Origin of the sequence: Faecalibacterium sp. Marseille-Q4164 (genome assembly GCF_017377545.1) — a bacterium.
GTDB lineage: Bacteria > Bacillota > Clostridia > Oscillospirales > Ruminococcaceae > Faecalibacterium > Faecalibacterium duncaniae.
The window spans coordinates 1-55,366 of the sequence record NZ_JAFREJ010000011.1; the positions used below are offsets into that span (position 1 = coordinate 1).

The window sequence follows — 55,366 nt, forward strand, 5'->3', positions numbered from 1 at the left end:
CAACAAAGCAGACTACTCTGCGGACTGCTTCGCAGCCGCAGAGGTGCTGCACATTGTTTCTATACACAAAAATGAGGAATGTGGCAGGCTTATCCACATCGGACGCGCAGAAATCCTCCGATATGTTTGCCAAGTGCCGCTATATGGACGAGATTACCGGAAACCGTGGCGTTATCTTTGCCACCGGAACCCCGGTCAGCAACTCCATGACCGAGCTTTACACCATGCAGCGGTATCTCCAGTATGACCGCCTGCAGGAACTGAACATGACCCATTTCGACTGCTGGGCCAGCCGTTTCGGAGAAACCGTCACGGCGCTGGAACTGGCCCCGGAAGGATATAATTTAGTAGGACGATAAATAATGCGTTCCTAAATTGAAAATAGGCTATCAAAATCGGTTTTGGAACTTCAAAAAAATCTTTTAATTTTCTTGAAAAACAGTTCCGCTTTGCACCCCTATTTTCTCCTATTAGCAGAGGGAGTAATCCCTGTAATGCTAAATCAGATTACATAAAGAAAGGAGGATAAGAGAATGTCAAGGACTTCAAAGATTACAGCACTTTATGAGCGTTTATCAAGAGATGATGACCTCAATGGTGAGTCAAATTCAATCACCAACCAAAAGCAATACTTGGAAGATTACGCCCGAAGAAATGGCTTTACGAATATCCGCCATTTTACTGACGATGGTTTTTCGGGTGTGAATTTCAATCGTCCGAGTTTTCAAGAGTTGATTAAAGAAGTAGAAGCAGGAAATGTCGCAACGATTATTGTTAAGGATATGAGCCGATTGGGGCGAAATTATCTGCAAGTCGGCTTTTATACGGAAGTTCTGTTTCCACAGAAAGATGTCCGCTTTCTTGCAATAAACAACAGTATTGACAGCGATAATGCTTCTGATAATGACTTTGCCCCGTTTTTGAATATAATGAACGAGTGGTACGCCAAAGACACAAGTAATAAAATCAAGGCTGTGTTTGATGCCCGTATGAAAGACGGAAAGCGTTGCAGCGGTTCTATTCCCTATGGGTATAACCGATTAGCAACCGACAAACAAACGCTTGTCGTTGACCCTGTGGCTTCTGAGGTGGTAAAGCGTATCTTTTTGCTTGCCAACGAGGGCAAAAGTCCGAGAGCAATCGCTGAATTGCTTACCGAAGAAAAGGTTTTAATTCCGGCTGCACACGCAAAGGAATATCACCCCGAACAGTATAATGGAATAAAGTTTACAGACCCGTATCTTTGGGGAATGTCAACCATAAGAGCAATTTTGAGCAGACAGGAATATCTTGGTCATACCGTTTTGCGTAAGTCGGTCAGCACCAATTTCAAACTGCACAAAAGGAAGAATACCGATGAAGATGAGCAGTATGTATTTTATAATACACACGAGCCTTTCATCACGCAGGAACTTTGGGACAGCGTTCAGAAGCGAAAGAAACGAGCGAACAGGACAGCAGCCAAAGGTACGCATAGCAACCGTTTAAGCGGTTATCTGTACTGTGCGGATTGTGGCAGAAGAATGACCCTGCAAACGCATTACAGTAAAAAAGACCGTTCGGTGCAGTATTCTTACCGTTGCGGCGGATATGCAAGCAAAGTAAACTCCTGCTCTGCCCATTCAATTAGTGCTGATAATGTTGAAGCCTTGATATTATCGGCTGTCAAACGATTATCAAGATTTGTTCTGAATGACGAAGAAGCCTTTGCAAAGGAACTTCAAGCACTTTGGAATGAAAAGCAGACAGAAAAGCCAAAGCACAATAAATCGGAATTGCACCGTTTTCAGAAGCGATACGATGAATTGTCTAAACTTATTCGTGGCTTGTATGAAAATCTTGTTTCGGGATTACTGCCCGAAAGACAGTATAAGCAACTGATGAAGCAGTACGATGACGAACAGGCTGAGCTGGAAACGAAGATTGAGGAAATGGAAAAGGAACTTACCGAAGAAAAAGTAAATGCTGTTGATATTAAGCATTTCATTTCTTTAATTCGCAAGTGCAAAGAGCCGACAGAAATTTCCGATTTGATGTTTGCTGAACTCATTGACAAGATTGTGGTTTATGAAGCAGAGGGTGTGGGAAAAGCAAGGACACAAAAGGTTGATATTTACTTCAACTATGTCGGGCAGGTCGATATTGCCTATACAGAAGAAGAACTTGCTGAAATAAAGGCACAGGAAGAACAGATTGAGATGGAACGCTTGGCAAAACAGCGTGAGCGTGAAAAAGCCTACCGAGAGAAGCGAAAGGCGAAAAAACTCGCTGAAAACGGTGGAGAAATCGTCAAGACAAAGATATGTCCTCACTGTCAAAAAGAGTTTGTGCCTACAAGTAACCGACAGATATTCTGTTCAAAGGATTGTTGCTATCAGGCAAGGCAGGATAAGACAAAAGCCGACAGAGAAGCAGAAAAAGGAAATCATTATTATCGTCAGCGTGTCTGTGCTGTGTGTGGCAGTACCTACTGGCCTGCACACAGTCAGCAGAAATTCTGTTCCGAAGAATGTCAAAAGCAAAATCACAACGAGAAATCTTTGGAATTTTATCACAAGAAGCGAAAGGAGAAATCAGAATGCAAAGATTTATTACAGACGAAAGAACTGGTATCCAGTACGAACTCATCGGAGATTATTACTATCCCTGCTTGACGATAGAAAACGAAGAACCGCCTACGCTCACAAAATACGGAAGAATGAGGGAAAGATATTTGAGGGAGCATAGGAAAGTCTTATATTGCAATCTGCTTACAAGCGGAAAGTTATATGAACACCTTGCTGAAATTGATACTTCGGCGTGTAATATGGCGGAGTATCTGATAAAGGAAATGGCAAGAAAACAAGGTGTGACGGAACAACTGAAAGCGGAGGATATGATGAGATGGGTCGGATTGATGAATAATATCCGAGCCTGTGCAGATGAGATTGTATTGAACGATATTGTGTATTCCTAATAGCATACCAGCCGAAAAGGAACTGCTGTCTTAATTGATGGCAGTTTTCTTTTTCGGGAAGTATTCAAGAAGTCATTAAGTCGTGAGTGTAATGGAAGTGGTTAAATTGAAAGTTGATAAAGATGGTATGATGTGTTAAAATGAGAGTGATGAATTGTAATTTTCCGCATTGAATATTAAGAGATTTGTAGGTGTAAGCCTTTTGCTGTTTTATTATATTCTTTCAAAAAATGAAAGCTAATCTTTGAATAAATATTTTTTGAATTTAAGTGACGCTTGACACATTTTTCCCGTTTATTAGGGTGAAAGGCCTTAATACAAGGGAAAGGAGGAGAAGCCTATGGATGATAAGCAGATATTAGATTTATATTGGGAGCGCTCCGAAGTTGCTATATCCGAAACTTCAAAAAAATACGGAAAGTATTGCAGATACATAGCCTTTAATATTCTTCACAATGACGAAGATAGCGAGGAATGTGTAAATGATACTTATTTAAGAGCTTGGAACAGCATACCGCCTAACCGTCCATCTGTCCTAAAAACTTTTTTAGGGAAGATTACTCGCAACCTATCTTTGGACAGGTACGAACTGCTTAATGCAAAGAAACGTAATGGTGGGCAAATGCCATTGGTTTTTGATGAAATACAAGAGTGCATACCATCGTTGGATAGTACAGAAAACATTGTTGAAGAAATCGCTCTAACGGATATTCTCAACCGCTTTCTTTCTTCCCTGTCATTAGAACAGCGAAAAATCTTTATGAGAAGATATTGGTATTTATCGCCCATTAAAGAAATTGCAACGGAATATGGTATGAGCGAGAGCAAAATCAAGATGTCATTATTTCGTTCAAGGAACGAACTCAAAAAATTGTTAGAGAAAGAAGGTATCTCTGTATGAAAGAAAAGAAACTTTTAAGGGCATTGGGAAATGTCGATAATCAGTATATTAAGGAGGCTGAACCTATGAAAAAAACAAGTAAAATAACTAATCGGCAAAAATGGGTGTCTGTTGCAGCTTGCTTCGTACTCGTTGCTGTGATTGGAGTGGGAGTTTTTCAAAGCAATCTGTTTGGTACAAAAAACGATATTGCCACGCTGAATGATGGAGAAACAATTACTTTTGTTAAAAATGACTTATCACAATCTTCAATTAACTTAAATGTAACAACAAGACCTTTGAGCGATGCTGAAATTGAAATGCTTTTTGCAGACTTGCCTGTTACCGCAGATGCTTATTTTGATGCTGACAATCATAATATTCTGGGTTTTGAGGGAAAAATTGATGATACAAGAATGGTAGTTTCTAAACAGGGTGTAAATCTATTAGATACTATCATTGATGGAAATACAATCACTTCAAGTGTAGACGGCGTTGATATCAACGCAGGATATTTCGTAACAAAGTCAAATAGTCAAGGTGTCAAAACCGTAATATATTATGCAACCTTTGATATGGGAGAGAACACTATTTATGTAGAGTATTCTGGCGTTGAAAATGAAAGTGAAACTGTAAAAAACAACTTGGCAGACACAATTTTGAAGTTGATTGAGAACGGTGCATTTGATTTGAGCCAAATCCAAGAATAATCTGCAAATTTCATATACTAAGAACTTGATGTAACACCCTATACCCTTAAAAAATAGGGAAAGTAATATAAAGCCCCAAAAAACAAGTCTAAAAAGCTCTATTAGAACGGTATCTTCGCTTTTTGCCTGTTCTTATGATTATAATTTTAGTGGTCACGTTTTTTGCTACTTGAATGACAGAAAACATCGTAGAAATACGGTGTTTTTTGTTGCCCCAAACCCTACAATTTCATACATAACCACAGGTTAGTACAAATACCTTGCGTGATTTTTTTGAAAGGCTTAGAAAGGCAATTTTGCCCGATTTTCGCCCCGAAAAATGACAGAAACAAGGCTCTGAGTATCTTTCCTGTGGTTTTTTTATTTTCAGACGGAAAGGAGGATTGATATGCCGAGAATGAGCAAGAAACGGAAACAAGAGTGGGCATTGTTTCTGAATGAAAGAAATCGCATTACCTACAACGAACTTTGCAGAAAATGCAGTAATGACTGTAAGCAGAGTTTCCGCTGTATCGTGGTGCTCTGCCCGAAGTATTTATCGAAAAGGAGAACGAAGAACAATGATGAAAATGGAAAATGAGATGAATGTAAATGTACCGCTTGAAATTATCAAGGCAAGTGAGATTGAACCGAAAGAAGTGAAATGGCTGTGGTATCCGTATATTCCGTTCGGCAAGGTTACGCTCTTGCAGGGCGATCCTGGCGATGGGAAAAGCAAGTTAATGCTTTCCATAGCCGCCCTGCTCTCAAAGGGAGAACCTCTCCCCTTTACCGAAGAAGAAACAGAGCCTATGACAGTCATCTATCAGACAACGGAAGATGATGCAGACGATACGGTAGTCCCCCGTTTTAACTCTGCCGGTGGGAACGGAGAAAATCTTATCTTCATCAAAGAAGATGAAAAATCTTTATCCTTTGGAGATAACCGTATTGCTGAAGCAATCGAAAGGTATCACGCAAAACTTTTAATTCTTGACCCGATGAGTTCCTATATCGGAGAGAACTGTTCAATGAACAATGCCAACGAAACAAGGGCAGAGTTTAATCACTTGATTGCAGTTGCAAAAAATACAGGCTGTGCCATCGTGATTATCGCTCATATGAACAAGATGAGAGATACCAACCCTCTTTATCGTACCAACGGTTCTATTGATATTGCGGGTGCTGCAAGAAGTATTCTTGCAATCACACGCTCACCGAACAAAGAAGCACCAGCAGAAAGATATATGGTGCAAGTGAAATCTAACCTTGCCCCGACAGGCTCGGCAATTCTTTTTGAGGTGGCAGAAAAGGGAGTGGACTTTATTTCTGAAATGGAAATGACCGCAGAAGAAGCGTTCCAATCCCTCGCACCCAAAATGGGCAGACCGAACGAAAAGGAACTCAAGGCGAAAGAATTTCTTTTAGAAATGCTGAAAGACGGAGAAATGCTTTCTTCGGATTGCGAAGAAAAACTGGAAGCCGCAGGGTTCAAGAAATCGACCATCAAAAAGGCAAAGAAGAAAGCAGGAGTTATCTCCCGAAAACAAGGCTTTCTGTGGTACTGGTCTTTGCCGATGGGTGATATGCCGAGAGCATAAAAACAGGTTGTCTGATGAATAGACAGCCTGTTTTTTGTTTGAGGCATTAAAGGGAGGTCAAGGGAGGAAAGCCCTTGCCCACGACATCTTTGCAGACGAAGTCTGAAAGTGTCATAGTGGGTTACACACATTCAAAGAATGTTGTGTAATGGCTTCGCCCCTGCCGAGAAAGGTGAGAAAAATGGCAAAAACCGACAAGGCGGATATGAGTTGTGCAAGGGTAAAACAGTACACCGCTTCTGATGTGAGCAAGGCAGAAAGGCACAACGAACGCAAGAATGAAACCTACGAAAATATGAATGTGATTGAGGAACGAATACCCTATAATGTGCATTTCAAAAAGCCGACCGCCCCGACCTATATGGAACAGTTAAAGCAGATGGAAACAGACGGTCAGGTGTCTCTTCGTGGGTTAAGGAAAGACGCAACGCTGTTTAATGAGATTGTGATTGATGTGAACACGATGTACTTCGAGCGTAACGGCGGTTATGAATACGCAAAGCAGTTTTATGAAGAAGCCTATCATTTTATTGAAGAAAAATTCGGTGCGGACAATGTTATATCGGCGGTAATGCACGCTGATGAAATCAATGTAGCCGCAAGCGAAGAACTTGGAAAAGAGGTTTACCACTATCATCTTCACGCTATGGTTCTGCCAGTAGTGGAGAAAGAAATTCTATGGAGTAAGCGCTGTAAAGACCCCGAATTGCGAGGAACAGTCAAGGAAGTGGTTAATCAGATTAGCCATTCAAAGAAATGGAAATCAGATATTCCGCTGACCGATGAAAAAGGAAATCCGTTGCTAAGAAAGAACGGCAAGCCGATGTTTCGTGCTTCGTACAGCATACTGCAAGATGAATTGTTTAACTATATGACGGAGCAAGGGTTCAAAGGCTTTCAGCGTGGCGAATACGGAAGTACAGCCGAGCATTTGACTTCACTGCAATATCAAATCAAGCAGGACAAAGAGCGATTGGAGAAGTTGCAGAAGCGTATTCAAAAGGAACAGGTCAAGTATGAGCCTGCCCGTCATATCTCCAAAACCTTAAACGAGATTGACAGTATGGGGCAGAAAACAATCACAGGTAAAATGGCAATCTCCAAAGAGGATTATTCTCAACTGACTGCCCTTGCAAAAGAGGGTATTACCAGTCGTGGGAAAATTAAGAACTTGGAGCAGAGTGCAAGTTATTACCGACAGAAATATATGGACAGTGCAAACGCACTGGAAAGAATGAAAACCAAATACAACGAACTGAAAGAAAAGTGCAGACCTTTTCTTGAAGCGTTGGAGCATTTCCCCGAAGTTGCTAAACTTTTTACCGAAAAAGTGAAGCAACTTTTTTCTTTTAAGGAAGCACAGGAACGAGCCGAAAAAGAAGCAAGGGAAAAAGAAAGACAAGAGCGTACCAAGGCACGAAGAAACAAGCGGGATATGGAGAGATAACCATTTCCATTATACTCACGACTTAATGACTTCTTGATATGTTCCGATGAAACAGGCTGTATTTGTGGGGTGTTCCAAACGGAATGCCCCACCAGTCAATTTATGAAAAGGAGAAACGGACTATATGAAAGAAAACACTTTATCTTATACAACACGAATAGGCAAAACAACTTTTATTGTCAATGTGAAGCAATCGGAAAGTGCGAAGAAGCCTTTGAATACGGTGTTTCAAGAAATATGCAGACACGAGATGTTGGGAGATTTTTCAGCGGATAAATATTTGAATTTAGAAAACTTGCAAAAATCATCTTGACAAACTCGTTCCCGAGGGAACCGGCTATCGGGCGCGCACTCGATTCTCCAAGTTTTTCAACCTGCCGGAGCTGATGAACCTGTTCAAAGAAGTGGCGGACATCAAGACCGCCGACCAACTGAACCTGCCCACCCCGGAGGTGGAATACCACAACATCGTGGCGCAGCCTACCGAACATCAGCAGGAAATGGTCAAGACCCTTTCGGAGCGCGCATCGCTGGTACACAGCGGAACCGTTGACCCGTCCCAGGACAATATGCTCAAGATTACCTCGGATGGCCGTAAGCTGGGCCTGGACCAGAGAATCGTCAACCAGATGCTGCCGGACGAACCTGGCACAAAGGTCAATCAGTGCGTGGACAACATCATGCAGATCTGGCGGGATGGCAAAGCTGACAAGCTGACCCAACTGGTGTTCTGCGACATTTCTACACCGCAGGCAAAAGCTCCTGCAAGCAAGGCGGCGAAAACGCTGGATAATCCACTGCTTCACGCATTGGAAGGCTCTGTGCCTCTGCCGGAGCAGGAACCGGTCTTTACGGTATATGACGATATTCGTCAGAAACTCATTGCTCAGGGAATGCCTGCCGACCAGATCGCTTTTATCCATGAAGCCAATACCGAAGTGCGGAAAAAGGAGCTGTTCTCTAAGGTCCGTACCGGTCAGGTTCGTGTCCTTTTGGGCAGCACCGCCAAGATGGGCGCAGGCACCAATGTGCAGGACCGTCTGGTGGCACTTCATGACCTGGACTGTCCGTGGAGACCGGGAGACCTTGCCCAGCGCAAGGGCCGTATCGAGCGCCAGGGCAACCAGAATCCTCTTGTCCATGTGTACCGCTATGTGACCGAAGGAACCTTTGACGCATACCTCTGGCAGACGGTGGAGAATAAACAAAAATTCATCAGCCAGATCATGACCAGCAAAAGTCCGGTTCGCTCCTGCGATGATGTGGATGAAACAGCCCTCAGTTTTGCCGAGATCAAGGCTCTGTGCGCCGGAGATCCCCGCATCAAGGAGCGTATGGATTTGGATGTGGAGGTATCCCGCCTGAAGCTGATGAAAGCCGACCACCAGAGCAAGCAATATCGTCTGGAGGACCAGCTGCTCAAATACTTCCCGGAGGAGATTGAAAAGCACAAAGGCTTTATCAAGGGCTTTGAATCCGATCTGAAGGTTTTGGCAGCGCACCCGCACCCGGAGGACGGTTTTGCTGGTATGGAAATCCGCGGCGATCTGCTGACCGATAAGGAGAACGCCGGCGCAGCACTTCTGGATGCCTGCAAGGAGGTCAAAACCTCCGATCCGGTGCAGATCGGCAGCTACCGGGGCTATGCCATATCCGTGGAATTTTCCGCATGGAAACAGGAGTATACGCTCCTGCTGAAAGGACAGATGACCCACCGGGCAACCCTTGGTACAGACCCTCGCGGAAATCTTACCCGTATCGACAATGCCCTCGCCCAGATGCCCCAGCGTCTGGAGGCGGCAAAGGCTCAGCTGGATAACCTCTATCAGCAGCAGGCTGCCGCAAAGGAGGAAGTCGGAAAGCCATTCCTTTATGAAGAAGAACTGAGAAGCAAAAACGCCCGTCTGGTGGAGCTGGATACCCTGCTCAACATCGACGGAAAGGGGCAGGCACACACCGAGTCTGTTGTTGCCAAAAGCACACGGCCTTCGGTGCTGGATAACCTAAAACGCCCGGTGCAACCCCGCAGTACAGACAAGAAACCAAAACAGCATGAGGAGGTGCGATAACATGAATACTAACGATCTGAATACAGCTCTTTATGAAAAGATGGCTGCCGAACAGGACAAGTTCCGGGACTGGCTGAAAAGCCAGCCCCCGGAAGAAGTCTTAAACCATGCCTATGAGTACACCATCCGCGAGGACATCGTGATGGCAATGGAGGAACTGGAGTTGACCGACACCCAGGCTCAGGCGCTTTTGGAATCTCCCTCTCCATTGACGGATGTGTACCGCTATTTTGAAAAGCTGGAGACCGGCTATATGGGTGTGATCCGGGACAGCATTGAAAGCCGTGCCGACGATGTGTGCAGAGCCAAAGAGGAATTGCGAACAACACCGGTCTATCCATATTCTGCTGCCTATGCGTCCGAGCATGGGGAAATGGCACAGTACAACCTCTCATATCAGGCGAACAGCGCCTGCAAAGAAGCCATTGAGCAGACCATCAGCGCCCACTATGCAGAGAATCGGCTGGATACGGAGGCTGCGGTCAAAGATGTGCTGGAAAAGTTCGGGACGGAACGGGTACAGTTTATTCTTGCCAACACCATCCAGCGCAAGAACTATGACGGGCGTATCTCTCAGGACAATAAAGCATGGGCAAAAACCATTCCTACGCTGGAGGACAGCGGCGCTTCCCGCCACTGTGCCTATCTGGTGGTAGATCAGGTCAATCCCGGTTTGACCGACCTGTTCACCAGACAGTTCCGAAAAGTCGCTCAAGAACAGCAGAAAAGCTCTGTCCTGCAAAAGCTCAAGCAGGAACCGCCTGCCCGCAAGCCTGCCACCCCGAAAAAACGGGAGCCGGAGCGATAACCATGGCAAAGCGCAAGCGGGATGTGCCGGTTTTGTTTTGGGTGTCCGCAGAAGAACTGGAACTGATCCATCAAAAGATGCAGCAATACGGGACAGAGAATTTGAGCGCTTATCTGCGGAAAATGGCGCTGGATGGTTATGTGGTCAAGCTGGAACTGCCAGAGCTGAAGGAGCTGGTCTCCCTGATGCGCCGAAGCAGCAACAACTTGAACCAGCTGACCCGCAAAGTGCATGAGACCGGGCGGGTTTATAATGCTGACTTGGAGGATATATCCCAGCGGCAGGAACAACTGTGGGAGGGTGTGAAGGAAATCCTTACCCAACTCTCCAAACTTTCATAACAGGGATAGATACTCCATTTGCGGAGGGAGGAACGGCGTTTCTTCGCCGCACCTTCCTCCGCTTTTTCTTTTTGTCTGTATCCTTGTCTTTTGCCTGTCCGTACCGGATAATATGAGTAGAATAAGAAGCGTAGCAAAGGAGTGAAAACAGATGCTGACCTTTGAAAAGGTGCTGGAGATTTTTGCGGATTACCTAACCGCAGACGAGACCATAGAAGTTTATATCAGCCGCCATGGATGTGTAAGAGTTGAATTTGACCAAGATTTTCACTATTGCTCTGGCGAGGTGTGCCATACTCCCAAGGAACTGTTCGACCTCTTAGCCGATGATTACCGGACTTATCTGGAGATTGAACTGACCAAAGGAAAACGGGAAGTGACGGAAGATGATGAGAGAGAAGCGGATGCCCTATGCAAACAGTATCTGGAGCGTTGGAAGGAGGAACAGAAATGAAGATTTTGAAATGTCTGCTGATGATCGTAACTGCACCGGTCATTTTGGTGTTGACGCTTTTTGTCTGGCTCTGCACGGGGCTGATCTACATATCCGGTCTGGTGCTTGGTCTACTAAGCACGGTAATTGCTCTGCTTGGCGTGGCTGTGCTGATTACCTATTCCCCGCAGAATGGTGTGATTTTGCTGGTTATGGCATTTTTGATTAGCCCGATGGGGCTGCCGCTGGCTGCGATCTGGCTGCTGAGCAAGGTGCAGAGTTTGAAATTTGCGATCCAGGATTGGGTGTATGGGTAAATGATGTGAATATAATTTGGAATGAAAAGAAGCAGGACAATGGGAGATGAGACCCACTGCCCTGCTTCTCTGTTTATTCGGAACGAACTGTAATATATTTTTGATGTTTACTTTTCGGTTTATCGGGAAGTGTCATTTTGAGTGTTCCATTGTTCAATAGCGGACGCAGATATTTTTGTGTAAAGTTTTTTGTGTTTTTGTATCCACAGTGTTCTGCGATTTCTAATTTTGAATGTGGTTCTATGCAAAATGCAAGGATTTTATCATGGGTTGCATCATGGGTTGCGTCATAGGTCTTATCATGGGTCGTTTCTATGATAGAAGGACCATGATGGTAATTTACATTTTTCAAGATGACTCTGAAATCTGTCGCTGTTGAGGAAAATTCGGGCTTATATGCCTCTGTGTATCCAGGCAGCTTTTCAGTTTCACTGACGATTTTGCGCAGACCACTTCCACGGCGTTCCATGTACTTCATGCGGTGGAACAGGTCAGCGATCACAGGGTTTCGTCGCATCGAACGAATACTGTAAATATCGTATTCCTGAATTGAGCCGCCGCCAAACATACCGCCCGGAGATGTGATTTCCACCCGATCATCAAACATATCAATGTGGACTTCGCTGCCAAGCACAATATAATCACGATGGATGAGAGCGTTGACAAGAGCCTCTGTTACAGCTCGTTCAGCATAATCCGGCTTGTCTACCCGATACTGAGCTTCTTTGACAAAACGGACTTTGGAATTATTGCGAATAAATTCACTGCCGCTTTTCAGTAAATAAATCAAATTCCCCTCGTATTCCTTATCGTCCAGCGCATCATCAAAGATAGAGCCTTTTTCCAAGCCATTCCACCGGGTACAGAACATACGGGAGTTATAAACTGTGTGCTGATCGGTCATGAGCTTTCCGGCATTGGTCAGGAACCCATTTTTGTCAGCCAAACCGAATGAGACATAATCGGATGGCTCGAAGCGGAGGCCGGTTCGTTCCAGATAGGTTGCCTCCAGGAGTGTGAAGCTGTAATCCTTTTTCACAGCTTCTGTTGTTAAGGTGTCAAAGGACTGATTGGTTCCCTTTAAGATCAGTTCATTCACAATGTAATCCGGTGCAATTACGCTTTCATTTCCAACACGGATGTATGCTTCCATTACTCCGTCTGCCTTGTAATAGTATGGGGTGCTGCGGCCAGGAGAAACCTCCAGAGCCAATAGGTTTTTACCATCTTCCTGCAATGGCTTTAAGATAAACTGCGGTAATGGTGTGATACGTTCTTTGATTAAGCGGCTGATCGCTTCAGCATCCTTTTGAACATCTGACAAGCCGATAGGCTCCCGGTCATCAGAGACTCCGAAAAACAGAGTGCCGCCGATCCCATTGGAAAAGGCACTGACACTTTTTAACCAGCTTTTTGGCTTTTTTGTTTCGAGAGCAACTTTGAAATCACATTCCGTTGCTTCGGCAATGAGCTGTTCTATCATAAAATCCCTCCTTTGAGGTTGTAGAATGTTCTTTTTTATTATACCCAGCGGAGAAAGTTATTGCAACGATAGAAGCAAAGAGTTCAGCGAAAAAATATTTATGAGAGGAGGGCCTTCTATTATGGCAACTACAAGAATCATGCCGCTTCATGTTGGCAAGGGTCGCACAGAAAGTCGGGCAATCAGTGACATCATCGACTATGTAGCAAATCCACAGAAAACAGATAACGGCAAGCTCATTACCGGCTATGCGTGTGACAGCCGGACTGCGGATGCGGAGTTCCTTCTGGCAAAGCGGCAGTACATTGCCGCTACCGGACGAGTGCGTGGCGCGGATGATGTGATTGCCTATCATGTGCGCCAGTCCTTCCGCCCCGGCGAGATTACCTCAGAAGAAGCAAACCGGCTGGGTGTAGAATTTGCAAAGCGTTTTACTAAAGGCAATCATGCCTTTGTAGTCTGCACTCACATAGACAAGTCGCACATTCATAATCACATTATCTGGTCATCGGTCAGCTTAGAATATGACCGGAAGTTCCGCAATTTTTGGGGTAGCACCAAGGCGGTTCATCGGCTGAGTGACACCATCTGTATTGAGAATGGACTGTCCATTGTAGAGAATCCGAAACCTCACGGAAAGAGCTATAACAAATGGCTGGGCGATCAGGCAAAGCCTTCTCACCGAGAGCTGCTTCGTGTGGCGATTGACAATGCATTATCACAAAGTCCTGCTAATTTTGAGGAGCTGCTAAAGCTGCTGCAAGAGTCCGGCTGTGAGGTATCAAAGCGTGGAAAATCGTATCGTCTGAAGCTCCCCGGTTGGGAGAAAGCAGCCCGTATGGACAGCTTGGGCGAAGGATATGGATTGGAAGATTTACAGGCAGTTCTTTCTGGGAAAAAAACGCATACCCCACGAAAGAAAACGGTCACACAGGCAGAGTCGCCGAAGGTCAATCTGCTGGTGGACATTCAGGCAAAATTGCAGGCTGGAAAAGGTGCTGGCTATGCTCGATGGGCTAAAGTTTTTAATCTGAAACAAATGGCGCAGACCATGAATTACCTGTCAGAGAATAATCTGCTGGAGTATGCGGTTTTGGAAGAAAAGGCTGCGGCTGCCACGGCACATCACAATGATCTTTCGGCGCAGATCAAAGCGGCTGAAAAGCGCATGGCAGAGATCGCTGTTCTGCGTACTCACATCGTAAATTATGCCAAGACCCGTGAGGTCTATGTGGCATACCGCAAAGCGGGTTACTCTAAGAAATTCCGGGAGGAACATGAGGAAGAAATTCTGCTCCATCAGGCTGCTAAGAATGCCTTTGATGAGATGGGCGTCAAGAAGCTGCCCAAGGTCAAAGAGTTGCAGACAGAGTACGCGAAATTACTGGAAGAAAAGAAAAAGACCTATGCCGAGTACCGGCGTGCCCGTGAAGAAATGCGGGAGCTTTTAACGGCAAAGGCCAATGTGGATCGGGTGCTGAAAATGGAGGTAGAACAGGATGTTGAAAAAGAAAAAGACCACGGCCAGCGCTAAGCTGGTTCTGGTCAAAAGCGTTCGCAGAACGCGCAGCCACAGAATGAAATTCTGTGTTCAAAGGGGCTTGGGGGCACTGCCCTCAACAAGCAAGCGGAGAGGAAAATCACGGAGGGATTTTCTTCTCTGCGGGCCTGTGTGTATTAACACAGGCATTGCTTGCCTCTTTTCTCCGAAAATGAAAAGAACCAGTGAGAGAATCGTTAAATTTCACTCACTGGCTCAATTCGTTTCAAATTTTTCGGACAACTCTGTCAGTTCCCTCACCGTTTCCTGGGTGTGATGCAGCAGGGTGTCACGCATTTCTGGCGGACAGCTGGAATAAAGCATTTTCATCTGATTGACACCTTCATCTTCCAGAGAAATATCTGGATTTATAAGCGTATCTAAAGAGATGTGCAGAACCTTTGCCAATGCTCTTAAAATCAAATAAGAAGGATTCATTTTCCCCTTTTCGATATTGGCGATTTGCTTTACAGAAACATGGCTCAGATCCGCAAGTTCCTGCTGTGTCAGGTCTTTTTTCTTTCGGGCTTCCCGCATTTTTTGCCCCAAAGCAGTCAAATCATCAATCGGCATAATCACTCACCTCAAATATATTCTATCGTGCCGATTTGCACAAAGGAATAACCTTATTATGCCGGTCGATAGGAATGATTATACTGATTTTTGGTAGAACGAGAACCAAAGACTATTTTTAATATTTGTTTTTCAAGTATAATTACAGTATAATAAATGACCCATCTGAATTTAGAGAGGATTTTCAAAATTCGCAATAATTATTAAAACAATCTTTTTTTATTTTGTTATTATGCTTGATGGAAAGGAGGGAACATAAATGGGCAATCAATCAGTTATCAGCATAGAGGCAGTCATTGACTATATCGAAAGTCATCTTGACGGAAAGCTGGAATTAGAAACGGTTGCGGAGGCTGTTCACTATTCAAAATATCACTTACACCGACTATTTACCGAAACCGTAGGAATGACGATTCATGATTATGTGCAACGCCGCCAGCTTACAGAGGCGGCAAAGCTTCTGGTCTTTTCGGATAAACCTATTATAGAAATTGCTTTTATCTGCGGATACGAGAGCCAGCAATCGTTTTCATTAGCTTTTAAGGCCATGTATAAATCGCCACCTGCGGAGTATCGTGAAGAACGGAGCTTTTATCCTTTGCAGTTGCGGTTCATTTTACATCGAAGAACGACGGCTATGGAATTTACAATACAGGATATTCGGCTAGCAGAAAAGAAAGATATTGTCGATTGGATGAACTTAATGCGGCTTGTTATTGATGGGTATCCTGTAATGGATGAAGATGACTATTTAGCTAAACTGGAAGAAAGTATTGACGAAAAGAGTGCGCTTGTGCTAAGGGAGGGAGATATTCTCATTGGAGCTATGGCATTTACCTATTCTCCAGGCAGTATAGAATTTCTTGGCGTACATCCGCAATATCGAAATCGCGGACTTCAAAAGTTATTCTTGGATGCCTTATTGGAAACATATCTTCCAGGGCAGGAAATCAGCACAACAACCTTTCGAGAACAGGACAAGGCCGATACAGGGCATCGAGATATGCTATTGCAACTTGGTTTTGCCGAAAAAGAATTGCTGACAGAGTTTGGCTATCCCACGCAGCGCTTTGTGCTCCCTCCTAAAAAACAGGAGGATATACAACATGGATGACACGCAACGCACCGGCTGGCAGAAAAGAATACTCCTTTTCTTAACCAGTCAATGTATCACACTCTTTGGCTCTACGCTTGTTCAAATGGCGCTCGTTTGGTATGCAACCATGCAGACATCCAGCGGCGTGTGGGTGGCTGCATTTACAGTCTGTTCCTATCTGCCGCAATTTCTCATTTCATTTATAGGCGGCGTATGGGCAGACCGATACCACAGAAAAAAATTGATTATAGGCGCAGATCTGCTGATTGCATTTGTCACTTTCGTAATGGTATTGGCAATTCCGCATATTTCATCGGAGCCTGCTTTGCTCGGCGGTTTGCTTGTTATGTCGGTCATACGATCCTTGGGGGCAGGAATACAAACTCCAGCAGTCAATGCCGTTATCCCACAGCTTGTCCCGGAAGATCAGCTTATGCGGTACAACGGCATCAATGCAACAATGCAGTCTATTGTTAATTTTGCGGCTCCAGCGGCGGCAGGTGCAGTTTTTGCAATCAGCACATTGAGAACGACGCTTATGATAGACATTGTAACGGCGATCTTGGGAACGGGCCTATTGTCCTGCTTGGCACTTCCGAAACAAAATACTTCCATTGAGAAGGCCAGCGTCTTTTCTGACATGAAAATTGGCGTCAAATACGCTTTTGCAGACAAACTAATTGGAAAGCTTTTAATCATCTACGGACTATTCACTTTCTTTTGTGTTCCAGCAGGCTATCTTGCAGGACTTCTTGTTCGGCGAGTATTCGGTGATACTTACTGGTATCTTACCGCAGTGGAAGTAGTAGGGTTCGCAGGTATGATGGCAGGCGGAGTTATTATGAGTACATGGGGAGGTTTTAAGCACCGAGGAAAAACTTTGGCAGTTGGACTTTTTGCGTTTGGCTCTTTTGCAATCGGAATGGGCTTTTCAAAGAATTTTATTTTTTACCTTGGCCTAATGGTATGTTATGGAGTCGCATTAACAATGGTGCAAACAGCAATTACCACTATGTTACAAGAAAAAACGGACACCTCTATGCAGGGGCGTGTATTTGGATTACTTGGCACGATGTATGCTGGCTTTTTACCGATTGGTATGGCTATGTTTGGCCCTTTGGCTGATATTCTTCCCTTGCAGTGGATTATGATTGGATCAGGTATAGCCCTTATTGTAATTGCAGGTATAGCTTATTATAGTCGGGAACTCAAAACAATCTAAAAGAAAAAAGTCGCCCAACGGGAATAAAAAAAACCGTTGTTTCGGCGACTGGGTATTTATGCGCCAAAACAAAATACAGTGGCCTTACGGCGGTTTTGAAATAACATATTTCAGAGCCGCCGTTTCTTTTTCAACGATGCTCATGCGATCAGGAGGGCGGTATATAGGAGGATACCGCCATGTCAATTTTCGTCATTCACAATAGCCATGAGTTACACCAGCTAAAAAAAGTCTTGCCCCTCCTCCGGGGAGATATGACTATCTATCGGCATTATCATTCTTACTAAAACAGAAGAATCATAGTTGTTTTTGTTGCGCCAGTTTCCCATTGCAGGGAGCTGGCGCTTTTTGTTGTCGATTTTTCGGGAAAGCTCTCGAAGTATGTCGCTGCCGATCTCCGCCTCCTTTCGATTCACTCGTCAATCGCCCGTGAATCGAAATGGAGGTACATAATGAAGAAAGTCAATCTTAGGGACTTATATCCCGATGTTTACAAAAATGATCACTTTGTAGAAGTAACCGAAGATGTGCTGGAGACGATCCGAGCTGCTGAGCGTGCAGAAGTTGCCTATGACCGGAGGATGTATCGCTATAAGGCGCATTACTCCCTGGACTGCGACAACGGCATTGAGAATGCGATCCGGCTGAAGCCCCAGACACCGGAAACGCTTCTGGAAGAAAAGCAGCTGCGGGAGCAGCTCTATGCCGCTGTAATGGCTCTGCCAGAGAAGCAGGCTAAACGGATCTATGCCAGGTATTACCTGGGTATGCGTGTGAGCGAGATAGCAGTAGCGGAGGGTGTAGACCCAAGCCGTGTCCGTGACAGTATCCGGCGCGGTTTGAAACAGCTGGCAAAGTATTTTTAGGATAGAATAACAAAGGGCGCAAGGTCTCAAAGTGCTTCTGGCACAGGGCCTTGCGCCCCATCTATGCACTTGTATTCTTCGAACAAATGAAATATAATAGAGTAGATTGTCGGAGGTATGAATATGGATTATATGACGCTCAGAGAGGCAAGTGAAAAATGGGGCATTTCCACCCGTCAGATAAACTATTATTGCACGGAGGATCGTATTCTCGGTGCTGTAAAAATGGCCGGTGTCTGGTTGATTCCTAAAACTGCGGGGAAACCACATGACAGGAGAAGAAAAGATGAAAAATGAATACAAGATTTTAATTATAGAAGACGATATGTTGCTCAATGACATGACAAAACGACTTCTAACTCAACATGGCTACTGCGCAACATCTGCATATTCTGGAAGTGAGGCGCTTTTATTGATTGAGAGAAGTAGTTTTGATTTGATTTTACTTGATCTGATGCTTCCCGGAATATCAGGAGAAATAGTATTAGAGAAGATAAAGAATATCATAGACATCCCGATTATAGGTGTTTCCGCTAAAACAGATATAGACAGCAAAGTGAATCTTATAAGAAATGGCGCTGATGATTACATCACAAAGCCTTTTGATAATCAAGAATTACTGGTGCGGATTGAAGCAGTGCTCCGGCGATTTCAGAAGTCTACCACCCCCAACAATAGCAAAATACTTCGCTTTAAGGATTTGTCCCTTGATACAGAAGCTATGGAGGCTAAAATCAGGAATACCCCCATTACTTTGACACGGTATGAATACCTGATTTTGCAACTTCTGATGTCCTCGCCCTCAAAGGTATTCACAAAGAACAATATTTTTGAAAGCGTGTGGAATGAAAATTTTATCGGGGACGATAATGCAATCAATGTCCACATTGGAAATCTCCGCAAGAAGTTTGCCAAGGTCAATCCAGAGGAAAAGTATATTCAGACGGTTTGGGGTCTCGGTTTCAAAATGCAGGGTTAATCCTTAGAGAAATCTTATGAAGTTTACACATTAGTCTGCTACAATAAGACAGTATGGAAAGGGGATGATTATTTTGGAGACTGCTTTGGAAACAGCCGGGTTGACCTATGTTTTCCCGGATGGAAATGGAATTAAAAATATCGCGTTTCAGGTAAAACGCGGAGAAATCTATGCACTGTATGGCGGCCATCACGCCGGGAAATCTGTACTGTTGCAAACCATTATAGGTACACTTAGATCTCAAGCTGGTACGCTCAAATTATTTGGCAATATAGACTATCAGAAGGAGCGCCGCCGGATTGGGTTTGTACCACAAAAGCCTGTGACAATCGGCTCTCTGTCACCTGCTGATATGCTGCGTTATTTTTCTTCCGTTTTTGGAACCACAGAAATCCATATTTTAGATATACTGCATTTGAACCTGAAAGAGAAAAAGGCGGTACGGCGATTGCCATTATCTACCCAGCGTTTAGTGAATTTGGCTGTTGCCCTTTTGGGAAATCCAGATATGATAATTTTGGACGATCCTTTTTCCGGGCTAGATAAGGGAGAATGTGAACACCTGCTTTCTGTTCTGAACTATCTGCATGAAATCAACCATACCACACTTTTAATCTCTGGACAGGATTATACGCTGCTTTCCCGGCTTGCATCCAAATATGGCGTGATGGCAGATGGCAAGTTGCTTTGTGAGCTTACGGCTGGGGAATTGAAAGAGAGCTGCCAGCGGTGCATAAAGATAAGAACTCCACAATTAGAACGGGCTATTACGATTTTAAGCCAGCAGTTCCCGGATTTTGAAGTGTTGGGTCATGACCTGATTAGAATTTTTCATTGTAATGAGCAATCCGGGGAAATCAATACGCTGCTGGTTCATTCCGGGATAGAGGTATCAGAAATCTGGCTTGCCGGTATGGAGCCGACCGACTATCTTTTGAAAATGACAGGAGGTGCAAAGAGTGATTCAGACGATGCAAAGTGAGTTGTTCCGTATCCGCAAAAACCGCCTGTTTTGGGTCTGCCTCGTATTGGCTGCGTTTTTTGTCTTTGCGCTTGCCCTGACCTTTTATCACAATTCGGTAAATGGTATGCTTCCGGTTATATCACTGGTTTCGTTCACGGAGTTTCTGTTTTCAGATTACAGTCTGATTTTTCCATTGACGCTCTTTTTGTGCCTATACTTTACAGAAGATTTTCATACCGGTACATACAGTATCACACTTTCTAAAGGGACAAGCAGAGTACACCTATTCTTTGGAAAACTGCTGGCCTCATGGGGTGGCGTTTTATTTTTTCTGTTTGTATGCTTTGGTGTTGCGTATTTGTCAATTCTGATGATGGGAGCATCCCGGTATGACATAGAGTATTCGTTTTCTGCAATCGGAGTCTTTCTTTTGTTTCAATGCCTGTGCTTTTTAGGTTACACTGCATTTCTCAATTTGTTAAGTTACCTGCTCCGGCATCGGATCATTGTTACGATTACCGCATTTTTTATGCTGGGGGTTTTGTATTTATATCTCACAAAGATAAGTACAGCACTGGATATGGATTATTCCCTCTACAAATATTGGGTTGTAGGGCTATCTCATAGCTTGCAGATCAAAGCCTTTGGGGAGGATTTAATACCTATTTGTTTGACACTGTTAGCATATCTGTTTTTACCAACAGCCATTTCGCTCTCCCTGTTTCTAAGGTTGGACTTGCGCGATTTGGAAAGGCGGTGATGGCTACATGATGGTGTTATGTATCTTGCTTGCAATGCTTTCCCTGTTTTTGTCCCTGAAACTGATTTATCAGCGAAAGTTGGTTCAGAAAGTAAAAAAACAGATTGACTTTCTGATTGACCGTGATACGCAAACCGAAATTATGGTGGAAAAAACGGATGGGACAATACAGGATTTGGCTGCAAGTATCAATCATCTTCTGAAAAAATATCGTAGCATGGGGCAGGAAATTGAACGGAGCGATACACTGTTCCGAGATACCATTACCAGTCTTTCACATGACTTGCGAACGCCGCTGGCAACAGCAAATGGCTATATCCAGCTCTTACAGGAACAGGATTTAACAGGAGAGCAAAAAGAATATGTGACGATTGCGGGAGAAAGAATTTCCGCTGTAAAGTTGCTTCTCGACCAACTGTTTGAATTTGCAAGGATTGAGGCCGACGAACTGAAATTGAATTGCAGAAATACGGATATACACAGTGTGCTTCGGGATGTTGTCGCCTCATACTACGGCGATTTTGAACAGAAAAAATGTGTCCCCTATATCGTTATCCCAAATCCACCAGCTATCATTTGGGGCGATCCAAATGCCTTGACCCGGATTTTCTCCAATGTGGTTTATAATGCACTTGTTCATGGGGAGGGAAATTATCAAATCACCGCAGCGATAGAAGAAGCTCAAACGGTCATAACCATTAAAAATGCGTCGAGCAGTATTCAGCAAGAAGATATTCCTCATTTGTTTGACCGTTTTTACACCACTGACCAGTCGCGAACAAAAAAGACAACCGGGCTGGGATTGGCAATCGCTCAAAGACTTGTGACCCGCATGGGCGGGCAAATTGTCGCTTCCTTGCAAAACGGTATCTTTGCAATTCAAGTCGTGTTTCCCATTGTCAATTCCTAAAGGGCTGCTTCGGCGGCTCTTTTTTCATCCTTAGACTTTCCTTAGACTTTTCTCAAACAAATCCTAAACCTCTTTGGTAAAGTATGAGCCATAGGAGGTATAAACAAATGGTTAAAGTAGCTTTAGTGGTTTCTATCATCGCTTTGGCGGTGTGCCTGCTCACGGCCTTGCATGGCGTATTGAGCGATGGCCTAAAAGGACTAAAACAGAGATCAAAATCCATTGGTATTTCATTTTTGATTTATGCTGTGGCCTTTTTGCTTTTCATCTTTTTTCAATAATGGAGGTATTTCATGCTACAAATCAAAAATGTAAATCTGAATGTTGGAAATACAGCATTGCTGTCCAACATCAACTTGACATTAGAGCAAGGAAAAATCTATGGTGTGCTAGGGCCGAACGGAGCCGGTAAAACAACACTGTTTAAGTCCATGCTGGGTCTAACTGATTTTTCGGGAGAAATACTTTCGGACGGGCAGCCCGTTTCTAGTAGATGTTTTGGAAGTTTGATTGAGTACCCGGCTTTTTACTCACGGCTCACCGTAGAGGAAAACTTGAATCTCCACGCACAGTACTTAGGTTTGAAACAGCCAAATATTGAAGCGGCGCTGAAACAAGTAAATTTGCTGGATGCCCGGAAAAAGCTGTTTTCTCAACTTTCTTTGGGGATGCGCCAACGCCTGGGAATTGCACGCGCCTTTTTAGGCGATGTTCAATATTTGCTGCTGGACGAACCTACCAATGGTCTTGATCCAATGGGGATAAAGGAAATCCGACTGCTTCTGAAAGAACGCTTAAAATCACCACAACACTGTATTTTGGTATCAAGCCATAATCTGACGGAGATTGCCGCCGTGACAGATGTCCTTATTTTCATTCGTGGCGGGAAAATCATCAAGATTGTAAAAAATGACTATAACGAAAAAGAACTGGAAGCACTGTATGAGGATATTATGACTTCCGGCCAGAGGGAGGAAGCATAATGGGAATGTTGATTAAAAATGAGTTTTACAAATTGAAGCGGGAATGGTTTATGGCATTTCTTCTGCTGCTGTCGCTTCTTCCCATCCTTACCGGCGGAGCAGGAGCAGTATTCAACAACAGCACAAAATCACTTGCTGACCTGTTTTTCTTTATGAATAACCAGTTTTCCATGTTCTTCCCAATGGTGATTTTCATTTTAATTGGTTCACTGTTTTATCAGGAATACAAGAACAAAACCTACATCAACTGGATTACCTACGGTTTTTCAAAAAAGAAACTCTTTCTATCAAAAGTCGCTGTTAGCACCGTTATCAGCATTGGCTTTGCAGTCATTTTATTTGTTGCTTTTGGTCTGCTGGTGGCAATACTCAATGGAACTGGTAGGTTGACCGGAGGTGTTTCATTGTTCCTCAATTTGGCAATCGGGTTTGGAATTGAAGCCTGTGTTATCGTTTTGATAACTACTTGTTTGGGGGCAATCGTTATTAATCTGAGCCGCAATATTATTGTGACAAGTGTAGTAGGGGTTATATATGGCTTTGCATCTTGCCTGTTCATCGGTTCGGAAAATGGCTTTGTCATTCCGGGTAGTTTTGCATATCGTGTGTCTATGTCCTTTTTGGATAAAGCCACTTATTATGACGCCCCTGTGCCAGCTACTATCGGCGGATGTATCAGTTTTGCACTTTGCTTTGCGGTGATGTTTTTGGTTGGGTTGCTTGTCTTTTCCCACAAGAAAAAAATAGAAAATTAAATCCTGCTGGACGACGGCAAAAGAAAAAAAGCCGTCGTACAGCAGACACATTTCCACGCGCCTATGAAGCGGCGGCTTTGAGAAAATCAGAGCCGCCGTTTCTTTTTGCTTTTCGGACCGATGCTTATGCAATCAGGAGGGCGGTAACAGGAGGATGCCGCCATGTCCATTTTACTTTTTCGTAGTTCTAATATCCTGCACCAGCTAAAAAAAGTATAGTTCCTCCTCCGGGTAAGTTTTGCATTGCATCGGCATTATCGTTCTGTGTAATTAAGTACAATCGTGGCTGTTCTTGGTGCGCCAGTTTTCCATTACGGAAATCTGGCGTTTTTTGTTGCCTTTTTTTCGGAGATGATCCGGTTGTCTGCCGGTGTCGGTCCCCGCCTCCATTCGATTCACCCGTCAATCACCCGTGAATCGAAATGGAGGTACATAATGAAGAAAATTAACCTTCGGGAACTTTATCCTGATGTTTATCCAACAGACTTTTTTATAGATGTGACAGAGGAAGTAATGGAAACTATTCGAGCAGCTGAACGTGCGGAGGCTGCGTATGAGCGAAAGATGTATCGCTATAAGGCTCAGTATTCTCTGGATTGTGAGAATGGCATTGAAAATGCGGTGCTGTTGAAGCCGCAAACGCCGGAGATGCTTCTGGAGGAAAAACAGTTTCAGGAGCAGGTCTATGCCGCTGTGATGAAGCTGCCGGAGAAACAGGCAAAGCGAATTTATGCCCGATACTATCTGGGAATGACGGTAAATGAAATTGCCGAAGTAGAAGGTGTAGATCCAAGCCGTGTCCGAGACAGTATCCGCCGTGGATTAAAGCAGCTTGTAAAATATTTTTGATAAAATTTCATTTGATGCGCCTGTTTTTTGCCTTTTTTGTCAGTGTTAATAAGAAGGACAAGTTTTCCTCCTTCATCAGTACATTGACAATCGAATAGACAGCACAACAGGTACATAACCCATGTACGAGCGAATATGAAACGCCGCGAAGATGGAGCAGTCAGGGAGGTGATGAAAAGACTTCTTCGGAGCGATCTACGATTTCATAAAACGGATTGTGGCAGATTCGGCGCGATGACTGCATGGGGGCTTAAAGATACTTCCTCACGGCCCGCCAAAGACTTGGGGGGAACCCCGCGGCACACGATACGAACGATGCTGCGGAGTTATGACAGCCGCGCCAGCGGAGACCTGTTGTGTTCCCATCGTCAGGGGGCGTGGCAAATGTGATGAAAGCTGAGTTATATAAATAGGAAGCGTTTGCAGCTTCCTGTTCAAAATCAGATACCATGCGCTGGCAGTTTCGGCTGCCAGCGTATTCATGTGGCTTTGAACAAACACGATGACAAACTTGACAGATTGGAGGAAATATGCTTTATGGAAAAACTTATTACACGAAAAGAAGCAGCAGAAATTTTAGGTATCAGCATTGCAACGCTGGACGCGGCCCGTAACAATGGTCTTATTTCTTATGTGCAATATGTGCAGAATGGCTGTGTGTACTTTACTTCAGCGGGCCTTCAGGAGTATATCGCAAAATGCACCCACAGAGCAAAGCCAGCAGAAAAGAACGCAACTTATCGTAAACCTCGCAGAGCTGGAGTGTGAGCCGGTCCGTATCCTTGTCGAAATCATAATGGTCTGATAAAACATAGATACAGCGCTGGAGTATATTCTTAGGAGGTGGCGGAATTGGCAAAAAGAAAAAGAGCAATTCCACAATACGGTACAGTTACGCTTAACGGCATAGATTATTATAGAACGCGGGTTCAGAACGCAGATGGAAAACTGGTGGCCCTTTATGCGAGAACACCGGAAGAATTATATGATAAAGAGTTGGGAGCATTAGAGCAGATCGACAACGATACATTCTGTCGGAAATCCCCGACGGTTGCAGACTACTGTGAAAAATGGCTTTTGATGCAGTCGGTTCATGTGAGGGCAACCACGCTGATAGATTATACCTCAAAGGTCAGACGGCACATTATAAAAGAACTGGGACAGATGCGGATGGCAGATGTGACACTGGATGACATTCAGCTTGCACTTGTTCCTGTTTCCGAGAAGTCCGCTTCGGTATATAAGTCAGTGGTTATCCTGTATAAATCCATTTTCCGTGCAGCAAAGGAAAGTAAGATTATTGATAACAACCCAACGACTTACCTTACAGCCAAAGGTGGAGGCGTTCCGCAGAAGGACAAAGCTGCATTGACGGATGAACAGGCCGCCAGACTGCTGGATGCCATTCAGGGACTTCCGCCGTATGTATTTGTCATGTTAGGGCTGTATGCAGGATTGCGGCGAGAAGAAATTCTTGCCCTAAAATGGGATTCTGTATATCTGGATGTGGATTGCCCTTATTTAACGGTACGCAGGGCATGGCACACGGAAAATAACAGACCGGTGATTCTGGATGAGCTGAAAACGAAAGCCGCGCATCGAAATATTCCGTTGCCGGTTTGCCTGGCGGACTGTCTGAAAGAGACAAAAGCTAATTCACAGTCAGAATATGTAGTGCCGAACCGGGAAGGCGATCCGCTGTCCTACACACAGTTCAAGCGGCTTTGGCAGTACATTGTGACCCGAACAGTCAAGGAGCGTTTCTATTATCGCTACGAGGATGGAAAGCGTGTAAAGCACACGGTTACGCCGGTCCTCGGTGAAAAGGCAGCACATAACGGAAAAGTGATTTACAGCTTAGATTTTGAAGTGACACCGCATCAGCTGCGTCATACATACATTACGAATCTGATTCATTCGTCCGTGGACCCGAAAACGGTTCAATACCTGGCGGGGCATGAGAGTAGTAAAATTACGATGGATATTTACGCAAAGGTCAAATACAACAGACCGGATGAGCTGGTAAGAACAATGGGTGGTGCATTTGCCCAGTGGGATGCAGCACAGGCATAACAATTATAAAGAGCAGGAAACAAAGCTGGAGCGAGGCAAGGATGTCTCGCTCTTTGTTTTACATAATCCGTATCTTTGATTAAGTGGGTGCTTTCTGATAAAAAGAAGGTGTGAATTTAAGAACCCTCATTATCAGGAAAGGAAGATTTGTATGGCTAAGAAAAAACAAAGCGTTCCAGAGTACGGAACGGTTACAAGAAAAGGAACACTGTATTACAGAACCAGAATTACAGATGCCGATGGAAAGCAGGTCAGCTTATATGCGACCACCTGTGAAGAATTATATGAAAAGCAGTTGGAGGCCCGGAGACAGGTGGAGGAGATCATCTTTCACCGAAAGCATCCAACGGTTGCCGAGTATTGTGAGAAATGGCTGCTGATGCAGTCAGCAAAAGTGTCTACGGCTACTATAAAAGGATACAGACAGAATATGAAGAATTATGTCATTAACTCTCTGGGAGATATGTATATGGAGGAAGTGACTGCGGATGATATTCGTCTGGCGCTTGTTCCGCTGTCTCAAAAATCGAAAGGACTGTATGATACGGTAAATATGCTGATTAAGTGTGTGTTTTATTCGGCAGAGCGCAGTCAGCTGATAACCGATAATCCGTGTGTAGGAATTTCAGCAAAGGGCGGAAAAGCATCGAAAAAGAAAGACGCCTTAACAGATCAACAGGTTGCAATTCTGCTGGATACGGTGAAAGAGCTTCCGCCATATCTTTTTATTATGATTGGTTTGTATTCCGGCTTGCGTCGGGAAGAAATTCTTGCATTGCAATGGGACTGTGTATTCATAGATGAATCCACCCCATATATTTCTGTGAGACGTGCATGGCGTGCAGAGCATAACAGGCCGGTGATTTCTACCGTCCTAAAGACAAAAGCAGCAAAAAGGGATATTCCCATTCCGAAGTGTCTGGTGGACTGTCTGCGGGAAGCAAAAGCAAATTCCATATCGGAGTATGTGATTGCCGACAGCGAGGGACAGCCGCTTTCCTATTCTCAGTTTACAAGAGTTTGGCAGTATGTAGTTGTTCGTTCTGCAAAAGAGAGAGCCTACTATAAATATGTGAATGGACAGAGCATTAAATATACCGTCAAGCCGACATTAGGAACAACGCAGAGGAACAATCCCAAGATTCGCTATACCCTGAATTTCGATGTAACACCGCACTTGTTGCGGCATACCTACATCACGAATCTGCTCTATGCGGGCGTTGACCCTAAGACAGTTCAGTATTTGGCAGGGCATGAGAATAGTAAGACAACTATGGACATTTACGCGAGGGTCAAGTATAATAAACCAGAGGAACTTTTCGAGGTAGTGAATGATGCTTTGAACCAGGAGAATTTCGATGAAAAATCACCGATTTCTATGGTTAAGGAATAGGACAACCGACAACAGAAAATGCGAAAAAGCCCGTAATATCAAGGAAAAACGCACCATAGAGATGTTTAGTACGGTCTGAAGGCTGCACGTCGTGCACCCCAGTTCTCCAAGCGCTGATTTGTTTCAGATGTATCTTTACGGCTCTGCTTCGGCAGAGCCGTTTTTTGTTTGTTACGTTCGTGCGCACAAAAAGAACACCCCCGCGCCTTTGGGCCGGGGGTGTTCTGCTGTGATAGGGAATGTCAGGTGGAAGCGGAAAGCATCTTTTGCAGCTGGGTCTTGGCCCGGTAGTAGGTCACCCGGGCCCATGCGGCGTTGTGGCCGAAGATCAGCCCGATGCGCTCAAAGGGCAGCTCGCCGAATACCCGGAGGCTGAACACCTCTTTGTAAGGCTCGTCCAGCGTGTGCAGGCACTGATGTACAGTGAATGCCGCATCCCGGTCCACCAGCAGCTGGGCAATGTCCGGAGTGTCGGCGGGGGCGGTTTCGGCATCTTCCAGCGGGGCAGTGCGCTTTGTCCGGCGGCAGTGGGAATAATAGGCGTTGCGGGCCACCGTGAACAGCCATGCCCGTACATCCTGCCGGTCATCGTAGTCCTTCAGACCGTCCAGTGCCTTGAAGAAAGTTTCCTGCGTCAGCTCCTCGGCCAGCGCTTCGTTGTGGGTCAGGCCCTGCAGGAACAGAAACACATCCCGGAAATAGAGCCGGTAAACGCTGTCGATGTCCATAGGCTCAGCCCTTCTTATAGTCGATGCCGTATTCCTGGTCGGTGCCGTAGGCGTAGTCAAAGGTACCGTCCGGGTTTTCCTGCACGATGTAGCGGTCTACCAGCTGTCCATCGCGGTAGTACAGGGTCTGGTCTGCGCAGTCCACGGTCAGCAGCTGGGTGCGAGACACCATGACCCATACAGTGGATCGATCAGAATCCACCAGGGCTGTCAGTACCCGATGCACGCCCGGAAAGCGGTAGCACATGGCCCGCACAGTGATCTGCGGCTTGCCCCAGCTGAAGGTGCCCTCCATATCCAGCCAGACACCCTCGCCCTGCACTTCCAGAATGCAGATGTCAGCGCCATTCTCTTTGCGGTTGTATGTCCAGAAATGAGCCTGCTCTGTGGTGGCCGGGACGCGGGCAGTGCCCATCCAGAATATCATTGCCAGAGCGCACAGGGCTGCCAGCACAGAGCCGATCGCTGCACGGATGCTCCTTCTTTGCAGGGCGGCCCTGATCCTGCGCAGGGGCGCATCCGGCTGCGCTTCCGGCCGTACCGGCACCGGCTGCTCCATCTGTTCCAGCTCGGCGCGGCAGGCTTCACATTCGGCCAGATGTTCTTCCACCAGTGCGTTGGTGGCCTCACTGGTGATGTGCTCCGCATACAGCGGCAGCAGGTCACGGATGATATCACAATTCGTTTTCATCGTATTTTGCCCTCCTTTTTCATGGCCTTTCACCCCAATAACGCAGAAAAGGAGAAAGCGTTACAGGTTTCTGCAAATTTTTTGCAGGATCAGCCCTTCTCCTGCCAGAATAACCCGCCGCTGGTCTGGAACAGGGGCCAGGGGTTCACGCTCTTGCTGCCGAGCTTGAAGTCCATGGTCAGCTCTTCGCCCAGCACGCCGACAGCCTGCCCCCGCTCCACGGTCTGCCCGCGGGTCACGGAGAGCTCCTGCAGGCCGTACAGATAACTGCGCACGCCGCAGCCGTGGTCGATGACCACGGTGCTGCCGGTGAGGGCTAGATCGCCTGCAAACACCACCACGCCGCCTGCCGGGGCGCGGCAGGGCTCACCGGGGATGGTGTAGAGCCGGGTGGAGTTGGATCGGCTGCCCTGCTGGCCGCCGGTCACCTTGACCTGACCGAAATCCACCAACGTCATGTAGTTTTCTGCCGGGCAGAGGAAGGCACCGGCCCAGAGCTTTTCCCGCACGGGCTGCTCGTACAGGGGCCAGATGTTGTTCCGGAACTCGGTGTTGGCAGCCTCGGTGGATGCAGGTTCCGGCTCCACCTCCACGGTGCCGAAATCCTTGGGCAGAACGGTCAGCGTCCGGGCAAAGGTCTCGCCGTTGACGGTAACGTTGACCGTGTGCCCACCCGCCGAAGCGTTGTAGGCGGCGGGGATGTAGGTACGCCAGCCGTTGCCCAGCCGGACGCACTGAACACTGCCCAGGTCGGTCTCCACGGCGGGAGCGGTCTCGCCGGTCAGGCCGGTGATGGAAAGCGCCGCCACACCGCCCTGCTCCAGCCGCTCGGTGGAAAGGGCGACCTCCGCGCTGGCCTGCAGGGTGAACCGGAAGGAGTAGCTGTACCAGCCCGTGGGTTTGGCCGGGTGCTCCACGCCCAGGTTCTTGCGGATGGCACCGGTGGTTCCGCCCTCAAACTGGGTGGCAAGATAGTCCTGCGGCAGCCGCCAGACCGTCAGCTTTGCCTTGTAATCCCCGTTGGCAGGGAAGAGAAAGTCCTCGTACTGAGAGGCTGACCCAGCAAACACGATGCTGCCGATGTCGGTTTCAATGGTCAGGGTGGTGTAGCTGGCCCAATCGGGCAGGGCGAGGGCCGGGTGTGCGTCATACAGCACGCCCAGTTTCTGCACGGTGAGCGTTTCGGGGCTGGTGAACACCTTATCGAACACGCCGCCCAGCAGCGGCACCTGCCAGCAGGAGCCGTTCACTTCCAGCGCCTGCCCGCCGAACTGCGTGTCTGCCGCCGGGCGGGACCCCTCGCCGGTAAAGGAATAGCTCACGGTCATCACCGCACCCAGCAGCACGGCAACGCCCAGAATGACACCAACGACCCACAACAAAAATCGTTTCATGGATATGTACTCCTGTTACAAAGCCGCATCCCTGCACTTGGCTCCCCTGCCAGGGGAGCTGGCCGCACCGGAGCGCGGACTGAGAGGTTGATTTCAAATCAATGCGGCGTATAAAAAAGCGCACCACAGCTTGCAGGGACAAGCCGGGTGCGTTTTTTGGTGTTTGGTTTATTCTGCGGCATCCTCGGCAGAAGGATCTTCTGCGGGCTGCTCTGCGGCAGGCTCAACGGTCTCAGCCTTATCCTCGCCAAACAGCAGACGCTCGTACTCGTCCAGCTCCTTCTCACGGCGGTGCAGATAGACAGCCACGGCGGCCAGCGCACCGGCCACAGCGGCCAGCGTGGCGATAACAGCGATCAGACAGGATTTCTTCATAGGACACACTCCTTTTCTGGTGGGGAACGGTGGTTCATGGAACCGGAGTTCATTTTGATAAGGCTATTATACCCGGAAAAGCAAAAAATTACAATCCGAAATGCAGAAATTTCATCAATCCGGGCAATCACAGCAATTTGGTCAGCAGCAGCTTTTTGTAGGCCTTGAAGGCACCGGGCAGGGTGTACGCGGCCTCCAGCTGCTCCTTTCCGGCCCAGACGCAGCCTGCGGGGGCGGGCTGCTCCGGCACAGTGAGGAAATAGCCGCTCTGGTGCCACTCGATGTGGGTGAAAATGTGCTTGGCCGCAGGCAGGGGCGTGAAATGTGCCCCTGTGCAGTCCAGCCCCAGGGCAGCAAGGCGGGCGGCGGTCTCTGCGGCGGTGAGGGTGGTATCCTCCCACAGCACCGGCTGCCACAGCCCGGCCAGCAGGCCCTTGGCGGGCCGCTGCTGGAGCAGCACCCGGCCCTCGTTCAGCACCAGCGCCACCGTGACCGGTGTGATGCGCCGGGCCTTGGGGGGCGTTTTCTGGGGCAGGGAGAGGGCGGTGCCTGCGGCCCGGGCCCGGCAGAGCGTGCCCAGCGGGCACTGCTCACACAGAGGTGCGCCGTTGGGCAGGCAGACCAGCGCACCCAGCTCCATCAGGGCCTGATTGTAGTCTCCGGCTTTTGCGGGCGGCTGGTGCTCCATGACCCGTGCCGTGAACTCCCGCTTCACCTGCGGGTCGGTGACCAGCCGGGGGTCGTTGTAGAGCCGGGCAAACACCCGCAGAACGTTGCCGTCCACGGCGGGAACCGGGAGACCGAAGCTGATGGAGGCAATGGCCCCCGCCGTGTACTCCCCGATGCCGGGCAGGGCCAGCAGGGCGTTGTAATCAGCAGGCAGCTGCCCGCCGTACTGGGCGCAGACGATCTTCGCTGCCTTCTGCAGATTGCGCACCCGGCTGTAATAACCCAGCCCCTCCCACAGCTTGTGCAGCTTTTCCTCCTCACATCCGGCCAGCGCGGGGATATCCGGCAGGGCGGCAAGGAAGCGCTCGTAGTAGGGCAGCGCCGCCGAGACCCGGGTCTGCTGCAGCATGATCTCGCTCAGCCAGACATGGTAGGGCGTGGGGTCCTCCCGGAAGGGGAGGATGCGGCGGTTGGCGTAGAACCAGTCCAACAGGGCAGGAGCGATATTTTCCACTTGTATTTATCTCCTTGTTGAAAACAACCCTCTCCGTCATTGCTCCGCAATGCCACCTTTCCCGAGGGGAGAGGCTATGCTGCCTTTATCCAAGAGCCGCAATAGGCTCCCCCTTCGGGGGAGCTGGCAAAGCCGACAGGCTTTGACTGAGAGGGTTGAATTTAATCCTTAGAAACCGTAAGCGGTGCGGGGGAAGGGCAGCACGTCACGGATGTTCTGGATGCCCGTGAGGTACATGATCATCCGCTCGAAGCCCAGGCCGTAACCGGCGTGCTCCACGCCGCCGAACTTGCGCAGGTTCAGGTACCACTCGTAGTTGGTCTTGTCCATGCCCAGCTCGTCCATGCGGGCCACCAGCTTGTCGTAGTTCTCTTCGCGCTGGCTGCCGCCGATCAGCTCGCCGATGCCGGGCACCAGCATATCAGCTGCGGCCACGGTCTTGCCGTCCGCGTTCATCTTCATGTAGAAGCTCTTGATCTCCTTGGGGTAATCGGTGACAAAGACGGGCTTCTTGAACACGACCTCGGTCAGGTAGCGCTCGTGCTCGGTCTGGATATCCACGCCCCACTCCACGGGGAACTGGAACTTCTTGTTGTTCTTCTTCAGAATCTCGATGGCCTCAGTGTAGGTGATGCGGCCGAACTCGCTGTTTGCCACCAGCTCCAGGCGCTCGATCAGGCCCTTGTCGATGAACTGGTTGAAGAAGGCCATCTCATCGGGGCAGTTGTCCAGCACGTAGCGGATGACGAACTTGGTCATGGCCTCGGCGGTGTCCATGTAGCCCTTCAGGTCGCAGAAGGCCATCTCGGGCTCGATCATCCAGAACTCGGCGGCGTGGCGGGTGGTAAAGCTCTTCTCCGCACGGAAGGTGGGGCCGAAGGTGTACACCTTGCCAAAGGCCATGGCCATGGCCTCGGCCTCCAGCTGGCCGGAAACGGTCAGGTTGACGGGCTTCTCAAAGAAGTCCTGGCTGTAATCCACGGTGCCGTCCTCGTTCTTGGGCACGTTCTGCAGGTCCAGCGTGGTGACCTGGAACATCTCACCGGCACCCTCGCAGTCGGAAGCAGTCAGCAGGGGAGAGTGGGAGTAGATGAAGCCGTTCTCCTGGAAGAACTTGTGGATGGCATAGGCAGCCACGCTGCGCACGCGGAATGCGGCGTTGAAGGTGTTGGTGCGGGGACGCAGGGTGGGCATGGTGCGCAGATACTCCATGCTCATCTTCTTTTTCTGCAGGGGGTACTCGTCTGCGGGGCAGTCGCCCAGGATCTCCACGCTGTCGGCGTTCAGCTCAAAGGGCTGCTTTGCCTGCGGGGTCAGGACGATGCGGCCCACGATGCGCAGGCTGCTGTACAGGCCGGTGTGGATGACCTCCTCGTAGTTTGCCAGCTTGCCTGCCTCCAGCACGACCTGCAGGGTCTTGAAGCAGCCGCCGTCCGACAGGGCGATGAAGCCGATGTTCTTGGAATCACGGATGTTCTTGGCCCAGCCGCACACGGTGACCACCGTGCCGTCGGCGGGAGTGTTCTTGTACAGCGAGACGATCTCAGTACGTTCCATCTTTCTTTCCTCCGATATAAAAATAAAAAGACAGCTTTGCCCTGAATTTTCAGGGCGAACAAGCTGTCTTGTAATGTCCGCGGTGCCACCTGAATTACCGGAAGTGTCCGGTCGCTCGCGCGCTCCAATAAGCGCTGCCCTGGTAACGCTGGGCTTTGCGGCGCACCTACTGGCGGCAGAATGCCGTGTTCAGTTTGCAGCTCCCGGGTGTTCGTTCGCGCACTGGCCCGCACGCGGCTCTCAGCTGCTGCCGCGCTCTCTGGAGCGTCCGGAATGCGTTACTTTTCCCGATCTTTGCTTTTCAGTAATTCTAAAAATAGCACAGCAGCACCGGTTTGTCAATCGGCTTTTTGCGGAAAAACGGTTGAATTCTGCCGGAAAGAATGATATTATTTATTCTGTTATAGTATGTGCATTGCACAAAACGGAACAAACATGAAGATTGGCTTTGTCCTGAGGAGTAGAGCATGAACGAAAATCAAACCACTTACCCCACCGGCGCACAGGATGAGGAAGAGATCGACCTCGTCGCGCTCATGGTGACCCTTCTGCACAAGCTCAAGCCCATCCTGCTGACCGCGGTTGTCTGTGCTGTGATCGCTGGCGGCCTTGCCGGGGTAAAGATCCTGCGCGGCGGCGCTGTTTCGGCAGAAGATCAGGTTGCTTACGAAGAGGCTCTGGCTGAGTATCAGCAGAAAGAGAAGGATTATGAGTTTGCTGTGCAGCAGTACGAGCTGACGGCGAAGAGCAATGAGGATGCGCAGTCTAGTGTGCAGGAAGCACTGAAACAGGCACAGGACTATGCAGAAAAGTCGCTGCTAAAAAATCTGGACGTTTATAATGTCTGGACGGCGCAGGCTGACCTTTATATTGACAGCGGCTACAAAATCCAGCCGGGTTCTGCGTATCAGAATGTTGACCCGACCGGTGCGTTGCTGGCTGCATATCAGAAACAGCTGGTCAGCGGTGACTCCATGAATGCTGCCGCTGATGCCGTAGGGGTAGATGTGCGCTACCTGAAGGGCGTGGTTACGGCAGAACTTTCCCAGAACGACAGTGGCGAGTATAACGGCGTGATGACCTTGCAGGCGTATGCTGCAGATCAGCAGACCGCAGAGAAAATTCTGAACGCGCTGCTGGGTCGTCTGGATCTGATCCATGATAAAGCGGCAGCTGCTGTGTGCAGCCACAGCGTACGCGTGATTGATCAGAGCGTGACACAGGGGGTCTCCACGGAACTGCGTGCGTTGCAGCAGACGAGCAGTGAAGATGTTCAGAATCTGCAGAGCCAGCTGGTGGAACTGCAGAGTGCCCGTCAGGCGCTGGATGACAATCTGGCTTCTGCTAAGAGTACTTGGGAGAGTGCGGAGGAGCCCGCACTGGGCGGCGGCGCTGCCTCCTCGGTGGCAAAGAACCTGCTCATTGGCTTCCTGCTGGGCGGTGTGCTTGCCTGCGGCGTGGTCGTGGTCAAGTTCCTGCTGGACGGCATGGTCTACTCGGCCAGTGAGCTGAACCGCTCCACCGGCCTGCCCGTGCTGGGCGCGCTGGCCAGCGACCGCACCAAGAAAGCCGGAAAGCTGGATGCAAAGCTCTATCAGATGGAGGGCCGCCCCGATGGCAGCGCGGACGCTGAGATGCTCTGCCTGATGGCTCAGACCATCCGCAGCCGCGCCCCGGAGGCGAAGAATATTCTGGTTACCGGCGATCTGCCTGCGGACCAGCTGGAAGCACTGGCCGCTGCCCTGCAGGCCACGGAGCCCCTGCGCGGCCAGAGCGTGACCGCCGCCGAGAGCATCCTCAAGGCCGCTGCCACCGTGCCCCATGTGGTGGCTGCCGATGCCATTGTGCTGGCTGCCGACTGCACGGTCACCCGCACCGATGCCGTGCGGGAGCAGAACGAGAAGATCGTTCGGCTGGGCAAGCAGATCCTGGGCTGCATCGTATACGAATAAACAATCAAAAATGCCGCTGGTCAGCCAGCGGCATTTTTAATTGTCTGGATCAGCCCATTGGCCGCCAGCTGCCCGGCATAGAGGGCCTCGTTCAGGTTGTTGCCGTGCCCGCCGATCTCTATGAGCAGACTGCCGGGGGTCAGATCCTGATTGTAGAACCGGTAGCTGAACAGGACCGGGCGGGTGAAGCCGGGGTACAGGCCCTCCATGGCGGTTTCCCAGGCGGCGGCAAAACGGAGGTTGAGCCGGTAGTTGGGCAGGCTGACCGTGGTGCCGTTGTCGCACCCGCAGATGATCATCACCTGCGCTGCCTGCCGCCCGTTGACGGTGCACACCGGGGCCATGCGGGAGCCGTTCTCAGTCTCGATGGCATCCCGGTGGACATCCAGCACGATCTTGATGCTGGGATACTGCGATAAGTATTGCTGCACCACCGCGCGGCTGTTGGCATAGCTGCCGGTGTAGCTGGGGTAATCGTTCAGGGTCTCATCGTGCAGGGTATTGAGCCCGGCGGCGTTGAGGGTGTCCGCCATCACCCGGCCCACAGCGCACATATTGAGGTCCCGGTCGGTGGTGCGGGAACCGTCCCCCGGGCGGTACCACAGCCCTGCCGAGAGCCGGTAATCCTCGGTGGCATGGGTGTGCATGATGAGGATCTGCGGGTCGGGGCTGTTCCACTCCACCGCAAAGGGGAGCGGGTTGGTGATCTCGGCGGCGACATCTGTGTTGGAGACGTTGGTGTTGTTCTTGATGCTGCCGCTGCCGCAGGGAATGTATTTCTCCCCGCTGCCCTGCGGATAGTTCTTTTCCAGGATGGCACCGGCTCCCTCCGGGCGGGCCTCGTCGCCTTCCAGCGGGACAAGGTAGGCTTCCATGTCACCGGCAGGCAGGGCGGGAGTCTCCTGTGCAGGCTCTGCCTGTGTTTCCTGCGCAGATTCGCTCACGGCCTGTGCGGCAGCCTCGGAGAGGTCCTTCCGGCTCAGATAGAGGGCGGTCTGCACGGCTGGCAGCGGCCCGATGACCACCGCTGCCAGCGTGAGGAACAGCTGGTGTGCAAACAGGGCCAGCCCCAGCGCAAGGCCTGCCGCTGCCGCAAAAGGCAGGGGATGCCCGCACCCCGCCATTTCCCGCCTGCGCATGGAACCTCACCCCCTTCTGCAAAATAGATATGAGAGAACCGCTCCATCAATGCGAACGGATTGCTGCCTCTCCCAGTAGGAGCAGCAGGCCGGCAGCAGCATAAACCTGGCCCCCCTATCAGGGGAGCGGGCGATCGAAGGCGAGACCGAGAGGGTTACCCCACCAGCCAGCACAACTGCGCCACACTCAGCTTTGGCTGCAGGGCTCGGTTGATGGCAGCCCCCAGCAGGGCCGCGCCGTGGGCGATGACTCCGTCCAGATCCCGGGGCGTGACGACCAGATCCCGGCCCTCCTCGGCCTGCATCAGAGTGGGGATGCCCGCCGCAAGGACAGGCACACCCAGCCGGGCGGCATCCAGATGCCGGGAGTGGTCGGGCTGGGCCGGGTGGAGCCCGGTGTCTGAAAACTGGAGCGTCCGGCCCAGCCGCTCCGGCTCAGCAGAGCAAAGGCTGTCCACACAGAGCAGGGCGGCGGGGCGCAGCTCCCGTACCAGTGCCCCGGCCAGCTGCTGTAAGCTCAGGCCCGTGGCCGCCGATACCCCCGGAGCCACAGCCGCCACCGGCCGGATGCCCTGCACCGGTACGGTGCGCGGCCCCATGGTCACGAACACCTTCTGCACCGTGCGGGGGCCCAAAGCATCCGCCGTGACCCGGCGGTTGCCCACCCCCAGCACCAGCACCGGGCCTTCGGGCGGCAGCAGGGGCCGCAGCTCTGCGGCGGCGGCTTCGATCACGGCGCTGTCCCGCTCGTCCAGCAGGCTCACGCTGGGGACCTCCAGCGTCACATATCGGCCCCGCGGCCGTGCCAGCCCCTCCCGCGCGATCTCTACCCGGGTGATCGTCACGCCGCCCTGACGGGCCGTTGCCACGCGCACCCCGGCGGGAAGGGCGGTCCCGCCCGGTTGGCCGAACAGTTCATCGGCAAGGTCAGTTTCCCGCATTTTGCATCCCCCATCCGGCTGAATTTCCGTATTTGGGCGCTTTTCCCGCCCAAACGGTACCAGAAGTATGGGAAAATGAAAAATTTCTAAACAAAAATTCAAAAAAGGCTTGCGCTGGTACGGCAAATATGGTATCATAAGGTGCGCTGTTATAGGTAGCCAAGGAGGTGGAACGAATGCCTAACATCAAATCTCAGAAGGACCGCGTCGTGCAGGCTGCTGCAGAGCAGGCTCACAACAAGGCCATTAAGACCAACCTGAAAACAGTCGTCAAGAAGGCAGACGCTGCCATCGATGCTAAAGCCGCTGACAAGGACGCAACTGTCCTGGCTGCTGTTTCCGCGATCGACAAGGCTCGCGCTAAGGGTGTCATCAAGAAGAACACCGCTTCTCGCAAGATCAGCCGTATGGCCAAGCGTGCAAACAAGAACGCCTGATTTACGACAGATCAAGTGATCGACTGACGAACAAAACCTCTGTATCGGGAACCCGATACGGGGGTTTTTGTTTTTCCAGCAGCTGTTCCGGGGGCAGGGGCGCGGGCTGCTCTGCCAGCGCCCAGAACGCCCAGCCTGCAGGCACAGCAGCCGCCAGTACCAGCCCGGGCCAGAGCACGGCGGGATATGTAAGGGCCTCGCTGCCGGGCAGGAACACCGCTGCTGCACAGAGCACAAGGGCGGTCCTGCCCTCCCATAAGATCGTTGCAAGGGTCTCGCGCATGACTATCATCTCCTTTTCTGGAAAAGTATACCATGCAGAGGGCGCAAATCGGCGCAGAAAAGGACGATACACGAAAAAAGTGTATCGTCCCAGGAAGAGTTCTGCTTCAGTTCTGGTCGTGGCTGCGGCCCACCAGCGAACAGACCACGCCGCAGACAAGGCTGGTGGTGATGCCTGCAGCCGCGGCGGTCAGCCCGCCGGTCAGGATGCCGATGGCTCCCTCTTCGGCAAGGGCGGTGCGCACGCCTTTGGCAAGCAGATGCCCGAAGCCCAGCAGGGGAACGGTGGCACCGCAGCCTGCAAACTCAGCCAGCGGCGCGTACCACCCAAGGGCCGAAAGCACCACGCCTGCCACCACATAGCCCGTCAGGATGCGGGCGGGGGTCAGGGGGGTCAGGTCGAGAAAGAGCTGGCCCACCACGCAGATGGCCCCGCCTGTAACGAATGCCCAGAAATAGTTCATGTGTTTCCTCCGTTCTGTTCCTCCGGGGCAGCAAGCTCCACCAGGTGCGAGATGGCGGGGATGCTCTCCTTCTGCAAAAAGGTGGTCTGGCTCATCAGCGCGCCTGTTGCCAGAAAGAGAACCCGGCGCTGCCCCCGCCGCTCCAGCCGGGGCAGGAGATGGCCGCAGAGCACTGCTGCACAGCACCCCGGCCCAGAAGCGCCGCTGTGCACCGACTGGCCCTCGGCATCATAGAGGAGGGAACCGCAGTCTATATGATTCTTGAGGAGCAGGCCCTCGGCGGCCAACAGCTCCCGGAACAGCTGACTGCCCACATGGCCCAGGTCACCGGTGCAGATGGCATCGAACTCCTGCGGCTGGGTGTTGGTATCGGTGAGGTAGCGCAGGAGCGTTGCCGCCGCAGCAGGAGCCATGGCGGCCCCCATGTTGTTGATGTCCCGGATGCCCAGATCCTGCACCCGGCCAAAGGTCACGGCCCGGATGCCAACCCCCTGCCCGGCGGGGCGGAGCAGGCAGGCCCCTGCCGCTGTGGCAGTCCACTGGGCGGTGGGGGTGCGCACGGCTCCGTAGGAAAGCGGGGTGCGGAACTGCCGCTCGGCGGTGCAGAAGTGGCTGGAGGTCATGGCCAGCAGGCCGTCTGCCATTCCGGCGCTGCACAGGCAGGCCCCAACGCCCAGCGCCTCGGCCATGGTGCTGCAGGCCCCGAACAGCCCTGCAAAGGGCAGGCCCAGCGCCCGGGCCGCATAGCCCGAAGCCGTGCACTGGGCCTGCAGGTCTCCGGCCAGCAGGAGGCTCACATCCTTTTCGGTGGCGTGGGCTTTTTTCAGGCAGAGCCGCGCCGTCTGTAATTGCAGCTGCGTTTCAGCGGCCTCCCAGCTGGCCTGCCCGAGGCGGTTGTCACTGTGCAGCTCATCGAACTCTGCCGCCAGCGGGCTTTCGCCCTCCTTTTTGCCGCCGATGCAGGCGTGTGCGGCGATGACAGGCGGTTTTGGGAAGATCAGGGTGTCACCCCGGCGGGTCGCCATGAAAAAATCCCCCTTTCAGGGCTGTTTTTCTTTGGGATTTGTGCTATAATAGCGCTCGTGCGATATTCTGATCCATCCGCTTTGCCGGAAAACTGCAATTTTTGCATCCCGGCAGGCGTATTGTAGACAGAGCGGTCAGCCGCCCAGCAGCCAGAGCACCCCACCGTAGACCACAGCGGCCAGCGTGCCGTACACGATGACCGGCCCTGCAATGGTGAACATCTTGGCTCCGGTGCCGCAGACCCTGCCCTCGGGCTTGAACTCGATGGCGGCGCTGACCACGGCGTTGGCAAAGCCCGTGATGGGCACCAGCGAGCCTGCCCCGGCTTTGGCGGCAAGCTTCTGGTAGAGCCCCAGCGTGGTCAGCAGGGCCGACAGCACGATGAGAGTGCAGCTGGTCAGGGTACCGGCAAGCTGGGCTTCCAGCCCCATGCCAAGATACCACCCGCGCAGCACCTCGCCCAGCAGGCAGATGCCGCCGCCCACGCAGAAGGCCCACAGGCAGTCGGAGCCCAGAGGGGAGCGGGGGCCGATCTGTTTCACCCGCCGCGCGTATTCTTCCGCTGTCATCTTCATGGCTGTCACCTCGGGCTTAGGATGCCCCCGGAGAAACATAATATACAGAAAACGAACCGAGAAAGAAGGTCTCTTATGAATCAGCAGCAACCCATCCACCGCCGCCGCCTGACCCGGGCAGAGATCCGGCGGCGGCGACGCAACCGCGCCATCCGCCGCATCGCCGGGCTGACCCTTGTGGTCTGCGTGGCCGTGGGCGGTGTGTCCTTCCTGCTTTCCCGCCGCAAGGCCCCGGTGCCCACGGCAGATGCCGCCGGTAGCGCCGCCAATAGTGCGGCCAGCAGCCTGCCGTCGGCTGCGCCGAGCAGCAAGGCGGAGAGCAGTGCCGTGAGCGGAGCCGCCGCCGAGAGCGTGGAGAGCCGGGACAACCTGCTGGGCCTGACTGCCGCCGAGGCAAAGGCCATGCTGGCCGACCCGCTGATGATCCTTGTGAACCACACCAATCAGATGCCGGAAAACTACACCTTTGAGACCGCTGAGTGCGGCTCCAAGACCGCAGTGAACAAGACCCTGCAGACCGTGGCCTGCAATGCCTTTCTGGAGCTGCAGAAGGCTGCTGCTGCGGAGAACGTGACCGTCTGGATGCAGAGCGGCTACCGCAGCGTGTCCTACCAGACCAATCTCTACGAGAAAAAGACCAACTATTATAAGCAGCAGGGCTATGACGATGCAAAGGCGAAGGAAATGGCTGCTGCCATCGTCAATCCGCCGGGCTACTCTGAGCACAACTGCGGCCTGGCCGCAGACCTGAACAGCCCCGAGCACACCGGCCTGGACGAGGGCTTTGAGAACACTGCTGCCTTCCGCTGGCTCTGCCAGCACGCCGGGGAGTACGGGTTCATCCTGCGCTACCCCAAGGGGGCCGAGGAGAAGACCGAGATCACCTACGAGCCCTGGCACTGGCGCTATGTGGGCGTGGAAAATGCCGCAAAGATCAACGCCAGCGGCCTGTGCTTTGAGGACTATATCGCCGCCCTGCAGCAGATCGCGGGCTGAGCGGCAAAGCGCTGGTGAAGAAACCGTAAAATCTTCTGCCTGCCGTTTGCAATTCGGGCTTTGATATGGTAAGATAACAATGGTTCGTTGTCGGAAACTCTTCCGCGTGGGCGAACCGGTGTAAAATAGATAAAAGAGGGAATAATCCATGAAACTTCGTGCTAAAATCATTCTGACTGTTGCTTCTCTGGCCCTGAGCTGTGCTCTGCTGGCCGGCTGCGGTTCTTCTTCCGGTTCTACCGCTTCTTCTGCCGCGTCCTCTGAGCCTGCCTCCACTGTGCTGAGCCAGGCCTCCAGCATCCCGCTGGGCGAGGACAACAGCACCGATGCCCTGAACGCACCGTTCGAGACCCTGCTGGATGCCAACCCCATCTCCAACCAGTTTGAGATCGCTGCCATGAACATTGAGTACGATTTCAACCTGCCCGCTGAGGATGTGGTGAGCTACAAGGGCGTGAAGAGCAACGACAACGGCGATGCCGGCATGGTGCTGGTCGTGGAAGCTGCTGACGGCAAGGCTGAGGAGGTTGCAAACCAGCTGACTGCTTACCAGCAGGATCAGGTGGCGTTCTACGGCAACTATGCTGAGTTCGCACAGGCCCAGGAAAATGTGGAGAACGCCGTGATCGCCTTCAAGGACAACACCGTGGTCATGGTCATCGCTTCCAACGAGTGCACTGCCGATCTGGACAGCGCGGTGGACAGCGCACTGGGAGAGTAAAATAAAACTGAATGGGGCTGCTGCAGGCCCTCTCCGTCAATGCTCCGCACTGCCGCCTCTCCCAAAGGGAGAGCTGACGAGCGCAGCGAGTGTGAGAGGGCATTTGCAGCAGCTCTTTTTTTAAAAGGAGGTCGAAGCCTTGGTTTTCAGCACCATCATCTTTCTGTTCCGGTTTCTTCCCATCACGCTGGCGCTGTATTACCTTGCGCCCGCAAAGCTCAAGAATACGGTGCTCTTTGTGTGCAGCCTGGTGTTCTACTGCTGGGGTGAGGTCCGGTTCTTCCCGGTCATGCTGGCCCTGATCCTCATCAACTATCTCTGCGGCCTGGGGCTGGAAGCGTTTGACGCAAAGCCCGGCGTGCGCAAGGTGCTGCTGCTGGTCGCCCTTGCAGCCAGCCTGGGGATGCTGTTCTACTTCAAGTACGCAAACTTTGTCCTGCGCAGCATCAACAGCCTGCTGGGCACCGGATTTGCGGCCATTCAGGGCATCAGCGTCCTGCCGCTGGGCATCAGCTTTTATACCTTCCAGACCCTTTCCTACACCATTGATGTCTACCGCCGGGAGGTAAAGACTGAGCACAACATCATCGACTTCGGCGCTTATGTTGTCATGTTCCCCCAGCTCATCGCGGGCCCCATCGTCAAGTATCGGGATGTCTCGGCCCAGCTGCACGTTTACAAGCATCGTTACAGCTTGCAGCAGATCGAGGAAGGCATGACCCTGTTCACCTTCGGTCTGGCAAAAAAGGTCCTGCTGGCGGATGCCGTTGGCGCGCTCTGGACGGATATCATCGGCATTGCCGACAGCCCTTCCACCACCTTTGTGGGCCTTGCCAATGCGTCCACGCCGCTGGTCTGGCTGGGTGTCATCGCCTATTCGCTCCAGCTCTACTTTGATTTTTCCGGTTACTCCATGATGGCCATCGGCATGGGCAAGATGCTGGGCTTTGATTTCCCCCAGAACTTCAACTTCCCCTATATCTCCCGCTCCATTACCGAGTTCTGGCGGCGCTGGCACATGACCCTTTCCGGCTGGTTCCGCGAGTATGTCTATATCCCGCTGGGCGGCAACCGCAAGGGCCTGAAGCGGCAGATCTTCAACCTGTTCGTGGTGGAGCTGCTCACCGGCATCTGGCACGGTGCAGACTGGAACTTTATCTGCTGGGGCCTGTACTACTTTGTTCTGCTGGCCCTTGAAAAGCTGTTCCTGCTCAAGTATCTGGAAAAAGGCAGGATCTGGCCCCACATCTACACCATGTTCCTTGTGGTGGTGGGCTGGGCCATGTTTGTGGGCAACGAGGCCGGGGTGGGCTTCGGGCTGCTGTTCCGCAAGCTCTTCCTCCCCTCGGGCGGCGCGTCTCCGGCCTACTTCCTGCGCAACTACGGCGTGCTGCTGGCGGTCAGCATCCTGTGCTGCACCCCGCTCATTGAGAAGATCTGGAACGCCCTGCGCAAACACACCGTGACCCGTGTGGCTGCGGTGCTGGTGCTGCTGGTGCTCTCTACGGCGTATGTGGTGGGCAGCACCAACAGCCCGTTCCTGTATTTCAACTTCTGAGGAGGGGACCTGAATGGACAAGCATACAAAGAAAACTCCCTCTCTGTTCCGGTATCCGGTGCTGGTGGCCTTCGGGCTGTTCTTTATCGGGCTGTTCGTGCTGGATATGGCCACGCCCGACCGCGCGTACAGTGAACTGGAAAACACCACCCTGACCCAGCGGCCCAGGCTGACCGCTGTTTCCGCCGACGGGCTGAACAACTACTTTACCAGCTACACCCGATACGTCAAGGATCAGGTGTTTGGCCGCGACCAGTGGATCAGCCTGCAGAGCGCGGCGGAGACCACCCTCTTCCAAAAGACCCAGAGCGGCGGCATCCTGCTGGGCCGGGAGCACATGATGTTCGCCCGGCATTACGGCATCCTGAAAAATGAGGAAAAGGGGATGGCCAAGAACCTTGCCGCCGTCCAGAGCCTTGCCCAGCGCTACCCGGGCAGGGTGAACCTCATGCTGGTGCCGTCGGCCTCGGTAGTCTACCCTGAGAATATCCCGGCGGGGGCACCCCAGATCGATGAGAAGGGCATTCTGGAAGGCGTTGCCGCACAGGGAGAGGCCTACGGGCGGTTCATTGATGTCCTGCCCGCTCTGATGGAGCACAAAGGGGAATACCTCTACTACCGCACCGACCACCACTGGACGACGCTGGGGGCCTACTACGCCTACCAGCAGTTCTGTGAGACGCTGGGCCTGACTCCCTTTGACCGGGATGCCCACACGGCCGAGACCTGTGAGGATTTCTACGGCACCCACTACTCCAAGGCCCGCACCTGGAATGCCGAACCCGACACCATTACCTGGTACGACCTGCAGAACAGCCTGACGGTCTGGAACGTCACCGGCCCGGGCCAGCCCACCGAGGGCACCACCACCGGCCTGTACGATCTGGACAAGCTGGAGGTGTATGATAAGTACGCCATGTTCCTGCACGGCAACAACGGCCTGAGCCGGGTGGAGGGTGACGGCGAGGGAAAGATCCTGGTCATCAAGGACAGCTATGCCAACAGCTTTGTGCCCTACCTGACAGCCAACTATGCGGCCATCGACGTGGTGGATTTCCGCAACTATAACTATGGGCTGGACCAGCTCATTGCGGCCAACGACTACGACCAGATCCTTGTGCTGTACAGCTATGCCAGCTTTACCACCGACCCGTATCTCTACCGTGCGGGCGTGGCAGGCTGAGTGGGAAATTATTGCAGTGCTTTTCACCAAACTTTCGTTTGTTTTTTCATGCGACTTTCCGATTTTTGATGGTTTTTCACAAAATCCATTGCATGAAACTGTGTGATGTAGTAATATAAGGCTGGAAACCAGATGGTAAATTGGGAAAGAACACCATCGGTTCAAGCTGCTCAAAAAAGGAGTATGAGACCTATGAACAAGAACATGAATCTGCCTGCTGAATACGCAGTGCTTTCCGAAGAAGAGATGACCTATACCCAGGGCGGTTCCGATATCGGCGGCTTTGCAACCACTGCCGCTACGGTCGTGGGTGCTGTGGTGCTGGGTGCCAGCTATATCTGGGGCATTTCCGCTTCCAAGGACTGGCTGAACAAGAAGAGCAACCGTGAGGGCAACCTCTTCACCGTTCTGGGCCGTGCCGCAGATGCTGTCGGCGAGGATATGTCCAAGTCCGCAGCCAACTTTGTCCGGGATGCCGTTTCCAGCACCATGGTGGTGGCTCTGGCTCCCCTGAGCGCTATTCTGCTGATCCTGTAAGCCGGGATAGTGGGATACCGGGTCTGTTTTCTGTAACTTGCGGTGTACGCTGCACCGTGCAATAAATGCTTTTGTAAAGGAGTATTATTATGGAAAAGAAGCTCATGCTGCCCGCGAACTACAACGTGATGAACGAAGAAGAAATGACCTATACCAGCGGCGGCGACGGTTTTACCGCTCCGTTTGCTGTGGGTTGGACGATTGGCGCAGTCATTTCTGTTGCAAACCTGATCTGGGGCCTGGATCAGACCCGTACCTGGATCAAGAACAACAAGAAGAACGGCGAGAATATCACCGATCTGGCAGCAAAGGGCATCAATGCCGCTGCCGATTACATGGGTAAGTCCATCGGCAATGCGATCGTTGGCGTTTACACCGCTCTGAACCTGACCGGCTGGTGGCCTGTTACCGCGATCGCCTGGGTCACAGCCTGATCGTTCTGACCAGACAGCCCGGAGAACTCCAAAGAACAACACAGGGCGGCGGCTCTCCCCAAGCGGGCGGGCCGCCGCCTTTTTTGTTCACAGATTGTTTCTGGAAAAATCCTGTCGTTTGGGGTATACTAGAGCCATAAGTAAGAATCACTCCTTCTTTTGAGGGAACTGACCGCCCCCGCAGAGGGTGCGGATAAAAAATGGAGGGAACCAATATGGCTGTTGTTACCATTACCAAAGAAAATTTTGAAGCCGAGGTGCTGCACAGCACAAAGCCTGTTCTGCTGGACTTTTGGGCCACCTGGTGCGGCCCCTGCCGGATGCTGAGCCCCATCGTGGACGAGGTGGCCGAGGAGCGCACCGATGTCAAGGTGGGCAAGGTCAATGTGGATGAACAGCCCGAGCTGGCCTCCCAGTTCGGCGTGATGAGCATCCCCACCCTGCTGGTGTTCCGCGACGGCAAGCTTGTGAATCAGGCTGTGGGTGCCCGCCCCAAGGCCGGTGTGCTGGCGCTGCTGGGCTAAAAGAAAAAGAATCGAGCTGCATGGCCGCTGCCTGTTTTCGAATGGGCGGCGGCCTTTTTGCGCTTGACAATATGGCATATCTGCCATATACTGAAAGGGGAAAAGTGTAGGGAGGATTTTGAAATGGGACCGTTCGTGGTGGAATTTTATGAAACAAGAGATGGCCAGCGCCCTGCGGAAGATTTTTTGGAAAGAGAGGGTGAATCAGATGAAAACACTGGATCTGTATTTGAATGAACAGCTGAAAAATGAGGAGTTCCGCAAGGAGTGGGAAGAGAACCAGCCGGAAATGGATATCATCCGGGCGATGGCAGATGCACGCATTTCTCAGAACCTGACCCAGAAGGAGCTGGCCGAACGCACCGGCATCAATCAGGCGGATATCAGCAAGCTGGAAAATGGAACACGCAACCCATCTTTGAAGCTGCTGAAGCGTCTGGCAGACGGAATGGGAATGGACCTGAAGCTTGTGTTCACACCCAAAGAGCCGCAGAATCTGAAGCTTGCAAAATAAGAAAGATGCCGGGTCGGTTTCCAATGCAGGAGACCGGCCCGGCCTTTTTGCATCCCCGGTTTTTGCTCTCCATCATCTGTTTTGGCGCTGGGGTGAAATGATTTCGCCTTTCTGTACAAACGCACAGAAAAACGGTAAGATAGGGCTGAAAAGCTGTCACTTTCATACTTTACAACTTTATCTCGATAAAGTAAAATAAACAAAAGAAGTGGGAAATACGCAGAGAGGGAACGAGGAGATCGAGATGGAATTCAGTCTGGACAGTTTGCAGCCCAAGGAGCGGGCCTCCTTTGCGCTGCGGGCGCTGTATGAGGCGGCGGGCTGCCGCAAATATCACATGGGCCGCTTTGAGGAGTACGGGCTTTATCAGGAGAACCGGAGCTTTTTGTCTTCGGAGCAGGTCATCACCTTCACCGACCTGGATGGCCGTCTGCTGGCGCTCAAGCCGGACGTGACCCTGTCTATCGCCAAGACGGCCCAGCCCGCCCCCGGCGAGACCCTGCGGTATTACTACCATGAGAACGTCTACCGCCCCTCGGCAGAGAGCCACACCTTCCAGGAGATCTCCCAGATGGGCCTTGAGATGCTGGGTGCGGTGGGGGAAGCACAGGTGCAGCAGGCGGTCCGGCTGGCAGCGCAGAGCCTGGCCCAGCTGGGGGCCGCGTGGGTGCTGGAAGTCAGCCACATGGGCTATCTGTTCGGCCTGTTCGACGCACTGGGCGTGCCGGAGAATGCCCGCCCCGGCCTGCTGGAAAAGCTGCGGGAAAAGAATGCGCACGAGCTGCGCCGCGCCGCGCAGGCCGCCGGGCTGGATGCCGCCGGGGCCGATGCCCTGACCGGCCTGCTGGAGCTTTCCGGCAGCTGCGAGGAAACGCTGACAAAGGCAGAGAGTGCCTGCCGCAACGACCGGATGCGCGCTGCCGCCGCTGAGCTGCGGACACTGGCCAAAACGCTGGAGGCCTCCGGCGGGGCGGTCCGCCTTGACCTGAGCCTTGCCGGTGAGATGGAATACTACAACGGGCTGGTCTTTCAGGGCTATCTGCAGGGCCTGCCGCGGCCCCTGCTCAAGGGCGGCCGCTACGACCTGCTGATGCAGAAATTCACCCCCGGGGCCGGGGCCATCGGCTTTGCGGTCTATCTGGACGAGCTGGACCGCCTGAGCGCCCCCACCCCGCCGGTGCAGAGGAACAGCGCGGGCCGGGTCATGCTGAATGTGGCCCTGCCCAAGGGCCGTCTGGGCGACAGGATGTATGACCTGCTGGCCCGCATCGGCTACGGCTGCACCGAGGACTATAACGCCACCCGAAAGCTGGTGGTGGAGAACCCTGCAGCGGGCATCCGGTACTTCCTTGTCAAGCCCAGCGATGTGGCCATCTACGTTGAGCACGGCGCGGCAGATGTGGGCATCGTGGGCAAGGATATCCTCACCGAAGCCTCTGCCGATGTCTACGAGCTGCTGGATACCGGCCTTGGCAGGTGCCGGATGTGCGTGGCTGCCCCGGCAGATTACAAGGATGACCCCAGCCGCCCGGTGCGGGTGGCGACCAAATTCGTCAACATTGCAAAGAGCTACTATGCGTCCATCGGGCGGGATATCGATATCATCAAGCTGAATGGCTCCATTGAGCTGGCCCCCATTCTGGGCCTTTCCGATGTCATTGTGGATATCGTGGAGACCGGCACCACCCTGCGGGAGAACGGCCTGCGGGTGGTCACCGAGTTCATGCCCATCTCGGCCCGGTTCATTGCCAATAAGGCCAGCTACCAGTTCAAGCACAACGAGATGGATGCCATGCTGGAAGCGCTGCGCAAGACCTTGCAGGAGGAAACAAAATGATCAAGCTGTATAATTTTGATGAGCTCAGGCCCGAGGAGATCCTGAACCGGGACATCCGCGCGGAGAAAAACGTGGAGGATGTGGTGGACGGCATCATTGCCGAGGTCCGCGCCCGGGGCGACGAGGCGCTGAAGGAGTACGCGCTGAAATTTGACGGGGCAAAGATCGACGACCTGCAGGTGACGCAGACGGAGATCGACGAGGCCTTTGCCAATATGGACCCCTATTTCCTTGAGACACTGCGGGAGGCTGCCGCCAACATTGAGCGCTTCCACCGCCAGCAGGTGCACAAGAACTTTGTGATCAACGAGAAGCCCGGCATCGTGCTGGGCCAGAAATATACCCCCATTGAAAAGGCGGGCGTGTATGTGCCCGGCGGCACGGCGGCCTATCCCTCCACCGTGCTGATGGATGTCATCCCGGCCAAGGTCGCGGGCGTGTCGGAGGTCGTGATGACCACCCCCGCCGGAAAGGACGGTCGGGTGAATCCGGTCATCCTTGCCGCCGCCGCCACCGCCGGTGTGACCAAGATCTTCAAGACCGGCGGTGCACAGGCCGTGGCCGCGCTGGCCTACGGCACCCAGAGCATCCCGGCGGTGGACAAGATCGTCGGCCCCGGCAACATCTACGTTGCCACCGCCAAGCGGAAGGTGTTCGGCAAGGTGGGCATTGATATGATCGCCGGCCCCAGCGAGATCCTGGTGCTGGCCGACGGCGGCTGCAACCCCGCCTGGGTGGCGGCAGACCTGCTGAGCCAGGCCGAGCACGACAAGCTGGCCAGCCCTGTTCTTGTCACCGACAGCCCGGCGCTGGCCAAGGCCGTGCAGGCAGAGCTGGAGGTGCAGATTCCCCAGCTGCCCCGTGCCGCCATTGCCCGCGCCAGCGTGGACGACAACGGGAAGATCATCGTCTGCACCGACCTGCACAAGGCCATTGAGGCCTGCAACATCATTGCGCCGGAGCATCTGGAGGTCTGCGTGGAGGACCCCTTCGGCGTGCTGAACGAGATCAAAAACGCGGGAAGCATCTTCCTGGGCCGCAATGTGCCCGAGGCCCTGGGCGATTACTTTGCAGGCCCCAACCACACCCTGCCCACCAGCGGCACGGCCCGCTTCTCCAGCCCGCTGGGTGTGGACGACTTTGTGAAGAAGTCCAGTTTCCTTTACTACACCCGCGAGGCGCTGGGCGAGGTGGCACCCCGCATTGCCGATTTTGCCGAGCGCGAGGGCTTGCACGCCCATGCGAAGAGTGTGACGATAAGATATGAAGAGGACTAAAGGCGGCTCGCCCTCTCCGTCATTGCTTTGCAATGCCACCTCTCCCAAAGGGAGAGGCTTTGGCAATTTCCCGCAAGGTTACGGAAAACCGCCAGAGGCTCCCCCTTTGGGGGAGCTGGCGCGAAGCGCCTGAGAGGGCGAGGACGCTGACAGTGAGGAAATTGCTATGAGTAAATATCTCTCTCCGAAACTTGAAACAGTCACCCCCTACACCCCAGGGGAGCAGCCGCAGGACCAGCAATACATCAAGCTGAACACCAACGAAAGCCCCTATCTGCCCAGCCCGGCGGTGGTGGCGGCGGTGAGCGAGCACGAGGTGGAAAAGCTCCGTCTCTACTCCGACCCCGTCTGCACCGACCTGCTGAAAACGGCGGCGGCGCACTTTGGCCTGCAGCCGGATCAGATCATGCCCGGCAACGGCAGTGACGAGAACCTTTTCTTCGCCCTGCGGGCCTTCTGCGACGAGACCCACCCGCTGGCCTATGCCGACATCACCTATGGCTGTTACAGCGTCTGGTGCGGGCTGATGCATATCCCCAGCCATATCATCCCGCTGAAGGAGGATTTCACCCTTGACCCCGCCGATTACTACGGCCTGAACGAGACCATCGTCATCGCCAACCCCAACGCCCCCACCGGCTTGGCCCTGCCCCGCAGTGCCATCGAGGGCATCCTGAAAGCGAACCCTGACAATGTGGTCATTGTGGATGAGGCCTATGTGGACTTTGGCGGCGAGAGCTGCGTGCCGCTCATTGACCGGTACGACAACCTGCTGGTGGTGCAGACCTTCTCGAAATCCCGCCAGCTGGCCGGTGCGCGGCTGGGCCTTGCCATGGGCAGCGCCAGCCTCATCGCGGACCTGAACCGGGTCAAGTTCAGCCTGAACCCCTATAACATCAACCGCCTGACCTTGAAGGCAGGGCAGGCCGCGCTGGAAGATACCGTTTATTTTGAAAAGACCCGTGCCGCCATCGTGGACACCCGCACATGGACAAAACAGCAGCTGGAAGCCCGGGGCTTTGCGGTGCTGGACAGCCGCTCCAACTTCCTGTTTGCCTCTACACAGAAGAAAAACGGCGGCGAATTGTACCAGAAGTTGAAGAAAAAAGGCGTTCTGGTGCGCCACTTTGATGCCCCACGCATTGAAAACTGGCTGCGCATCACGATCGGCACGCCGGAGCAGATGCAGATCTTCCTGAACACCCTTGACAAAATAATGGAGGAATGACCCATGCGGGAAGTGACACTGGAACGCAACACCAACGAGACCCAGATCGAGCTGACCCTGAATCTGGACGGTGCAGGCCGCTATGAGGTGGACACCGGCTGTGGGTTCCTGAACCACATGCTGGAACTGTTTGCCCGCCATGGCCGGTTTGACCTGGTGCTCACCTGCCACGGGGATGTGGAGGTGGATTACCACCACACGGCTGAGGATATCGGCATTGCACTGGGGCAGGCCTTTGCCCGGGCGCTGGGCGAGATGCGGGGCATCCAGCGGTATGGCAGCTTCTACCTGCCCATGGATGAGGCGCTGGTGCTCTGCGCGGTAGACCTTTCGGGCCGGTGCACCCTGAACTGGGATGTCCACTGCAAGACCGAAAAGGTGGGCGATTTCGATGTGGAATGCGCCTCGGAGTTCTGGCTGGGCTTTGCCCGCAATGTGCCCGCTACGCTCCACTTTGTACAATTTGCAGGGGAAAATACCCACCACATTCTCGAAGCCTGCTTCAAGGGGGCAGGCCACGCGCTGGCTGCGGCAGTCGCCATTGATGCCGCCCACCGGGACGAGATCCCCTCCACGAAAGGACTGCTGGTATGATCGCGATCATCGATTACGGCGTGGGCAACCTGTTCAGCCTGCGCTCCAGCCTGACGCATCTGGGGCTGGAGGCCGTTGTGACCGCCGATGCACAGACCATCCGCAAGGCTGACCGGCTCATCCTGCCGGGGGTGGGGGCCTTTGGCGATGCCATGGACAAGCTCTCGGCTACCGGTCTGGTGCCGGTCATCCGGGAGCAGGCGGCGCAAAAGCCCCTGCTGGGCATCTGCCTGGGAATGCAGCTGCTCTTTGAAAAAAGCTATGAGTACGGTGAGCATGGGGGCCTGGGCTTTGTCAAAGGCGAGGTCTGCCCGCTGGAGCCTGACCTGAAAGACAAAACCCTCAAGGTGCCGCAGATCGGCTGGAACGCCCTGCACATCGTACGGGATGACCCGCTTTTCCGATACATCCGTGAGGGTGAGTATGTCTATTACGTCCACAGCTACTACGGCAAAAATTGTACCGAGAGTACACTTGCTGTCAGCGATTACTCCATCCCCGTGACCGGCGTGGTCAGGGCGGGCAGGGTGTACGGCACCCAGTTCCACCCCGAAAAGAGCGGGGAGACGGGGCTGCGGATCTTGAAGGCGTTCAGTGAGCTGTAGTGGAAAGGCCCTGCTCCGTACAACCTCTCCGTCAATGCTAACGCATTGCCACCTCTCCTAGTAGGAGAGGCCTTGGCAGTCAGGGAAAGTTTCCCGTTTTGCCAAGGGCTCCCATACTAGGGGAGCTGTCGAACGAAGTGAGACTGAGAGGTTGTACGAAGGAAAAGCTAAAATTAGGAGGGAATCTAATATGCAATTGTTTCCCGCAATTGATTTAAGGGACGGCAAAGTTGTCCGCCTGACGCAGGGAGATTACGACCGTATGACCGTTTACGGGGAGGACCCCTGTGCACAGGCCTGGCAGTTTGTGGAGGCCGGGGCCAGGTATCTCCACGTTGTGGATCTGGACGGCGCAAAGGACGGCACCCTTTCCAACTACGGATCCATTGCCGCGCTGGCAGAGCAGGGGGGCTTGTACATCGAGGTGGGCGGCGGCATCCGCACGGAGGAGCGCATTGAAAAATACCTTTCTTTGGGCGTGGATCGCTGCATCCTAGGCAGCGTGGCCGTGACGGATTTTGATTTCACGGCCCGAATGCTGAAGCGCTACGGCGAACGGATCGCCGTGGGGGTGGATGCCAAAGATGGATTTGTTGCCATCCATGGGTGGAAGGAGGTCAGCGCCGAAAAGGGCGTGGACTTCTGCAGGCGGCTGGCAGATGCCGGATGCACGGCCATCATCTACACCGACATTGCCTGTGATGGTGCCATGCAGGGCACGAATCTGGCGCTGTACCGCCAGCTGGCGGCAGAGGTGCCGGGCGTGGCCTTCACGGCCAGCGGCGGCATCTCGTCGGAAGCCGAGCTGTTGGAACTGAAAAAGATGGGCACCGCTGCCGCGATCCTGGGCAAAAGCCTGTATGCCGGGGCGCTGAATCTGAAACGTTGTGTAGAACTGGTGCAGAATGAAACGGAGGGGAACGAAAATGATCACAAAACGCATCATTCCCTGTCTGGATGTCCGGAATGGCCGGGTGGTCAAGGGTACGAACTTTGAGGGCATCCGGGATGTGGCCGACCCGGTGGAGATGGCCCGGATGTACAACGCCGCCGGTGCCGACGAGCTGGTGTTCTACGATATCACCGCCAGCTTTGAGGGCCGTGCTCTGTTCACCGATATCCTGACCCGGGTGGCAAGCGAGATCTTCATCCCGCTGACCGTAGGCGGCGGCATCAACACGCTGGAGGATTTTGACCGGGTGCTGAAATGCGGTGCCGATAAGGTCAGCGTCAACTCGGGCGCTCTGCGGGACCCCGGCCTCATCCCGGCGGCGGCTCAGAAATACGGCGATCAGTGCGTGGTGCTCTCGGCGGACGTGAAGCGGGTGAACGGCCAGTTCCGGGTGTTCGCCAAGGGCGGGCGCGAGGATACCGGCCGGGACGCGCTGGACTGGATCAGCTGGTGCGTGGCGCATGGCGCGGGGGAGATCTGCCTGAACAGCATTGACACCGATGGTGTCCGCACCGGCTTCGATCTCGAGATGCTGGACGCGGTCGCTGCCCGGGTGAATGTGCCCATCATCGCCAGCGGCGGCGCGGGCAAAAAGGAAGATTTCCTTGAGCTGTTCCACCACAAGGGCATCGACGCGGGCCTTGCGGCGGGCATTTTCCACCAGAAACTGCTGACCATCCACGATCTGAAAACCTATCTGAATGAAAATGGTGTCGAAATGCGGCTGTAAGCTCTTGCGTTTCGGGCAACTTTAGGATAAACTGTAAGTATCCCCTTTGGGGAGGGAGTATGGACCATGGAACTGAAATTTGATGAAAAGGGCCTCATTCCTGCCATCGTGCAGGATCACTACACCAAAGAGGTGCTCACCCTTGCCTACATGAACGCCGAGACGCTGGCACTGACCATTGCCGAGGGGCGTACGGTGTTCTGGAGCCGGAGCCGTCAGGAGATCTGGCGCAAGGGCGATACCAGCGGCAATGTCCAGCATGTGGTGTCCATCACTGCAGACTGCGACAAGGACGCACTGGTGGTGGAGGTGGTCAAGGACGGCCCTGCCTGCCATACCGGTGCCGAGAGCTGCTTCTTCAACGAAGTGTATGTCTCGCCGGAGCTCAAACAGTTCAGCTGGCAGGGGCTTTACGAACTCATCCAGGGCCGCAGGGATCATCCCCAGGAAGGCAGCTACACTACCTACCTGTTCGAGAAGGGCAAGGAGAAGATCCTGAAAAAGGTGGGCGAGGAGTGCACCGAGGTCATCATTGCGGGAGAAAAAGAGGACAAGGCCGAGACCATCTATGAGATCAGCGACCTGGCATACCATGTGCTGGTGCTGATGGTGCAGGCAGGCATCACGGTGGAAGAGATCACCCGTGAGCTGGAAAAACGACACGTCATTGACCACAAGGTCAAACAGGAAAGGATGCAGTGATTTAGTTATGGCAGATTATAAGAAGTCCAGTGTTCATTGCCACTCGACGATGTGCGATGGCAAAAATACCTTGCAGGAAATGGCCAGTGCCGCCTGTGCACAGGGCCTGACGACCCTGGGCTTCTCCGGCCATAGCTATACGCAGCGGGACCGCGAGTACTGCATGAGCCCCAGCCGCACCGCCCAGTACAAGGCCACCATTGCAAAGCTCAAGGCAGAGTACAAGGGCAAGGTGGACATCCT

The 55,366-nt window shown here is 52.2% G+C and carries 61 protein-coding genes and 2 pseudogenes (1 of these 63 cut by a window edge); 49 read left to right on the forward strand and 14 right to left on the reverse strand.

Annotated elements, in window-relative coordinates; all coding sequences use genetic code 11:
- The 14 genes and pseudogenes from J3352_RS09840 to J3352_RS09900 form a co-directional block, all read left to right on the forward strand.
- A pseudogene (locus tag J3352_RS09840) lies at positions 1-338 on the forward strand (hypothetical protein); the annotation flags it as partial.
- A gap of 195 nt (positions 339-533) precedes the next feature.
- Positions 534-2,654, forward strand: coding sequence for a recombinase family protein (locus J3352_RS09845; protein ID WP_156067172.1), 2,121 nt, complete (start codon positions 534-536; stop codon positions 2,652-2,654).
- Positions 2,579-2,956, forward strand: coding sequence for a TnpV protein (locus J3352_RS09850; protein WP_054325472.1), 378 nt, complete (start codon positions 2,579-2,581; stop codon positions 2,954-2,956). Before J3352_RS09845 ends, J3352_RS09850 begins: the two co-directional genes overlap by 76 nt.
- Before the next feature lie 340 nt (positions 2,957-3,296).
- Positions 3,297-3,857, forward strand: coding sequence for an RNA polymerase sigma factor (locus tag J3352_RS09855; protein ID WP_156067169.1), 561 nt, complete (start codon positions 3,297-3,299; stop codon positions 3,855-3,857).
- Positions 3,854-4,546, forward strand: coding sequence for a hypothetical protein (locus tag J3352_RS09860; protein WP_054690455.1), 693 nt, complete (start codon positions 3,854-3,856; stop codon positions 4,544-4,546). The genes J3352_RS09855 and J3352_RS09860 overlap by 4 nt, the downstream gene beginning before the upstream one ends.
- Positions 4,547-4,934: 388 nt before the next feature.
- Positions 4,935-5,126 carry a hypothetical protein gene (locus J3352_RS14290; RefSeq protein WP_035323891.1) on the forward strand — a complete coding sequence of 64 codons (192 nt, stop codon included), beginning with the start codon at positions 4,935-4,937 and terminating at the stop codon, positions 5,124-5,126.
- On the forward strand, positions 5,107-6,126 hold the full coding sequence (locus J3352_RS09865) for an AAA family ATPase (RefSeq protein WP_242699935.1): 1,020 nt from the start codon (positions 5,107-5,109) through the stop codon (positions 6,124-6,126). Before J3352_RS14290 ends, J3352_RS09865 begins: the two co-directional genes overlap by 20 nt.
- Positions 6,127-6,307: 181 nt before the next feature.
- The gene (locus J3352_RS09870) at positions 6,308-7,573 is read left to right on the forward strand and encodes a plasmid recombination protein (RefSeq protein WP_156067163.1); all 1,266 of its coding nucleotides are present in this window, start codon (positions 6,308-6,310) and stop codon (positions 7,571-7,573) included.
- A 124-nt stretch (positions 7,574-7,697) separates the two neighbouring features.
- Positions 7,698-7,886, forward strand: coding sequence for a transposon-encoded TnpW family protein (locus J3352_RS09875; RefSeq protein ID WP_004452856.1), 189 nt, complete (start codon positions 7,698-7,700; stop codon positions 7,884-7,886).
- A gap of 1 nt (position 7,887) precedes the next feature.
- Positions 7,888-9,642: pseudogene (locus J3352_RS09880) on the forward strand (helicase-related protein); the annotation flags it as partial.
- Between the two features lies 1 nt (position 9,643).
- A complete protein-coding gene (locus J3352_RS09885; protein WP_118720352.1) occupies positions 9,644-10,450 on the forward strand; it encodes a DUF3849 domain-containing protein in 807 nt (268 codons plus the stop codon).
- 2 nt (positions 10,451-10,452) lie between these two features.
- The gene (gene mobC, locus J3352_RS09890) at positions 10,453-10,791 is read left to right on the forward strand and encodes a plasmid mobilization relaxosome protein MobC (protein WP_003526263.1); all 339 of its coding nucleotides are present in this window, start codon (positions 10,453-10,455) and stop codon (positions 10,789-10,791) included.
- Between the two features lie 151 nt (positions 10,792-10,942).
- The gene (locus tag J3352_RS09895; protein ID WP_015529855.1) at positions 10,943-11,245 is read left to right on the forward strand and encodes a hypothetical protein; all 303 of its coding nucleotides are present in this window, start codon (positions 10,943-10,945) and stop codon (positions 11,243-11,245) included.
- Positions 11,242-11,541 (forward strand): CD1845 family protein, encoded by a 300-nt coding sequence (locus J3352_RS09900; protein WP_097772891.1) that lies wholly within the window; start codon positions 11,242-11,244, stop codon positions 11,539-11,541. The genes J3352_RS09895 and J3352_RS09900 overlap by 4 nt, the downstream gene beginning before the upstream one ends.
- 73 nt (positions 11,542-11,614) lie before the next feature.
- On the opposite strand, the gene J3352_RS09905 is transcribed toward J3352_RS09900, so the two are convergent.
- A complete protein-coding gene (locus J3352_RS09905; protein ID WP_097772890.1) occupies positions 11,615-13,024 on the reverse strand; it encodes an ATP-binding protein in 1,410 nt (469 codons plus the stop codon).
- A gap of 121 nt (positions 13,025-13,145) precedes the next feature.
- Here J3352_RS09905 and J3352_RS09910 point away from each other — a divergent pair, with 121 nt between their 5' ends.
- Positions 13,146-14,558, forward strand: coding sequence for a relaxase/mobilization nuclease domain-containing protein (locus J3352_RS09910; RefSeq protein WP_156067160.1), 1,413 nt, complete (start codon positions 13,146-13,148; stop codon positions 14,556-14,558).
- Between the two features lie 222 nt (positions 14,559-14,780).
- On the opposite strand, the gene J3352_RS09915 is transcribed toward J3352_RS09910, so the two are convergent.
- The gene (locus J3352_RS09915) at positions 14,781-15,137 is read right to left on the reverse strand and encodes a helix-turn-helix domain-containing protein (RefSeq protein WP_092072827.1); all 357 of its coding nucleotides are present in this window, start codon (positions 15,135-15,137) and stop codon (positions 14,781-14,783) included.
- Positions 15,138-15,396: 259 nt separating this feature from the next.
- Here J3352_RS09915 and J3352_RS09920 point away from each other — a divergent pair, with 259 nt between their 5' ends.
- The 15 genes from J3352_RS09920 to J3352_RS09990 all read left to right on the forward strand — a co-directional run bounded on the left by J3352_RS09920 (position 15,397) and on the right by J3352_RS09990 (position 27,987).
- Positions 15,397-16,251, forward strand: a complete 855-nt coding sequence (locus J3352_RS09920) for a GNAT family N-acetyltransferase (protein ID WP_156067154.1) — start codon at positions 15,397-15,399, stop codon at positions 16,249-16,251.
- Positions 16,244-17,455, forward strand: coding sequence for an MFS transporter (locus J3352_RS09925; protein ID WP_004613352.1), 1,212 nt, complete (start codon positions 16,244-16,246; stop codon positions 17,453-17,455). Before J3352_RS09920 ends, J3352_RS09925 begins: the two co-directional genes overlap by 8 nt.
- 452 nt (positions 17,456-17,907) lie before the next feature.
- Positions 17,908-18,321, forward strand: coding sequence for a sigma factor-like helix-turn-helix DNA-binding protein (locus tag J3352_RS09930; RefSeq protein ID WP_156067151.1), 414 nt, complete (start codon positions 17,908-17,910; stop codon positions 18,319-18,321).
- A 123-nt stretch (positions 18,322-18,444) separates the two neighbouring features.
- The gene (locus tag J3352_RS09935; RefSeq protein ID WP_005341175.1) at positions 18,445-18,618 is read left to right on the forward strand and encodes a hypothetical protein; all 174 of its coding nucleotides are present in this window, start codon (positions 18,445-18,447) and stop codon (positions 18,616-18,618) included.
- Positions 18,608-19,300 carry a response regulator transcription factor gene (locus J3352_RS09940; protein WP_025580931.1) on the forward strand — a complete coding sequence of 231 codons (693 nt, stop codon included), beginning with the start codon at positions 18,608-18,610 and terminating at the stop codon, positions 19,298-19,300. The genes J3352_RS09935 and J3352_RS09940 overlap by 11 nt, the downstream gene beginning before the upstream one ends.
- A gap of 64 nt (positions 19,301-19,364) precedes the next feature.
- Positions 19,365-20,282 carry an ATP-binding cassette domain-containing protein gene (locus J3352_RS09945; RefSeq protein WP_044996874.1) on the forward strand — a complete coding sequence of 306 codons (918 nt, stop codon included), beginning with the start codon at positions 19,365-19,367 and terminating at the stop codon, positions 20,280-20,282.
- On the forward strand, positions 20,260-21,024 hold the full coding sequence (locus J3352_RS09950; RefSeq protein ID WP_156067148.1) for an ABC transporter permease: 765 nt from the start codon (positions 20,260-20,262) through the stop codon (positions 21,022-21,024). Before J3352_RS09945 ends, J3352_RS09950 begins: the two co-directional genes overlap by 23 nt.
- A 7-nt stretch (positions 21,025-21,031) precedes the next feature.
- On the forward strand, positions 21,032-21,934 hold the full coding sequence (locus tag J3352_RS09955) for a sensor histidine kinase KdpD (RefSeq protein WP_005341179.1): 903 nt from the start codon (positions 21,032-21,034) through the stop codon (positions 21,932-21,934).
- A gap of 107 nt (positions 21,935-22,041) precedes the next feature.
- Positions 22,042-22,215 (forward strand): hypothetical protein, encoded by a 174-nt coding sequence (locus J3352_RS09960; protein WP_005341180.1) that lies wholly within the window; start codon positions 22,042-22,044, stop codon positions 22,213-22,215.
- 12 nt (positions 22,216-22,227) lie between these two features.
- Positions 22,228-22,917, forward strand: a complete 690-nt coding sequence (locus J3352_RS09965) for an ABC transporter ATP-binding protein (protein WP_118331164.1) — start codon at positions 22,228-22,230, stop codon at positions 22,915-22,917.
- Positions 22,917-23,672: an ABC transporter permease gene (locus J3352_RS09970; RefSeq protein WP_156067145.1), complete on the forward strand. Its 756-nt coding sequence runs from the start codon at positions 22,917-22,919 to the stop codon at positions 23,670-23,672. The genes J3352_RS09965 and J3352_RS09970 overlap by 1 nt, the downstream gene beginning before the upstream one ends.
- A 435-nt stretch (positions 23,673-24,107) precedes the next feature.
- Positions 24,108-24,521: a sigma-70 family RNA polymerase sigma factor gene (locus tag J3352_RS09975; protein ID WP_156067142.1), complete on the forward strand. Its 414-nt coding sequence runs from the start codon at positions 24,108-24,110 to the stop codon at positions 24,519-24,521.
- 537 nt (positions 24,522-25,058) lie between these two features.
- Positions 25,059-25,289: a helix-turn-helix domain-containing protein gene (locus J3352_RS09980; RefSeq protein ID WP_008728422.1), complete on the forward strand. Its 231-nt coding sequence runs from the start codon at positions 25,059-25,061 to the stop codon at positions 25,287-25,289.
- Between the two features lie 84 nt (positions 25,290-25,373).
- Positions 25,374-26,594: a site-specific integrase gene (locus J3352_RS09985; RefSeq protein ID WP_156067136.1), complete on the forward strand. Its 1,221-nt coding sequence runs from the start codon at positions 25,374-25,376 to the stop codon at positions 26,592-26,594.
- A 151-nt stretch (positions 26,595-26,745) separates the two neighbouring features.
- The gene (locus J3352_RS09990; protein WP_055195314.1) at positions 26,746-27,987 is read left to right on the forward strand and encodes a site-specific integrase; all 1,242 of its coding nucleotides are present in this window, start codon (positions 26,746-26,748) and stop codon (positions 27,985-27,987) included.
- A gap of 242 nt (positions 27,988-28,229) precedes the next feature.
- On the opposite strand, the gene J3352_RS09995 is transcribed toward J3352_RS09990, so the two are convergent.
- From J3352_RS09995 to asnS, 6 genes are all read right to left on the reverse strand, one after another.
- On the reverse strand, positions 28,230-28,715 hold the full coding sequence (locus J3352_RS09995; RefSeq protein ID WP_005929744.1) for an RNA polymerase sigma factor: 486 nt from the start codon (positions 28,713-28,715) through the stop codon (positions 28,230-28,232).
- A 4-nt stretch (positions 28,716-28,719) separates the two neighbouring features.
- Positions 28,720-29,406, reverse strand: coding sequence for an anti-sigma factor (locus J3352_RS10000; RefSeq protein ID WP_097772835.1), 687 nt, complete (start codon positions 29,404-29,406; stop codon positions 28,720-28,722).
- Positions 29,407-29,495: 89 nt separating this feature from the next.
- A complete protein-coding gene (locus tag J3352_RS10005) occupies positions 29,496-30,800 on the reverse strand; it encodes a murein hydrolase activator EnvC (protein WP_097772834.1) in 1,305 nt (434 codons plus the stop codon).
- Positions 30,801-30,968: 168 nt separating this feature from the next.
- Positions 30,969-31,175 carry a hypothetical protein gene (locus tag J3352_RS10010; RefSeq protein WP_005929737.1) on the reverse strand — a complete coding sequence of 69 codons (207 nt, stop codon included), beginning with the start codon at positions 31,173-31,175 and terminating at the stop codon, positions 30,969-30,971.
- Between the two features lie 127 nt (positions 31,176-31,302).
- Complete coding sequence (locus tag J3352_RS10015; RefSeq protein WP_005929731.1) at positions 31,303-32,358, reverse strand: A/G-specific adenine glycosylase; 1,056 nt, start codon at positions 32,356-32,358, stop codon at positions 31,303-31,305.
- Between the two features lie 168 nt (positions 32,359-32,526).
- Positions 32,527-33,915, reverse strand: coding sequence for an asparagine--tRNA ligase (gene asnS / locus J3352_RS10020; RefSeq protein WP_097772833.1), 1,389 nt, complete (start codon positions 33,913-33,915; stop codon positions 32,527-32,529).
- Between the two features lie 467 nt (positions 33,916-34,382).
- On the opposite strand from asnS, the gene J3352_RS10025 reads away from it, so the two are divergent.
- A complete protein-coding gene (locus J3352_RS10025) occupies positions 34,383-35,867 on the forward strand; it encodes a hypothetical protein (protein ID WP_097772832.1) in 1,485 nt (494 codons plus the stop codon).
- 20 nt (positions 35,868-35,887) lie between these two features.
- Here the strand turns inward: J3352_RS10025 and spoIIP are convergent, their stop codons facing one another.
- Together spoIIP and gpr are read right to left on the reverse strand one after the other, a co-directional pair.
- On the reverse strand, positions 35,888-37,006 hold the full coding sequence (gene spoIIP / locus J3352_RS10030) for a stage II sporulation protein P (protein WP_242699936.1): 1,119 nt from the start codon (positions 37,004-37,006) through the stop codon (positions 35,888-35,890).
- A gap of 155 nt (positions 37,007-37,161) precedes the next feature.
- Positions 37,162-37,947 (reverse strand): GPR endopeptidase, encoded by a 786-nt coding sequence (gene gpr, locus J3352_RS10035; RefSeq protein ID WP_156065454.1) that lies wholly within the window; start codon positions 37,945-37,947, stop codon positions 37,162-37,164.
- Positions 37,948-38,123: 176 nt separating this feature from the next.
- On the opposite strand from gpr, the gene rpsT reads away from it, so the two are divergent.
- Positions 38,124-38,384 carry a 30S ribosomal protein S20 gene (gene rpsT, locus J3352_RS10040; RefSeq protein WP_005929709.1) on the forward strand — a complete coding sequence of 87 codons (261 nt, stop codon included), beginning with the start codon at positions 38,124-38,126 and terminating at the stop codon, positions 38,382-38,384.
- A gap of 1 nt (position 38,385) precedes the next feature.
- Here the strand turns inward: rpsT and J3352_RS10045 are convergent, their stop codons facing one another.
- The 4 genes from J3352_RS10045 to J3352_RS10060 form a co-directional block, all read right to left on the reverse strand.
- Positions 38,386-38,667, reverse strand: a complete 282-nt coding sequence (locus tag J3352_RS10045) for a peptidoglycan synthetase (protein WP_197036549.1) — start codon at positions 38,665-38,667, stop codon at positions 38,386-38,388.
- Between the two features lie 106 nt (positions 38,668-38,773).
- Positions 38,774-39,130 carry a SpoVA/SpoVAEb family sporulation membrane protein gene (locus J3352_RS10050; RefSeq protein ID WP_156067132.1) on the reverse strand — a complete coding sequence of 119 codons (357 nt, stop codon included), beginning with the start codon at positions 39,128-39,130 and terminating at the stop codon, positions 38,774-38,776.
- Positions 39,127-40,155: a stage V sporulation protein AD gene (locus J3352_RS10055; protein ID WP_156058975.1), complete on the reverse strand. Its 1,029-nt coding sequence runs from the start codon at positions 40,153-40,155 to the stop codon at positions 39,127-39,129. The genes J3352_RS10050 and J3352_RS10055 overlap by 4 nt, the downstream gene beginning before the upstream one ends.
- Positions 40,156-40,290: 135 nt before the next feature.
- Positions 40,291-40,731 (reverse strand): SpoVA/SpoVAEb family sporulation membrane protein, encoded by a 441-nt coding sequence (locus tag J3352_RS10060; RefSeq protein ID WP_156067129.1) that lies wholly within the window; start codon positions 40,729-40,731, stop codon positions 40,291-40,293.
- 75 nt (positions 40,732-40,806) lie between these two features.
- Between J3352_RS10060 and J3352_RS10065 the strand changes: the two genes are divergently transcribed.
- From J3352_RS10065 to J3352_RS10145, 17 genes are all read left to right on the forward strand, one after another.
- Positions 40,807-41,727, forward strand: coding sequence for a M15 family metallopeptidase (locus J3352_RS10065; protein ID WP_242699937.1), 921 nt, complete (start codon positions 40,807-40,809; stop codon positions 41,725-41,727).
- A 148-nt stretch (positions 41,728-41,875) separates the two neighbouring features.
- Positions 41,876-42,448: a DUF4358 domain-containing protein gene (locus tag J3352_RS10070; RefSeq protein ID WP_156067126.1), complete on the forward strand. Its 573-nt coding sequence runs from the start codon at positions 41,876-41,878 to the stop codon at positions 42,446-42,448.
- A gap of 139 nt (positions 42,449-42,587) precedes the next feature.
- Positions 42,588-44,006, forward strand: a complete 1,419-nt coding sequence (locus J3352_RS10075; protein ID WP_156067123.1) for an MBOAT family protein — start codon at positions 42,588-42,590, stop codon at positions 44,004-44,006.
- 13 nt (positions 44,007-44,019) lie between these two features.
- A complete protein-coding gene (locus tag J3352_RS10080; RefSeq protein WP_156067120.1) occupies positions 44,020-45,189 on the forward strand; it encodes a DHHW family protein in 1,170 nt (389 codons plus the stop codon).
- Between the two features lie 192 nt (positions 45,190-45,381).
- A complete protein-coding gene (locus tag J3352_RS10085; RefSeq protein ID WP_156067117.1) occupies positions 45,382-45,726 on the forward strand; it encodes a hypothetical protein in 345 nt (114 codons plus the stop codon).
- Between the two features lie 89 nt (positions 45,727-45,815).
- Positions 45,816-46,160: a hypothetical protein gene (locus J3352_RS10090; RefSeq protein WP_005929673.1), complete on the forward strand. Its 345-nt coding sequence runs from the start codon at positions 45,816-45,818 to the stop codon at positions 46,158-46,160.
- Positions 46,161-46,375: 215 nt separating this feature from the next.
- On the forward strand, positions 46,376-46,684 hold the full coding sequence (gene trxA, locus J3352_RS10095) for a thioredoxin (protein ID WP_035393488.1): 309 nt from the start codon (positions 46,376-46,378) through the stop codon (positions 46,682-46,684).
- 208 nt (positions 46,685-46,892) lie between these two features.
- Entirely contained in the window at positions 46,893-47,198 is a 306-nt protein-coding gene (locus J3352_RS10100) for a helix-turn-helix domain-containing protein (protein ID WP_035393348.1), read from the forward strand.
- 244 nt (positions 47,199-47,442) lie between these two features.
- Positions 47,443-49,035: an ATP phosphoribosyltransferase gene (gene hisG / locus J3352_RS10105; protein ID WP_097772826.1), complete on the forward strand. Its 1,593-nt coding sequence runs from the start codon at positions 47,443-47,445 to the stop codon at positions 49,033-49,035.
- Positions 49,032-50,312 carry a histidinol dehydrogenase gene (gene hisD, locus J3352_RS10110; RefSeq protein ID WP_156067114.1) on the forward strand — a complete coding sequence of 427 codons (1,281 nt, stop codon included), beginning with the start codon at positions 49,032-49,034 and terminating at the stop codon, positions 50,310-50,312. Before hisG ends, hisD begins: the two co-directional genes overlap by 4 nt.
- A 166-nt stretch (positions 50,313-50,478) precedes the next feature.
- Positions 50,479-51,540: a histidinol-phosphate transaminase gene (hisC, locus tag J3352_RS10115; RefSeq protein ID WP_156067111.1), complete on the forward strand. Its 1,062-nt coding sequence runs from the start codon at positions 50,479-50,481 to the stop codon at positions 51,538-51,540.
- 3 nt (positions 51,541-51,543) lie between these two features.
- Positions 51,544-52,134, forward strand: coding sequence for an imidazoleglycerol-phosphate dehydratase HisB (gene hisB / locus J3352_RS10120; RefSeq protein ID WP_005929650.1), 591 nt, complete (start codon positions 51,544-51,546; stop codon positions 52,132-52,134).
- Positions 52,131-52,739 carry an imidazole glycerol phosphate synthase subunit HisH gene (gene hisH / locus J3352_RS10125; protein ID WP_005929647.1) on the forward strand — a complete coding sequence of 203 codons (609 nt, stop codon included), beginning with the start codon at positions 52,131-52,133 and terminating at the stop codon, positions 52,737-52,739. Before hisB ends, hisH begins: the two co-directional genes overlap by 4 nt.
- A gap of 190 nt (positions 52,740-52,929) precedes the next feature.
- Positions 52,930-53,736: a 1-(5-phosphoribosyl)-5-[(5-phosphoribosylamino)methylideneamino]imidazole-4-carboxamide isomerase gene (gene hisA / locus J3352_RS10130; RefSeq protein WP_242699938.1), complete on the forward strand. Its 807-nt coding sequence runs from the start codon at positions 52,930-52,932 to the stop codon at positions 53,734-53,736.
- Entirely contained in the window at positions 53,666-54,421 is a 756-nt protein-coding gene (gene hisF / locus J3352_RS10135; RefSeq protein WP_098923415.1) for an imidazole glycerol phosphate synthase subunit HisF, read from the forward strand. Before hisA ends, hisF begins: the two co-directional genes overlap by 71 nt.
- 66 nt (positions 54,422-54,487) lie before the next feature.
- A complete protein-coding gene (gene hisIE, locus J3352_RS10140) occupies positions 54,488-55,123 on the forward strand; it encodes a bifunctional phosphoribosyl-AMP cyclohydrolase/phosphoribosyl-ATP diphosphatase HisIE (RefSeq protein WP_005929638.1) in 636 nt (211 codons plus the stop codon).
- 7 nt (positions 55,124-55,130) lie between these two features.
- Positions 55,131-55,366 carry the 5' portion of a histidinol-phosphatase HisJ family protein gene (locus J3352_RS10145; RefSeq protein ID WP_097772820.1) on the forward strand. It continues 589 nt past the right edge of the window, so only the first 236 of its 825 coding nucleotides appear in the window; the start codon lies at positions 55,131-55,133; the stop codon falls past the right edge of the window.

What these genes read in the sequence shown, in the direction of transcription:
- J3352_RS09845 (WP_156067172.1), top strand. Translation starts at nt 534, where the DNA reads ATGTCAAGGACTTCAAAGATTACAGCACTTTATGAGCGTTTATCAAGA.
- J3352_RS09850 (WP_054325472.1), top strand. Translation starts at nt 2,579, where the DNA reads ATGCAAAGATTTATTACAGACGAAAGAACTGGTATCCAGTACGAACTC.
- J3352_RS09855 (WP_156067169.1), top strand. Translation starts at nt 3,297, where the DNA reads ATGGATGATAAGCAGATATTAGATTTATATTGGGAGCGCTCCGAAGTT.
- J3352_RS09860 (WP_054690455.1), top strand. Translation starts at nt 3,854, where the DNA reads ATGAAAGAAAAGAAACTTTTAAGGGCATTGGGAAATGTCGATAATCAG.
- J3352_RS14290 (WP_035323891.1), top strand. Translation starts at nt 4,935, where the DNA reads ATGCCGAGAATGAGCAAGAAACGGAAACAAGAGTGGGCATTGTTTCTG.
- J3352_RS09865 (WP_242699935.1), top strand. Translation starts at nt 5,107, where the DNA reads ATGATGAAAATGGAAAATGAGATGAATGTAAATGTACCGCTTGAAATT.
- J3352_RS09870 (WP_156067163.1), top strand. Translation starts at nt 6,308, where the DNA reads ATGGCAAAAACCGACAAGGCGGATATGAGTTGTGCAAGGGTAAAACAG.
- J3352_RS09875 (WP_004452856.1), top strand. Translation starts at nt 7,698, where the DNA reads ATGAAAGAAAACACTTTATCTTATACAACACGAATAGGCAAAACAACT.
- J3352_RS09885 (WP_118720352.1), top strand. Translation starts at nt 9,644, where the DNA reads ATGAATACTAACGATCTGAATACAGCTCTTTATGAAAAGATGGCTGCC.
- mobC (WP_003526263.1), top strand. Translation starts at nt 10,453, where the DNA reads ATGGCAAAGCGCAAGCGGGATGTGCCGGTTTTGTTTTGGGTGTCCGCA.
- J3352_RS09895 (WP_015529855.1), top strand. Translation starts at nt 10,943, where the DNA reads ATGCTGACCTTTGAAAAGGTGCTGGAGATTTTTGCGGATTACCTAACC.
- J3352_RS09900 (WP_097772891.1), top strand. Translation starts at nt 11,242, where the DNA reads ATGAAGATTTTGAAATGTCTGCTGATGATCGTAACTGCACCGGTCATT.
- J3352_RS09905 (WP_097772890.1), bottom strand. Translation starts at nt 13,024, where the DNA reads ATGATAGAACAGCTCATTGCCGAAGCAACGGAATGTGATTTCAAAGTT.
- J3352_RS09910 (WP_156067160.1), top strand. Translation starts at nt 13,146, where the DNA reads ATGGCAACTACAAGAATCATGCCGCTTCATGTTGGCAAGGGTCGCACA.
- J3352_RS09915 (WP_092072827.1), bottom strand. Translation starts at nt 15,137, where the DNA reads ATGCCGATTGATGATTTGACTGCTTTGGGGCAAAAAATGCGGGAAGCC.
- J3352_RS09920 (WP_156067154.1), top strand. Translation starts at nt 15,397, where the DNA reads ATGGGCAATCAATCAGTTATCAGCATAGAGGCAGTCATTGACTATATC.
- J3352_RS09925 (WP_004613352.1), top strand. Translation starts at nt 16,244, where the DNA reads ATGGATGACACGCAACGCACCGGCTGGCAGAAAAGAATACTCCTTTTC.
- J3352_RS09930 (WP_156067151.1), top strand. Translation starts at nt 17,908, where the DNA reads ATGAAGAAAGTCAATCTTAGGGACTTATATCCCGATGTTTACAAAAAT.
- J3352_RS09935 (WP_005341175.1), top strand. Translation starts at nt 18,445, where the DNA reads ATGGATTATATGACGCTCAGAGAGGCAAGTGAAAAATGGGGCATTTCC.
- J3352_RS09940 (WP_025580931.1), top strand. Translation starts at nt 18,608, where the DNA reads ATGAAAAATGAATACAAGATTTTAATTATAGAAGACGATATGTTGCTC.
- J3352_RS09945 (WP_044996874.1), top strand. Translation starts at nt 19,365, where the DNA reads ATGATTATTTTGGAGACTGCTTTGGAAACAGCCGGGTTGACCTATGTT.
- J3352_RS09955 (WP_005341179.1), top strand. Translation starts at nt 21,032, where the DNA reads ATGATGGTGTTATGTATCTTGCTTGCAATGCTTTCCCTGTTTTTGTCC.
- J3352_RS09960 (WP_005341180.1), top strand. Translation starts at nt 22,042, where the DNA reads ATGGTTAAAGTAGCTTTAGTGGTTTCTATCATCGCTTTGGCGGTGTGC.
- J3352_RS09965 (WP_118331164.1), top strand. Translation starts at nt 22,228, where the DNA reads ATGCTACAAATCAAAAATGTAAATCTGAATGTTGGAAATACAGCATTG.
- J3352_RS09970 (WP_156067145.1), top strand. Translation starts at nt 22,917, where the DNA reads ATGGGAATGTTGATTAAAAATGAGTTTTACAAATTGAAGCGGGAATGG.
- J3352_RS09975 (WP_156067142.1), top strand. Translation starts at nt 24,108, where the DNA reads ATGAAGAAAATTAACCTTCGGGAACTTTATCCTGATGTTTATCCAACA.
- J3352_RS09980 (WP_008728422.1), top strand. Translation starts at nt 25,059, where the DNA reads ATGGAAAAACTTATTACACGAAAAGAAGCAGCAGAAATTTTAGGTATC.
- J3352_RS09990 (WP_055195314.1), top strand. Translation starts at nt 26,746, where the DNA reads ATGGCTAAGAAAAAACAAAGCGTTCCAGAGTACGGAACGGTTACAAGA.
- J3352_RS09995 (WP_005929744.1), bottom strand. Translation starts at nt 28,715, where the DNA reads ATGGACATCGACAGCGTTTACCGGCTCTATTTCCGGGATGTGTTTCTG.
- J3352_RS10000 (WP_097772835.1), bottom strand. Translation starts at nt 29,406, where the DNA reads ATGAAAACGAATTGTGATATCATCCGTGACCTGCTGCCGCTGTATGCG.
- J3352_RS10005 (WP_097772834.1), bottom strand. Translation starts at nt 30,800, where the DNA reads ATGAAACGATTTTTGTTGTGGGTCGTTGGTGTCATTCTGGGCGTTGCC.
- J3352_RS10010 (WP_005929737.1), bottom strand. Translation starts at nt 31,175, where the DNA reads ATGAAGAAATCCTGTCTGATCGCTGTTATCGCCACGCTGGCCGCTGTG.
- asnS (WP_097772833.1), bottom strand. Translation starts at nt 33,915, where the DNA reads ATGGAACGTACTGAGATCGTCTCGCTGTACAAGAACACTCCCGCCGAC.
- J3352_RS10025 (WP_097772832.1), top strand. Translation starts at nt 34,383, where the DNA reads ATGAACGAAAATCAAACCACTTACCCCACCGGCGCACAGGATGAGGAA.
- spoIIP (WP_242699936.1), bottom strand. Translation starts at nt 37,006, where the DNA reads ATGCGCAGGCGGGAAATGGCGGGGTGCGGGCATCCCCTGCCTTTTGCG.
- gpr (WP_156065454.1), bottom strand. Translation starts at nt 37,947, where the DNA reads ATGCGGGAAACTGACCTTGCCGATGAACTGTTCGGCCAACCGGGCGGG.
- rpsT (WP_005929709.1), top strand. Translation starts at nt 38,124, where the DNA reads ATGCCTAACATCAAATCTCAGAAGGACCGCGTCGTGCAGGCTGCTGCA.
- J3352_RS10045 (WP_197036549.1), bottom strand. Translation starts at nt 38,667, where the DNA reads ATGCGCGAGACCCTTGCAACGATCTTATGGGAGGGCAGGACCGCCCTT.
- J3352_RS10050 (WP_156067132.1), bottom strand. Translation starts at nt 39,130, where the DNA reads ATGAACTATTTCTGGGCATTCGTTACAGGCGGGGCCATCTGCGTGGTG.
- J3352_RS10055 (WP_156058975.1), bottom strand. Translation starts at nt 40,155, where the DNA reads ATGGCGACCCGCCGGGGTGACACCCTGATCTTCCCAAAACCGCCTGTC.
- J3352_RS10060 (WP_156067129.1), bottom strand. Translation starts at nt 40,731, where the DNA reads ATGAAGATGACAGCGGAAGAATACGCGCGGCGGGTGAAACAGATCGGC.
- J3352_RS10065 (WP_242699937.1), top strand. Translation starts at nt 40,807, where the DNA reads ATGAATCAGCAGCAACCCATCCACCGCCGCCGCCTGACCCGGGCAGAG.
- J3352_RS10070 (WP_156067126.1), top strand. Translation starts at nt 41,876, where the DNA reads ATGAAACTTCGTGCTAAAATCATTCTGACTGTTGCTTCTCTGGCCCTG.
- J3352_RS10080 (WP_156067120.1), top strand. Translation starts at nt 44,020, where the DNA reads ATGGACAAGCATACAAAGAAAACTCCCTCTCTGTTCCGGTATCCGGTG.
- J3352_RS10085 (WP_156067117.1), top strand. Translation starts at nt 45,382, where the DNA reads ATGAACAAGAACATGAATCTGCCTGCTGAATACGCAGTGCTTTCCGAA.
- J3352_RS10090 (WP_005929673.1), top strand. Translation starts at nt 45,816, where the DNA reads ATGGAAAAGAAGCTCATGCTGCCCGCGAACTACAACGTGATGAACGAA.
- trxA (WP_035393488.1), top strand. Translation starts at nt 46,376, where the DNA reads ATGGCTGTTGTTACCATTACCAAAGAAAATTTTGAAGCCGAGGTGCTG.
- J3352_RS10100 (WP_035393348.1), top strand. Translation starts at nt 46,893, where the DNA reads ATGAAAACACTGGATCTGTATTTGAATGAACAGCTGAAAAATGAGGAG.
- hisG (WP_097772826.1), top strand. Translation starts at nt 47,443, where the DNA reads ATGGAATTCAGTCTGGACAGTTTGCAGCCCAAGGAGCGGGCCTCCTTT.
- hisD (WP_156067114.1), top strand. Translation starts at nt 49,032, where the DNA reads ATGATCAAGCTGTATAATTTTGATGAGCTCAGGCCCGAGGAGATCCTG.
- hisC (WP_156067111.1), top strand. Translation starts at nt 50,479, where the DNA reads ATGAGTAAATATCTCTCTCCGAAACTTGAAACAGTCACCCCCTACACC.
- hisB (WP_005929650.1), top strand. Translation starts at nt 51,544, where the DNA reads ATGCGGGAAGTGACACTGGAACGCAACACCAACGAGACCCAGATCGAG.
- hisH (WP_005929647.1), top strand. Translation starts at nt 52,131, where the DNA reads ATGATCGCGATCATCGATTACGGCGTGGGCAACCTGTTCAGCCTGCGC.
- hisA (WP_242699938.1), top strand. Translation starts at nt 52,930, where the DNA reads ATGCAATTGTTTCCCGCAATTGATTTAAGGGACGGCAAAGTTGTCCGC.
- hisF (WP_098923415.1), top strand. Translation starts at nt 53,666, where the DNA reads ATGATCACAAAACGCATCATTCCCTGTCTGGATGTCCGGAATGGCCGG.
- hisIE (WP_005929638.1), top strand. Translation starts at nt 54,488, where the DNA reads ATGGAACTGAAATTTGATGAAAAGGGCCTCATTCCTGCCATCGTGCAG.